This window comes from Streptomyces sp. IMTB 2501, from assembly GCF_001953885.1.
Lineage (GTDB): Bacteria > Actinomycetota > Actinomycetes > Streptomycetales > Streptomycetaceae > Streptomyces.
Window position 1 is genome coordinate 839,569 of sequence record NZ_MQUS01000001.1, and the last position, 57,671, is coordinate 897,239.

At 73.0% G+C, this 57,671-nt stretch carries 29 protein-coding genes and 1 pseudogene (1 of these 30 running past the window's edge); 26 read left to right on the plus strand and 4 right to left on the minus strand.

Features of this window, described 5'->3' with window-relative positions:
- A partial coding sequence (locus AV521_RS47490; protein ID WP_305965139.1) for a glycoside hydrolase family 19 protein occupies positions 1-311 on the minus strand: 311 nt, incomplete at its 3' end.
- A gap of 358 nt (positions 312-669) precedes the next feature.
- Between AV521_RS47490 and AV521_RS03945 the strand changes: the two genes are divergently transcribed.
- The 4 genes and pseudogenes from AV521_RS03945 to AV521_RS03965 form a co-directional block, all read left to right on the plus strand.
- Positions 670-1,119 (plus strand): HEAT repeat domain-containing protein, encoded by a 450-nt coding sequence (locus tag AV521_RS03945; protein ID WP_256725419.1) that lies wholly within the window; start codon positions 670-672, stop codon positions 1,117-1,119.
- A gap of 593 nt (positions 1,120-1,712) precedes the next feature.
- Positions 1,713-3,623, plus strand: a complete 1,911-nt coding sequence (gene htpG, locus AV521_RS03955) for a molecular chaperone HtpG (RefSeq protein ID WP_076083235.1) — start codon at positions 1,713-1,715, stop codon at positions 3,621-3,623.
- Between the two features lie 535 nt (positions 3,624-4,158).
- A complete protein-coding gene (locus AV521_RS03960; RefSeq protein ID WP_076083237.1) occupies positions 4,159-4,788 on the plus strand; it encodes a transcriptional regulator in 630 nt (209 codons plus the stop codon).
- A gap of 109 nt (positions 4,789-4,897) precedes the next feature.
- A pseudogene (locus tag AV521_RS03965) lies at positions 4,898-5,161 on the plus strand (DSD1 family PLP-dependent enzyme); the annotation flags it as partial.
- A gap of 76 nt (positions 5,162-5,237) precedes the next feature.
- Here AV521_RS03965 and AV521_RS03970 read toward each other — a convergent pair.
- The gene (locus AV521_RS03970) at positions 5,238-6,044 is read right to left on the minus strand and encodes an alpha/beta fold hydrolase (RefSeq protein ID WP_076083239.1); all 807 of its coding nucleotides are present in this window, start codon (positions 6,042-6,044) and stop codon (positions 5,238-5,240) included.
- Between the two features lie 56 nt (positions 6,045-6,100).
- On the minus strand, positions 6,101-6,568 hold the full coding sequence (locus AV521_RS03975; protein ID WP_076083241.1) for a cupin domain-containing protein: 468 nt from the start codon (positions 6,566-6,568) through the stop codon (positions 6,101-6,103).
- Positions 6,569-6,697: 129 nt separating this feature from the next.
- On the opposite strand from AV521_RS03975, the gene AV521_RS03980 reads away from it, so the two are divergent.
- From AV521_RS03980 to AV521_RS48560, 10 genes are all read left to right on the plus strand, one after another.
- A complete protein-coding gene (locus AV521_RS03980; protein ID WP_076083243.1) occupies positions 6,698-7,309 on the plus strand; it encodes a TetR/AcrR family transcriptional regulator in 612 nt (203 codons plus the stop codon).
- A gap of 120 nt (positions 7,310-7,429) precedes the next feature.
- Positions 7,430-8,782 carry a DNA-3-methyladenine glycosylase 2 family protein gene (locus tag AV521_RS03985; RefSeq protein WP_079249101.1) on the plus strand — a complete coding sequence of 451 codons (1,353 nt, stop codon included), beginning with the start codon at positions 7,430-7,432 and terminating at the stop codon, positions 8,780-8,782.
- 166 nt (positions 8,783-8,948) lie between these two features.
- A complete protein-coding gene (locus tag AV521_RS03990; protein WP_076083247.1) occupies positions 8,949-9,803 on the plus strand; it encodes an isocitrate lyase/phosphoenolpyruvate mutase family protein in 855 nt (284 codons plus the stop codon).
- Between the two features lie 378 nt (positions 9,804-10,181).
- Positions 10,182-10,802, plus strand: a complete 621-nt coding sequence (locus AV521_RS03995; RefSeq protein WP_256725420.1) for a lamin tail domain-containing protein — start codon at positions 10,182-10,184, stop codon at positions 10,800-10,802.
- 341 nt (positions 10,803-11,143) lie between these two features.
- Positions 11,144-15,295 carry a bifunctional nitrate reductase/sulfite reductase flavoprotein subunit alpha gene (locus tag AV521_RS04000; protein ID WP_107480807.1) on the plus strand — a complete coding sequence of 1,384 codons (4,152 nt, stop codon included), beginning with the start codon at positions 11,144-11,146 and terminating at the stop codon, positions 15,293-15,295.
- Between the two features lie 108 nt (positions 15,296-15,403).
- A complete protein-coding gene (locus AV521_RS04005) occupies positions 15,404-16,432 on the plus strand; it encodes a cytochrome c oxidase assembly protein (protein WP_256725421.1) in 1,029 nt (342 codons plus the stop codon).
- 67 nt (positions 16,433-16,499) lie between these two features.
- On the plus strand, positions 16,500-17,204 hold the full coding sequence (locus AV521_RS04010) for a response regulator transcription factor (protein WP_076083255.1): 705 nt from the start codon (positions 16,500-16,502) through the stop codon (positions 17,202-17,204).
- Positions 17,201-18,664: a HAMP domain-containing sensor histidine kinase gene (locus AV521_RS04015; protein ID WP_076083258.1), complete on the plus strand. Its 1,464-nt coding sequence runs from the start codon at positions 17,201-17,203 to the stop codon at positions 18,662-18,664. The genes AV521_RS04010 and AV521_RS04015 overlap by 4 nt, the downstream gene beginning before the upstream one ends.
- A 56-nt stretch (positions 18,665-18,720) precedes the next feature.
- On the plus strand, positions 18,721-19,125 hold the full coding sequence (locus AV521_RS04020; RefSeq protein ID WP_076083260.1) for a hypothetical protein: 405 nt from the start codon (positions 18,721-18,723) through the stop codon (positions 19,123-19,125).
- Positions 19,125-19,343, plus strand: coding sequence for a hypothetical protein (locus tag AV521_RS48560; RefSeq protein WP_143658569.1), 219 nt, complete (start codon positions 19,125-19,127; stop codon positions 19,341-19,343). The genes AV521_RS04020 and AV521_RS48560 overlap by 1 nt, the downstream gene beginning before the upstream one ends.
- 417 nt (positions 19,344-19,760) lie before the next feature.
- On the opposite strand, the gene AV521_RS04030 is transcribed toward AV521_RS48560, so the two are convergent.
- On the minus strand, positions 19,761-20,339 hold the full coding sequence (locus AV521_RS04030) for a TetR/AcrR family transcriptional regulator (protein WP_076083266.1): 579 nt from the start codon (positions 20,337-20,339) through the stop codon (positions 19,761-19,763).
- Between the two features lie 277 nt (positions 20,340-20,616).
- On the opposite strand from AV521_RS04030, the gene AV521_RS04035 reads away from it, so the two are divergent.
- The 12 genes from AV521_RS04035 to AV521_RS04085 form a co-directional block, all read left to right on the plus strand.
- Positions 20,617-21,198 carry a (2Fe-2S)-binding protein gene (locus tag AV521_RS04035; RefSeq protein ID WP_076083269.1) on the plus strand — a complete coding sequence of 194 codons (582 nt, stop codon included), beginning with the start codon at positions 20,617-20,619 and terminating at the stop codon, positions 21,196-21,198.
- On the plus strand, positions 21,195-22,187 hold the full coding sequence (locus AV521_RS04040; protein WP_076083272.1) for a xanthine dehydrogenase family protein subunit M: 993 nt from the start codon (positions 21,195-21,197) through the stop codon (positions 22,185-22,187). Before AV521_RS04035 ends, AV521_RS04040 begins: the two co-directional genes overlap by 4 nt.
- Positions 22,184-24,322 (plus strand): xanthine dehydrogenase family protein molybdopterin-binding subunit, encoded by a 2,139-nt coding sequence (locus AV521_RS04045; RefSeq protein WP_076083275.1) that lies wholly within the window; start codon positions 22,184-22,186, stop codon positions 24,320-24,322. Before AV521_RS04040 ends, AV521_RS04045 begins: the two co-directional genes overlap by 4 nt.
- Entirely contained in the window at positions 24,315-25,448 is a 1,134-nt protein-coding gene (locus tag AV521_RS04050) for an XdhC/CoxI family protein (protein WP_076083278.1), read from the plus strand. The genes AV521_RS04045 and AV521_RS04050 overlap by 8 nt, the downstream gene beginning before the upstream one ends.
- A gap of 57 nt (positions 25,449-25,505) precedes the next feature.
- Positions 25,506-26,738 carry an FAD-dependent oxidoreductase gene (locus tag AV521_RS04055; RefSeq protein ID WP_076083281.1) on the plus strand — a complete coding sequence of 411 codons (1,233 nt, stop codon included), beginning with the start codon at positions 25,506-25,508 and terminating at the stop codon, positions 26,736-26,738.
- Positions 26,739-27,044: 306 nt separating this feature from the next.
- Positions 27,045-27,227, plus strand: a complete 183-nt coding sequence (locus AV521_RS49070; protein WP_179022808.1) for a hypothetical protein — start codon at positions 27,045-27,047, stop codon at positions 27,225-27,227.
- 303 nt (positions 27,228-27,530) lie between these two features.
- On the plus strand, positions 27,531-27,893 hold the full coding sequence (locus tag AV521_RS04060) for a YciI family protein (RefSeq protein ID WP_079249102.1): 363 nt from the start codon (positions 27,531-27,533) through the stop codon (positions 27,891-27,893).
- On the plus strand, positions 27,880-29,130 hold the full coding sequence (locus AV521_RS04065; RefSeq protein ID WP_076083284.1) for an RNA polymerase sigma factor: 1,251 nt from the start codon (positions 27,880-27,882) through the stop codon (positions 29,128-29,130). Before AV521_RS04060 ends, AV521_RS04065 begins: the two co-directional genes overlap by 14 nt.
- Positions 29,131-29,395: 265 nt before the next feature.
- On the plus strand, positions 29,396-34,843 hold the full coding sequence (locus AV521_RS04070) for a type I polyketide synthase (protein WP_076083287.1): 5,448 nt from the start codon (positions 29,396-29,398) through the stop codon (positions 34,841-34,843).
- Entirely contained in the window at positions 34,843-39,597 is a 4,755-nt protein-coding gene (locus AV521_RS04075; RefSeq protein ID WP_076083290.1) for a type I polyketide synthase, read from the plus strand. Before AV521_RS04070 ends, AV521_RS04075 begins: the two co-directional genes overlap by 1 nt.
- Positions 39,598-39,699: 102 nt before the next feature.
- Positions 39,700-55,080 carry a type I polyketide synthase gene (locus tag AV521_RS04080; protein WP_076083293.1) on the plus strand — a complete coding sequence of 5,127 codons (15,381 nt, stop codon included), beginning with the start codon at positions 39,700-39,702 and terminating at the stop codon, positions 55,078-55,080.
- 26 nt (positions 55,081-55,106) lie between these two features.
- Positions 55,107-57,671, plus strand: partial view of a type I polyketide synthase gene (locus AV521_RS04085; protein WP_076083296.1) — the 5' portion only. The gene runs 1,302 nt beyond the window's last position; 2,565 of the gene's 3,867 nt are visible here — the first part of the coding sequence; the start codon lies at positions 55,107-55,109; its stop codon lies off the right edge, out of view.

Below are 57,671 nucleotides of genomic sequence, written 5' to 3' on the forward strand. Positions count from 1 at the left end.
ACGTTGGCGAGGAAGGCGGCGGCCTCCTGCTTCTTGACCGTGTCGCTGCCGGTGTTCGCGAAACCGGGGTAGGCGCTCAGCGCCTGGACGAGTCCGCTGTAGGTGTAGAAGGAGTTCCTGTTCGGGAACATCTGGTCGAACTGTGCCTCGCTCACCACGAAATCGGCTTGAATCGCCGTGCCGGAATGTGTGTACACGGCCGCCTTCTCGGTGCCGGTGCCGGCGGCGGCATGCGCGGGGGAGCCGGCGATCAGACAGGCGGACAGACCGATCGCGGCTGCGAAAGCGGCCGTGGAGAGTGATTTGGCCATGGGGGTGGCCTCTCGTGTGGGGGGATACGACGGGCCGCGTTCACCTCGTGAACGGTGAGCGCGAGTGACGGGGGCGCTGCTCACCCGCGAACCTAAAGGTATGGACCAGTTGCGTCAAGAGGTGAAGTAAGCGCATTGGGACAACAGTTGGGGGCTACGCATTTTCAACAGGGAGTTGTTCTCACAGGGAGGAGGCCGGGCGCTCAAGCAGGTCCGGCCGTCGTACGGACCTGAAAATCGCTTTGCCGGATCTGCCCTGTGGCCCGACACTGCGACCATGCTCGGATTTGTCAGGACCGACAACGAAGCTCTCGTCTCCTGTTTGGGTGATCCCCAACGCACCACTACGGCATACCGCGTGTTGCTGCGACGCGGAGAGAACGCGGTGCACGCCATCCGCGCCGGCTTGCGCGACCGGAACCCGGCCGTCCGTGAGGGCTGTTGCCGTCTTCTCGATCACCTGGTCGACACCGAGTCGATGGGCGAACTCGTCACCATGGCCGACGATTGCGACGCTCGCGTCAGGATCGCCGCGTTCCACGCCCTGGCCTGTGACCGGTGCAAGGGCGACACCTGCGCACCGGGCCCGGACCAGGTCCTCGAACCCGCGCTGCACCACCTGGCCGCTGATCCCGACCCGCACGTCCGGGCCATGGCCGCCGAACTCGTCGGCAAGTTCGCCCGGTCCGATGTACACGCGGCCGCCGCCTTGAAGAAGTCCCACACCGACGACCCGAGTCCCGCTGTGCGGAAGAAGGCGGGGTGGCTCGCGCGTCGAGCCGAGGCGGCGTCATCGACCAGCAGGTGATGTCAGGGCGGGCCGATCCACGGCGCGAGGACGAGGCCGACGCTTCCGGACCGTGCAGCGGGTCCGTTCGGCGCCGGCTCCGAGTCGTGCTCGTACTGCGAACTCCCGGTGGGAATCGGCAGGTTGGGCTGGTTCAGTCGGCTCTGCGGCAGCGTGCGCAGGCGCGTGCCCCGGTCGGTCTCACTCCATGATCGCCGGAAGAGGTGAACCAGATCCGGGACCCGCATGGGGCCACAATCGCTCGGGCATGTCCTGCCCATGCGTTCCCTGCTGATCATGTCCGCGCTGGCCGCTGCCCTTGCCCCGGCCATGTGACCATCTGTCTGGCCCCGGGCGAGGAGGTCGGCTGGAACGCCGCCGCCAATGATCAGGGCGGATCCCACACCTGGACCATGGGTTGCTGAGCCGGGACTGAGCCGTACCCCTGCACACGGGCTGCGCGTCCCGGCGCATACGGGACGCGTAGTTCACGGCCCCGGCGCCGCAGGGTCCGGATCCAGCCACCGCTGTCGTATCCAGCCACCGTCCTGACGTGGTGTTTTACAGTGGCTGGCGTCAGTTCCGGCGACAACATCTGTGAGGTATGCGAGAACATGCCGACTGAAACGCTTGAGTTTCAGGTGGAGGCCCGTCAGCTGCTGCAGCTGATGATCCACTCGGTCTACTCGAACAAGGACGTCTTCCTGCGCGAGCTCGTCTCCAACGCTTCCGACGCGCTGGACAAGCTGCGTCTGGAGAAGCTGCGGGACGACTCGCTGGACGCCGACGTGGCCGATCTGCACGTCGAGATCGACGTCGACGGCGACGCCCGCACCCTCACCGTGCGGGACAACGGCATCGGGATGTCGTACGACGAGGTCGGACAGCTCATCGGCACCATTGCCAACTCCGGCACCGCGAAGTTCCTCCAGGAGCTGCGGGAGGCCCAGGACGCGGCCGGGGCGGAAGGGCTCATCGGCCAGTTCGGTGTCGGGTTCTACTCCGGGTTCATGGTCGCGGACGAGGTCACGCTGGTGACCCGGCGCGCCGGCGAGGCCCAGGGCACCCGCTGGACATCGCGCGGCGAGGACACCTACACGCTGGAGCCGGTCGACGACGCGCCGCAGGGCACGTCGGTCACCCTCCACCTCAAGCCCGCCGACCCGGAGAACCAGCTCCACGACTACACCTCCCCGTGGAAGATCAGGGAGATCATCAAGCGGTACTCGGACTTCATCACCTGGCCCATCCGTATGGTGCCCGAGCGATCCGGTGCCGCAGACGAGAGCGACGAGGCGCCCGCACCCGAGACGCTCAATTCGATGAAGGCGCTGTGGGCGCGGTCGCGTGAGGAGGTGTCCGACGACGAGTACCACGAGCTGTACAAGCACATCGGCCACGACTGGCGCGACCCGCTGGAGACGATCCGGCTCCAGGCGGAGGGCACCTTCGAGTACCAGGCCCTGCTGTTCCTCCCCGCGCACGCGCCCCACGACCTGTTCACACGGGACTTCAAGCGCGGCGTGCAGCTGTACGTCAGGCGCGTGTTCATCATGGACGACTGTGAGGCGCTGCTGCCGCCGTACCTCCGTTTCGTCAAGGGTGTCGTCGACGCGGCCGACCTCTCGCTCAATGTGTCCCGCGAGATCCTGCAGCAGGACCGTCACATCGAGATGATGCGGCGACGGCTGACGAAGAAGGTCCTGTCCACGGTCAAGGACATGATGACCAAGGACCAGGACCGCTACGCCACGTTCTGGCGGGAGTTCGGCACCGTCCTGAAGGAGGGACTGGTCACCGACACCGAGAACCGTGACGCCGTCCTCGCCCTCGCCTCGTTCGCGAGCACGCACCACGACACCGAGCCGACCACGCTCCAGCAGTACGTGGAGCGGATGAAGGACAGCCAGGACGAGATCTACTACCTGACCGGCGAGTCCCGGCAGAGCATCGAGAACTCCCCGCACATGGAGGCCTTCCGGGACCGGGGCATCGAGGTGCTGCTGCTCACCGACGCCGTCGACGAGGTGTGGGCCGACACCATCGGCGAGTACGAGGGCAAGAAACTGCGGTCCGTCGCCAAGGGTCAGATCGACCTCGACACCGAGGACGACGACACCGCCGACGGTGAGCGGGAGAAGCAGACCGAGGAGTACGCCGGCCTGCTCGGCTGGATGACGGAGCAACTGGACGAGGACATCAAGGAGGTACGCCTGTCCTCCCGCCTCACCGTCTCCCCGGCCTGTGTCGTCTCCGACGCGGGCGACCTGACCCCGGCGTTGGAGAACATGTACCGGGCGATGGGCCAGGAGGTGCCCCGGGCCAAGCGGATCCTGGAGCTCAACCCCGGCCACCAACTGGTGCAGGGCCTCAACCAGGCGTACAAGGAGCGCGAGGACCGTACGGAGCTGACCGAGACCGCCGAACTCCTGCACGGCCTGGCGGTGCTCGCCGAGGGCGGCCAGCCGAAGGACCCCTCCCGCTTCGTCAAGCTCATGGCGGACCGCCTGGAACGCGCGCTGTAACCCGGCCCCGCGGGACATCGGCGGCCTGCCCCGGCCCTCGGGACAGGCCGCCGATGTGCGAGCGCGACGACCCGCGCGTTGTGAGGAGCGGGGGCCGAGGCGAGGAAGCCGGACCGGGGCGAGCGGCTCGCCGTGCTCAGTGCGCGCGAGGCGTGGCAGGACGCGGGGGTGCCGCGGGTGGAGCCGGAGCGGTTGGCCGCCGTCATCGGCACGCGCCGTTCGCCGTCCTGATGTTCATGCCCAACGGGTCTCCGGCCTGCGTCAGCATGGACCTGGGCGCGCAGGGCGGTGCCCGGACGCCGGTCAATGCGTGTTCCTTCGCACCTACCGCTCGTCTCCCAGATCCTCCGGATCCAGGTTCTGCAGGACCTCTCAGAGCGCCCCGACGGCCGAGTCCAGGGCGTCATGCCCGTCGAGTCCGTCGAACACGCCGTCGGCATGAGCGCGAGGGGCCGAGAGCGCATTGGACAATCGTGGAGTAGACTATCAGTCCAGAGATGGACAATCAGTCCAATACCTTGCCGGAGAAGCTTCCGTGGACGACGAGGCCGACGACCACCTCATCAGTGAGGCCGAGAAGATCGCCGTAGCGTTGGGTCGTATGTTCCCGGGCTTGTGCGAGGTGGTGCTGCACGATCTGCGGGATCCGCAGCATGCGATCCGGGCGATCGAGAACAACCTCTCCGGCCGCCAGGTCGGGGACTCCGCCACGGAGCTGGGCCTGGCCCGTATCCAGGATCCCCACTACCCCAGCGTCATCCAGAACTACCCCAATCAGTTCCCCGACGGCCGGCCGGCGAAGAGTACGTCCATCGGCATCAAGAACGCCGCGGGGGAGTACATCGCCGCTCTCTGCCTGAACCTGGACGTGTCCGTCCTGTCACCGGTGACCCTCGCATTGGCCAACCTGGTGGCCACGGACACCGAATACCGGGAGCAGCCCCTGGAGACGCTTCAGGACCGCAACGCGCGCGAACTGCGTCAGACGGTGGAGGCACATGCCGCGGAGCGTGCCGCGACACCCAGGTCGCTGAGCCGCGAGGACAAGAGGGCACTCGTACGGCAGTTGCAGCGCGACGGCTACTTCGCTTCCCGTGATGCCGCACAGACCATCGCGGACCTGCTCGGTGTGTCCCGGGCGACCGTCTACAACTACGCGAAGTAGCCGCCAGCATCTTGTTCTTCCGAAGGGATACGGACAGCCCTGTGCGAACCCGACCGTGAACACCCTGGCCGACCCGGACACCCCGTTCGCCGTGGTCGAAGCCGGCACCATGCGAGGCAATATCGCCCGCCTCAAGGACCCGGCCGACCGTCTCGCGGTCGCCCTGCGCCCGCACGGCAAGACCGCGAAGAGCCTCGACGTCGCCGCCCTCCTGCACTCCGCCGCGCCCTGCCCGGTCACCGTCTCCACGCTCGCGGAGGCCGAGGCGTTCGCCGACGGCGGCTACACCGACATCACCTGTGCCGTCGGCATCGACCCGCGCGAACTCCCGCGTGTCGTCGCGCTGTCGCGGCGCGGCGTCACCCTGCGACTCCAGTCACGTCATCCGGGCGATGGTGCTCCGGCGCACCCTGCTGTCGTACGTGTTCGGCACGGGCATACGCTCCGGGTCAACGGATCGGGCGGCGCGTTATCTGTGTTTCTGTGAACTCCCAGATCAGATCCAGTAGTTCGGCCGGCGTTTCGAGCTGGGGCAGGTGGCCGCTCCGGTGGAGGAGTTCGAAGCGGGAGTCGGGAAGGGCGGCCGCGTAGGCGCGTCCGTAGTCCGTGTCGACGACCTGGTCGCTCTCGCCCCATACGACGAGAGCCGGATGCGTGACCTTGGCCAGGCGCTCGCGGAGGGTGGGGTCTTCCATGCCGTGGGGGCCGGAGTAGACCTGCAGGGTGGCGCTGTTGGCGGCCATCGCAGCCCGGGCGGCTTCCGGGAGGGTACTGGGGTCTATCGCGAACTTGGCTGGGTCGTGGTAGGCGAGAGCGGACAGCTCCGCAGGGGTGAGGGAGGAGACGTCCGCCAGCTGGTGGCCGGGGACCCGGATGCCGACGGCGTTGACGAGGGCGACGCCGCTGATCCGGTCGCTGCCGAGCAGGGCCATCTCGGTGGCGATCCAGCCGCCGATCGAGTTGCCGACGACGGTGACGTCCGTGAGTCCGAGCGTGTCGAGCAGGTGCCCGTAGGCGCGGGCGAGGGTGGGGACGTCGATCAGCCAGTCGGGCCGGGCGGTCCCGTTGAATCCGGGGTGGACAGGGGTGACGACCCTGGCCGGTCGCTCGTCGGCGAGCAGGCCGGCGAACGGGACGACGGTCTGCGGACCCCCACCTCCGTGCAACAGGAGGAAGGGCCGGCCGTGCCCCTGGTCCTCGACGGTGACGTCGAGGTGGCCTGAGCCGAGGGCGAGGGTGTGGACGGTGTTGGTCATCAAGGACTCCGTATGTGCCGTCGTAGGGGAAGGGGTGCCCGCCGCCGGGGCAGGGCCTAGGGCCGTTGGGTGAAGTCGGTGGCGGGGACCGTGGCGTAGCGGCTCATCACGGTGACGGTCGACTCGGGAGTGAGTTCCTGACCGGAGGCGATCATGTCCCGCAGATCGCGGAAATACTGCACATACAGGTCGGGCGTGAAGGTGTTGATCATCACCGCGGGCTCGTCGCCGAGGTTGGCGAAGGTGTGCGGGACACCGGGCGGAATCATGGCGAGCGTGCCGGCGGGGGCGGCATGGGTGGAGTCCCCGACGGTGAAGTGCACGGTGCCGGAGACGACGTAGAAGCCCTCGTCGTGCTGGGCGTGACGGTGCTGTGGAGGTCCTTGGGTGTGCGGGGCGAGGGTGATCTCGCCGATGCCGAGCCGGTGTTGGGTGGTGCTGCCGTCTTCGAGGATCCGCATCTGTGTGGGGCCCAGGCGGATCGTCTCGCCGCCGTGCGGACCGACCAGGGAGAGTTCGGCCATCTTCAGTCTCCTTCGTGAGAGCTGACTCTCATGAATCTACGGCAGCTCCCCCCGTTTGTGCAAGTGGACTCTTATAAAGAGAGCTGGCCGGTATCATGGATCCCGGATCCGACGGAGGAGGGCCCAGCGATGACGGCGCAGCTCGACGCAGGCCGCAGCAACCAGAAGAGGCGCACGCGGACGGCGATCGTCGGGGCCGCGCGTGAACTCATCACCACGGGAGCCGATGTGACCATGCCGGCGATCGCCCGCACGGCCCTGGTCTCCGAGGCGACCGCCTACCGGTACTTCCCGGATCTTCCGTCCCTGATCAGCGAGGCCCTGGCCGGCAGCTGGCCGTCCCCGGCCGAGGCCCTCCGGCCGGTCGCGGGCTCGTCCGACCCCGTCGTACGCGTCTCCTACGCCTGCGAGTTCCTGCTGCGGGGAATACTCGCGCGGCAGGGAGCGGTACGCGCGATGATCGCCGCCACCGTCACCCGCCCCGAGACGGCGAAGACGCGCCCGGGCATCCGCTTCGGCCTCATCGACCAGGCACTGGAACCGCTGAAGGGCACGCTGGGGGCAACGGACCCGGACGCGCTCACCCAGCTGGAGCGGGACCTCGCGGTGGTTGTCAGCGCGGAGGCCCTTTTCTCCCTCACTGATCTCTGCGGCCTCACTCCCGACGAGGCGGTCGCCAGCGCCGTACACACCGCGAGGACCCTGACGGAGGCGGCGGTGCGTGCGACGGGCGGGGAGTGAACCGGCGGTCGGGCGGTCGGGCGGTGCGAAGGAGCGGGCCGGCCCGTCCTCGTCCGGGTGGTCACTGTCATGTCCGGATCTGGCCAGCATCGGGGGCGGTCGATCGCCTAGAACTGGGGCATGACGACTTACTCGGCCGTGGTCACCACCGGCATCTACTGCCGACCGGGCTGCGGATCACAGCCGCTCGCGGAGAACGTGCGCACGTTCGAGCTCCCGGCGGCGGCCGAGGCGAACGGTTTCCGGGCGTGTCTGCGGTGCAGGCCCTGGCGGGTGGCCGGGCCGGTCGCCGCCGACGTTCCCGAACTGCTCTGCAGGGCCGTGCAGTTGATCGTCGCGGGGGCGCTGGACTCGGGTACCGAGGCCTCGCTCGGCGCCCGGCTCGCCGTGTCGCCCCGGCATCTGCGGCGGCTGTTCACCCAGCACCTGGGGGTGACCCCGGACCAGCTCGCGCGCTCGCGGCGCGCCCACTTCGCACGCCGGCTGCTGGACGACACCGACCTGACGGTGGCCGATGTGGCCTTCGCGTCCGGGTTCGGCAGCGTACGGCAGTTCAACCGGGACATGCGGCTGGTGTTCCGGGCCTCGCCGGTGGAGCTGCGCAGCCGGCGCAGACGAGCGGACCGGCTCGTGGCGGACGGCGGGCTGGTGCTGCGGTTGCCGTTCGCGCCGCCGCTGCACTGGCCGGCCATGCTGGCGTTCCTTGCCGAGCGGGCCGTACCCGGTGTGGAGTCGGTGCGGGAGGGTGTGTACCGGCGCACGATCAGCCTGGACGGTGCGGCTGGGCTGCTGGAGGTGTGCGAAGGCGGCGAGGGCCATCTGCTGCTGCGCGCCCATCTGCCCTTCTGGGAAGGGCTGATCCATGTCGTCGAGCGCGTCGGCCGGATCTTCGGCGTGGACGCGGACATGGCGCCGGCCGAGGCCGCCCTGGGCGCCGATCCGCTGGTCGGCCCGCTGATCGCGGCCCGCCCGGGACTGCGGGTGCCGGGCGCCTGGGGAGCCTTCGAGATCGGCGTGGACGCCGTCCTCGGCCAGTACGCCGACCGGCCGCTGATGCGGGAGCAGATGGCCGCCCTCGTCGAGTCCGCGGGACAGCCGGTTCCAGGGCTCGGCCACGATCTGACCCACCTCTTCCCGTCCGCCGGGAAGGTGGCCGCAGCCGACCTGCAGGGGGCCGGACTCCCGTCGGAAACGGCACACACCCTCCGGGCCTTGGCCCTCGCCGCGGCACGCGACGACACGCTGTTCGACGGCGGATCACCGCTGGCAGACGTCGTCCGTGGCCTGGCCGCCGTCCGCGGCGTCACGGAGGACACGGCACAGCGGATCGCCCTGCGACTGGGCTATGACGACGCCTTCCCGGCCGTGGACCGGGCCGACGAGGACGGTGAGTCCGGCGCCGCTTGGCGCCCCTGGCGTGCCTTCGCCGCGACCCACTTGGCCGTGGCGGACCTCCCCGCGCTGACGGCCTGACCAGGCGCCACTGCCCGACCAGTCCACTACCTGAGCAGTCCAGTACCTGAGCAGTCCAGTACCTGACCAGTCCAGTACCTGACCAGTCCAGTGCCCGACCGGATCACGGCCCGACGTCCCTCGGTCGAGACGGGCCGGTATTCACGCCTACCGAAAGGAACCGAAGATGGAGAACGCCCAGCGAGAACTGGCCGACGCCCTGCGTGCCTTGCACACACCCGCAGACGGCCGCGCACTGATACTGCCCAACGCGTGGGACGCGGCGAGCGCGGCGCTCATCGCGCAGGCGGGCGCCCGGGCGATCGCGACGACCAGCGGCGGTGTCGCCTGGTCGGCAGGCCGGTCCGACGGTCATGGCCTGACCCGGGAGGAGATGGCCGAGGCTGTGCGGCGTATCGCCGACGCGGTCGACGTGCCGGTGACCGCCGATATCGAGGGGGGTTACGGCCCCGGCGCCGAAGACGTCGCGGCCACCGTCCGTGCGGTGATCGCGGCCGGCGCGGTCGGTGTCAATCTCGAGGACTCCCTCGCGCCGGGCGGGCCGCTGTACGACGTGCCCGCTCAGGCCGTACGACTGAGCGCGGCCCGTTCCGCGGCCGAGGAGGCGGGGCTGGCCGGCCTGTGGATCAACGCGCGCACGGACGTCTTCCTGTTCGGCATCGGCGCTCCGGAGGGCCGCATGGAGAACGTGCTGTCCCGGGTGGCGGCCTACGCCGACGCGGGCGCCGACAGCCTGTTCGTGCCCGGGCTGGTGGATGTGGACACGGTGGCCGAACTGGTCCGCCGCAGCCCCCTGCCGATCAACGTGATGACGGGCCCGGGCGCGCCGCCGGTGAAGGCCTTCGAGGCGGTCGGCGTCCGTCGCGTCAGCGTGGGCACCGCGCTCGCGCAGACCGCGTACGGGACCGTCCAGCGCGCGGCCGCCGAGTTGTTGGACGCGGGCACCTACGACGCGATGGCGGGCGCGGCGGACTTCGGCACCGTCAACAGCGCGGTCACTGTCAAGCGCACGACACGGTGATTCCTCACCGGGTGACCCACTGACGCGGTTACTCCGGTCGGCCCATCGGCGTGTTACTCACTTTCGGGTGAAGGCATCCGGGGTGGTGGGGTGGCGCAGGCCGGTGAGTGATGGCCTCGGGCTTGAGTTTTGCGGGCGCATATGCCCGACGATTCGTCAATCTCCAGCATTCAGGACATAAATGGTCATTGCATGCGAGAGTCATGGATTGCTGCTGGATCCGTAATGCCATGCGCGTTTCCCGCATATAGCCGGGCGAAGGTTGCAGGGTGTGCGTGTGCGGCCGACCGGCCGCCGACTCGCACAAGGCACCCTTGCCGGCCCGTGGCTGACATGTCGCGTCGGCCCGGGTGTGCGCATCCTCAGAAGGGGGACTTCGTGTCCGTTTCTTCTTCCGTCCGTCGTCTGACCGCCGTCGCCGCCGTGGCCGCCGCCACGGTGGGTGTCGTGGCGCCTTCGGCCGTGGCTGCCGGCCGGGCACCGGTCCGTACGCACGGAGTGGTGTACATCAGCGGCGTGCAGCACAAGTTGCAGGGCCGGGACGACCGTTCCAACCGCGCGCTGAACAAGCAGTGGGTGGCCGTCACGAACAGCTCGCGCCGGGCGGTGAACCTGGACAGCTGGAAGCTGTCCGACCTGGACGGCCACAGCTACACCTTCCGCCACGTGCGGCTCGCGGGCCGGGCCACCGTCCGCGTCCACACCGGCGTCGGCCGGAACACCGCGACCGACGTCTACCAGGACCTCCGCGCGCGCGTGTGGGACGTCAACGCCGACGCCGCGACTTTGCGTGACGCCCGCGGCCGGATCATCGACGCCGTCTCCTGGGGCCGCCGTACGGCGAAGCCCGCCCGTACCACGAAGCCTGTCCACGCTGCGAAGCCCCTCCACGCTGCGAAGCCCGTCCGCCGCGACGGCGCCGGTTTGAGGCATGGCGGTGTGCACCACCAGGACGGAGCCCGCCACCACGACGACCACGCCCGCGGCCACCGCCGCTGACCCGCCGCCCGCTGAACCGACCACTGGGTGCCCATCCCGCCGAGCGAGCGCGGGACTGGGCACCCATGCCCAGGACGCCGACGCGAAACGGGTGCGTGGGCTGAACCCCGTGCCTGCGGAAGCCGCCCCACTCGTGTATGCGGGAGTCGAGCCCCCGCCTATGCGCAAGCCCCCCGGACTCACACCCTCCCTCCCCACCCTGTGCGGTGGGCGTAACCCCTGATGATCAGGTGCGGAGACACCGGCGTAATGCGGGGTTCGTACGGTCACGAAGGGTGGGATCAGGTCGAGCACAGAGAGGGGAGGCGCCCGTGGCCGCGCCGGGCTTTCGCAGCGAGGACATGACGACGGTGCGGACCGTCTGCTCGTACTGCGGGGTGGGCTGCGGCATGGTCCTCGACATCGGCCGGGGACCGGACGGGCGGCGTACGGTCCTGAAGGCGTCGGGGGACAAGGAGCACCCGGCGAACCTCGGCCGACTGTGCACCAAGGGCGCGACCACCGCGGACATGCTCGCCGCGCCGGGCCGGCTGACCACCGCCCTCGTGCGGCCCGACCGTGGAGAGGAGCCCCAGCCGGCGCCGCTGGCCGACGCCGTCGCCGAGACCGGGCGGCGCCTGCGCGCCATCGTCGACGAGCACGGGCCGGACGCGGTCGCCCTCTACGTCTCCGGGCAGATGAGCCTGGAGGCTCAGTACCTGGCGAACAAACTGGCCAAGGGCTTCATCCGGACCAATCAGATCGAGTCGAACTCCCGGCTGTGCATGGCGAGTGCCGGCACCGGCTACAAGCTGTCGCTGGGCGCGGACGGGCCGCCCGGCTCGTACCAGGACTTCGACAAGGCCGACGTCTTCTTCGTCATCGGCTCCAACATGGCCGACTGCCACCCCATCCTCTTCCTGCGGATGATGGACCGGGTGAAGTCGGCGGGCGCCCGGCTGATCGTCGTAGACCCGCGGCGCACCGCCACCGCCGCAAAGGCCGACCTGTTTCTGCAGCTCAAGCCGGGTACGGACCTCGCGCTGCTCAACGGGCTGCTGCACCTGCTGCACGCGAACGGCCACACCGATCCCGACTTCGTCGCCGCGCACACCGAGGGCTGGGAGGCGATGCCCGCCTTCCTCGCCGACTACGCGCCCGCCACCGTCGCCGAGATCACCGGCATCCCGGAGGACGACATACGGGAGGCCGCCCGCCTGATCGGCGAGGCGGGGGAGTGGACGAGCTGTTGGACGATGGGCCTGAACCAGTCCACACACGGCACCTGGAACACCAACGCGCTGGTCAATCTCCATCTCGCCACCGGCGCGATATGCCGCCCGGGCAGCGGGCCCTTCTCACTCACCGGGCAGCCCAACGCCATGGGCGGCCGGGAGATGGGCTACATGGGGCCGGGACTGCCCGGGCAGCGGTCCGTGCTCGTCGACGCCGACCGGGCCTTCGTCGAGGAGCTGTGGGAGCTGGAGCCGGGCGCCCTGCGCGCCGACGGTGTCGGCAAGGGCACGGTCGAGATGTTCCGGAAGATGGCCGACGGGCACATCAAGGCCTGCTGGATCATCTGCACCAACCCCGTCGCCTCCGTCGCCAACCGCAAGACGGTCATCGAGGGACTGGAGGCCGCCGAATTCGTCGTGACGCAGGACGTGTTCGCCGAGACGGAGACCAACGCGTACGCCGATGTCGTCCTGCCCGGCGCGCTGTGGACCGAGACCGAGGGCGTCCTCGTCAACAGCGAGCGTAATCTCACCCTGGCCCGGCCCGCCGCCGATCCGCCCGGCGAGGCCACGGCGGACTGGCGGATCATCGCCGCCGTGGCCCGTGAGATGGGGTACGAGAAGGGGTTCGCGTACGACAGCGCCGAGGAGATCTTCGAGGAGATCAAGCGCGCCTGGAACCCGGCCACCGGCTGGGACCTGCGCGGTGTGAGCTACGAGCGGCTGCGCAGCACACCGGTGCAGTGGCCGGCGGCGACCGCGGACGGGTCCGACCGCAATCCGGTCCGGTACGTCGGCGAGGACGGCTCGCCCACCTTCCCGACGCCGAGCGGCCGCGCGGTGTTCTACGCCCGCCCGCACATCCCGGCGGCGGAGATGCCCGACGACGACTATCCGTACGTCCTCAACACCGGCCGGCTCCAGCACCAGTGGCACACGCTGACGAAGACGGCCAAGGTCGCCAAGCTGAACAAGCTCAACCCCGGTCCCTTCGTGGAGGTGCACCCGCAGGACGCGGCCGAACTGGGCCTCGCCGAGGGGGATTCGGTGGAGGTCGCCTCACGGCGCGGGCGGGCCGTGCTGCCCGCGGTCGTCACCGACCGGGTGCGGCCGGGCTGCTGTTTCGCGCCGTTCCACTGGAACGACCTGTTCGGCGAGTATCTGAGCGTCAACGCGGTGACGAGCGACGCCGTGGACCCGCTGTCGTTCCAGCCCGAGTTCAAGGTGTGCGCGGTCTCGCTGACCAAGGTGGCCACCCCGGTCACGGTCCGGGCCCCGGCCCCGGTGAGCACTCCGGCCCCGGTGACCACTCCGGTCCTTGCCGAGGCCTCCACCGAGGTCACGCCGCCCTCCGCCCTCTCCGCTCTCGCCCCGTTCGGGCTGGACCCCGCCCCACCGCCGGTCCTGGCCGCACACGAACGCCGGTATCTGACCGCATTCCTCGCCGGCATCCCGTACGGCGCCCCGGGCGTACCGGTCCTGCCCCCGGACGCCCCGTTCAGCCCGGAGCACGTCCTGTGGGTCAACGGCGTACTGGCCGGGATGTACTCCAGGACCGAGGAGACGCAGCCCACCGCGCCCGCCGCAGGAGGCTCCCCGCTGTCGTCCGCCCCGCCCACGGACGCTTCCCGCCGCCAGGTCGTGATCCTCTGGGCGTCGCAGACCGGGAACGCGGAGGAATTCGCGACCGAGGCGGCCGAGCGGCTCTCCGCCGACGGCCATCGCGCCTCCCTCCTGGCCATGGAGGAGGCGGACCCCTCCGCGCTACCGACCGAATCCGACCTGCTGCTGATCACGAGCACCTTCGGCGACGGCGACGCCCCGGACAACGGGGCCGGATTCTGGGACGCCCTCGCCTCGTCCGAAGCCCCACGGCTGAAGGGCAGGCGCTACGCCGTCCTGGCCTTCGGCGACTCCTCCTACGACGACTTCTGCGGCCACGGCCGCCGTCTCGACCTGCGTATGGAGGAACTGGACGCGATACGTCTGGCCCCGCGCACCGACTGCGAACCGGACTACGAGACCGCGGCGGGAGCCTGGCTCGACCAGGTGCTGACCGCGTTGCGGAACGACCAGGCGCTCACCGCGTCGAAGGACACCGAGCCACCGGCCGGTGCCGCCCCGGTCCCCGCACCCCCGGCGGCCACCCGGCCGAGCCGTCCGGCCCCCGCCACCGCCCGCCTCACCGGCAATCGCCTGCTGAGCCTGCCCGGCGCCGGCAAGGAGGTCCGGCGCTTCACCTTCGACACCCGGGACAGCGACACCCCGCTGGTCTACGAGGCCGGCGACGCCCTCGCCGTACACCCGGTGAACCGGCCGGAACTCGTGACCGAGTGGCTCGCCGTGACCGGCCTGGACGCGGACGCGGCCGTCGAGGTCAAGAACGTCGGGGCGGTGCCGTTCGCCGAGGCCCTGCTGCGCAACCTGGACATCACCCGGGTCACTCCCGACCTGCTGCGCTTCGCCGCAGACCGCACCCGCGACCCGCGCGAGCTGCGCAAGCTCCTGCGACCGGACAACAAGGGCGAGCTGGCGCGCTGGTCCTGGGGACGGCAGGCCGTGGACGTGGTGGCCGAGTTCGGCATCCGGGCCGGGGCACAGGAGTGGGCGGAACTGCTCGGGCGTCTGCAGCCGCGCCTGTACTCCATATGCTCCAGCCCGCTGACCGACCCCCACCTGGTGTCGCTGACGGTCTCCGTCGTCCGGTACGAGAACCTGGCCGGCCGGCCCCGTCAGGGCGTGTGCTCCCCGTTCCTCGCCGACGCCGAGCCCGGCACCCCCGTACCGGTCCGCGTCCAGCGGGCGCCGCACTTCCGCCCGCCCGCCGACCCCGCCACCCCGGCCGTGATGGTGGGCCCCGGCACCGGCATCGCCCCCTTCATCGGCTTCCTGGAGGAACGCCGGGCCCGCGGCCACCGGGCCCCGAACTGGGTGTTCTTCGGCGAACAGCACCGCGCGACCGACTTCTACTACGAGGAGGAGCTGACCGCGTTCCTCGCCGAGGGGACGCTCACCCGCCTGGACACCGCCTTCTCCCGCGACCAGCGCGCCAAGGTCTACGTCCAGGACCGGATGCGCGAGCACGGTCCCCTGCTGTGGTCCTGGCTCCGCGACGGCGCCCACTTCTACGTCTGCGGCGACGCCTCCCGCATGGCCAAGGACGTCGACCAGGCCCTGCGGGAGATCGCCACCGTGCACGGCGGCCTGGCCGAGGCCGAGGCGGCGGCCTACGTCAAGCAGCTGGCCGCCGACAAGCGCTATGTGCGGGACGTGTACTGACATCCGTGCGGCACCCCGATGCCCGCCTCCGGGACGCGGGGGACTAGCGTCTTCCCGTTGTGGATCCGACCGGGTTCTTCCGTGTCGAGCCGAAGGAGGACGATCTGCATGGATGGTCGCGCGATGACCGAACTGTCGGCCGGCCAGCTCCCGGAGCTGACCACAGGACGCCTGCTGACCACGTGGCACCTGGACGTCCCCGCGCTGCTGCTGGTCATCGTCCTGGGCGCGCTCTACGGCTGGGGCGTCGCACGGCTGCGCCGACGGGGCGAGCCCTGGCCGCCCGCCCGTGCCGTCGCGTTCGCGCTGCTCGGCCTGGGCGGGCTGGTGGTGGCCACGATGTCCGCGCTGGCCGTCTACGACCATGTGCTGTTCTGGCCGGCCGCCGTGCAGAACATCCTCCTCGACCTCGTCACACCCCTGGGCCTGGCCCTCGGCGACCCGCTGCGGCTGGCCGTCGAGGCACTGCCGGAGAACGCCGCCGGGCGGGTGCGCCGGGCGATGACCGGGCGGCTGGTGCGGATCCTGACCTTCCCCCTGGTCAGTACGGCGCTGGTGCTGGCCACCGAGCTGACGGTGTACTTCACGCCGTACTTCGCCACCGCCCTGCGCGTGGACTGGCTGCACGAGCTGATGTATCTGCACCTGCTCGTGGCCGGCTGCCTGTTCGTCGTGCCCATGCTGACCCACGAGGAAGCGCTGCCCCGCTGGTGCACCCACCCGGTGCGGGCGGCGCTGGTCTTCCTGGACGGCATCGTCGACGCGGTCCCGGGTGTCATCGTCATGACCCACAGCACGCTGATCGCCGGTGCCTGGTATCTGCACCACGCGCCGAGCTGGTCCCGCGACGTCCAGCACGACCAGCAGATCGGCGGCGGGGCGATGCTCAGCATCGCCGAGCTGGTCGCCCTGCCCTTCCTGCTGGCTCTCCTGTTCCAGTGGGCGCGCGCGGAGCGGGTCCAGAACGCGGCCCTCGACCGCCGCCTCGACGCGGAACTCGCCGCCGTCGCCCCGCCCGCCCCGGACCCCGGCCAGGCGCCTTCGCCCGCCGCCGCTGCCGAGCGGGTACGGCCCTGGTGGGAGACCGAGCAGAACGAGGTGGCCGCCAGGATCCGGAGCCAGCACCGGGATAAGTGACCGGCACACCCCGCTCCCGCCCGGTCCGGGACGGGCCGTACCCTGACCGGGCGATGAGGGAGGGCGGATGAAGGACACCGCAGGCCCCGGGGCGGTGCTGGTCGTCGACGACGACACGGCGATCCGGCGGTCACTGGAGCGTGGCCTCAGGCTCAACGGCTTCGCGGTGCGGACCGCCGCCGACGGGCCCACGGCGCTCGCCGCGATCGAGCAGGCACCCCCCGACGTGCTGGTGCTCGACGTGTCGATGCCCGGGATGAGCGGCATCGAGGTGTGCACCCGGCTGCGCGGCTGGGGCCGGGACCTGCCCGTGCTCATGCTCTCCGCCCTCGACGAGACCGCCGACCGGATCGCCGGACTCCAGGCGGGCGGCGACGACTACCTGGTCAAGCCGTTCGCCCTGCAGGAGCTGGTGCTGCGGCTGCACGCGCTGCTGCGCCGCCGGCCGCCCGCCGACCGGGCGGTGCTGCGGGTGGCCGACCTCGTCATCGACCCCGGGGCGCGCACCGCCGAGCGGGCCGGCTGCCCGCTGGAGCTCACCCGGCGCGAGTTCGAGCTACTTGAGGTGCTCGCCCGCAACGCCGGACTCGTCCTCACCCGCGACCAGCTCCTGGAACGGGTGTGGGGCTACGACTTCGACGTGCGCACCGATGCCGTCGACACCTTCGTCAGCTATCTGCGGCGCAAGCTCGAGGCGGACGGACACGCGCGGCTGATCCACACCGTGCGCGGAGTCGGGTTCGTGCTCAGGGAAGCCAGGGACACACCGTGAGGCTCTCCACGCGCATCGGTCTCGCCGTCGGCTGCACCGTCCCGCTGCTGGTGCTGGCCTCCGGCTGGCTGCTGCTGAACCTGGTCGCCCGTGATCTGCACCGTGCCGAGGACCAGCATCTGCGGCAGCGGGCCACCGCCATCGCGCCGGACGCCCGTTCGCTGTTGCGGGCCTCGGAGAACGGCCGGCCGAAGGTGGCCGACACCAGGGAACGCAGGCTGTTCAGCGCGGCCCTCGATGTCGGCGTACGCGTCGTCGGACCGGATGCCGACTTCAGCGGCGGCCCCCAGCCCGGCCCGTCCGTGACCCTTCCGGCGCGCACCGCGGGTCCGGTCACCGTCCGCGACGGCGCCCGCAGCTGGCGTGCCCTGGCCCGGCCCGTCCGGGGCACCACCGTCCCCGGCACCCTGTGGGTCTTCTCGCCCGACACGGCCGACCGCGCCCAGATCCCGCTCGTACGCAATCGCGTCAACCTCACCGCGGCCCTCGCCGCACCCCTGTCCGGGCTGCTCGCCTGGGGTCTGGCCGCCGGTACGAGTGCCCCGCTGCGCCGTCTCACCCGCCGCACCGCCGGCCTCGACCCGCGCACCTGCGGCGCCCGGCCGGACGAGCGGCGTACCGGAGTGACCGAGGTCGACGAGCTGGCCGCCACCCTGCGGACCGTCCTCGCCCGCTACGACGAACAGGCCGCCCGCACCGCCGAGGCCCTGGACACCGCCCGCTCCTTCTCCTCCGCCGCGGCGCACGAGCTGCGCACCCCGCTGATGAGCATGGGCACCAACCTCGACATTCTCACCGACCACCCGGGTCTGCCCGCACCCGACCGCACCGAGGTCCTCGCCGACCTGCGACGCGAACACGCCCGGATGCAGGGTCTGCTGGTGATGCTGCGCGAGCTGGGTCGTGGGGACCTGGTGGAGGCGGAGGCGTTCCGCCACGTGGACCTCGCCGACGTGGCGGACGCGGCCGTCGCCGAGGCCCGCCGCCGAGCCCCGGACGCCGAGATCACCCTGGACGCAGCCCCCGGGCTCACGGTGCACGGCTGGGAGCCGGGCCTGAGGCTGCTGCTGGACAACCTGCTCGGCAACGCGCTGGCCCACGGCCGGGACGCGCGGGGCCGGGCACGGCTCCGGGTGGGGGTGCGTGCGACGGCGGAGCAGGTGCTGATCACCGTGGACGACCACGGGCCCGGTGTGCCGCCCGACGCCCGGCGCCGGATCTTCGAGCGATTCCAGCGCGGCCCGGACAGCGCGGGCTCCGGGCTCGGCCTCACCCTCGTCGCCCAGCAGGCGGCGCTGCACCGGGGAAGCGTCGGCGTGACGGACGGACCGGACGGCGTCGGCGCCCGCTTCGAGGTACGGCTGCCCTCGGGCGGTGGCGGACTGCCGGACCGGCGCGACTGGCTGATCGGCACAGCCGGGGCGAATCGGTCACAGAGTTTCCCCAAAGACACTCCCTAGCCTCCGTCTCGACGGACGGACGACCTGACCGTCCGGGGAAGTGAACGGAGAGGCAGATGTACGTACGACGACGGACGCGCACGCTGCTCGCGGGGCTCGCCGTGACTGCGGTGCTGGCGGGCACGGCGGGAGCGGCCTCCGCGGCCGAGGACACGACCGGCGCGAAGCCGGCCGGTGACGGAGCTCGCACGCTGTGCAAGCGGGTGCCGAAGATCGACCGCCGTATCGAGCGCGCCCTGAAGCGGCTCGACGCCGGCGCCGGAACGCGTGGCTCGGTGGCGCGGCTGGAGAAGCGCGTCGACAACGCGAAGAAGGCCGGCCACACCGAGATCGCCACCTACCTCCAGAACCGGCTGGACTTCCGCAAGTCGCTGCGGACCAGCCTGGAGCAGCGTCAGAAGGACCTGACGGCCGTCAAGACCTGGTGCAAGGCCCACGGCAACGGGAAGGCGACCAGTTGATGCGGGCCCGGCGCCTGCTCCTCGCGACGGCGGCCGCCGCGCTGGTGGCGCTCACCGCGGGCTGCGCCCATCACGACGGCGCCTCCCCGAAGGCCCCGTCCGGCGCATCCCCCTCCGCTCAGCCCTCGCAGCTGGCGGATATGCAGAAGAAGGTGGACGCCGCCCAGTCCGCGGCCGCCGCGGCCGACCAGGACGCGACGAGCACCGCCGACCGCTGACCCGTGCGGGGAGCGCCACCCGGCGCTCCCCGCACTCCCGAGAGCCGGCCGAAGCGCTGCGGTCAGGGCGAGGTCACCCTTGACCATGCGGCCCCCGTCGCCGGCCAGGCGCAGGTAGTAGTCCGAGGAACAGGCCGGTCTTGGCGATCTGGTTGCCCTTGACGGGCGGAGACCGGCGCAGTCCGCGAGGTCCGGGACGGTCGCGTGGGCGGCAGACGTCGGCGAAGCCGCAACGCGAGTCGCCGGTACCGGTCCAGTCAGTCTTGATCTCCGACTGCACGCCCGGGTTGTTCGAGGGGCAGGGGTCTGGGCGCTGTTGGGGCCCCAGTGTCACCAGGCGCTGACCGACGCGCGTGTCCTGATTGCCGGCAATGCGTGGAGCGTGCGTCCGAGGTGCCGCTGTCGGCGGCGCGGCGCTCACGCCCCCGCTGCCCCGGTGCGCAAGCCGTCCATGACCAGGTCGAGGAGTCGGGTGGCGCGTGAGCGCCAGCCGTCGTCCGGGTCCAGTTGCCAGAGGCCCGCGATGGCGAGCATGAAGTCCTCCGCGGTGACTCCGGGCCGGATGGTGCCGGCGTCGTCGTTGGCGCGCAGCAGGAGTTCCGCCGCTGCCGTCACCGGTGTGTGGGGCGGCTTCGCCGGGCCGCCGGGTGCGCCAATGGCCTGCCGGATCGCACCGGCCAGGCCGGCCTTGGTCATGGCGAACTCGGCGAGCCGGTCCATCCAGGCACGCAGGGCCTCGTCGGGTGCCCGGTTCTGGAGCAACTGGGTCGCGCTGTCGGCAACCTGTTGCATCTCGTGGCGGTAGATCTCGAGGACGAGTGATTCGCGGTTGGGGAAGTTGCGGTAGAACGTCCCCTGCCCGACGCCGGCCTTCTTCGCGATCACGCTCAACGGGGTGTCCGCGCACCGCGACAGTTCGGCGAGTGCCACCTCAAGGATGCGCTCGCGGTTGCGCTGCGCGTCCGAGCGCCGGGGTGAGTCCTTCTGCTGCGGCACTCGTCCTCCTCGAGAGTTCGTGGCCGAACCTCGCTCTTGCTAACCGGACAGCTGTCCGTTACGTTTCACGGGTAGCGGACAGCTGTCCGGTTACGTCCACGATAGCTGTGGACACGACCCTACGGCAGTGCGCAGCTGCCACCTTTTTCGGTCCCGGCATCCCGCATATGCGCTTCACCCCGCGGCACAGGCCCGCATGACGCACTCCCCGCGCGGCCCAAGAACCCGGGCCGCCGGTTCCCGCCCGTCTGTCCTGGAAATGCGAAAGAAGCTACTGATGGCCTCATCGACGTCCAGTGTCATCACTTTGAAGATCAACGGCGAGAAGTACACACTGCCCGTCGACCACCGCACCACCCTGCTCGACGCCCTGCGCGAGCGCCTCGATCTCACCGGCACCAAGAAGGGCTGTGACCAGGGACAGTGCGGGGCATGTACGGTCCTGCTGGACGGGCGCCGGGCGGTTGCCTGTCTGCAACTGGCCGTGGCGGCCGAGGGCCGCGAGATCACCACCATCGAAGGCGTGGCCGACGGTGACCGGCTGCATCCCGTCCAGCAGGCCTTCCTCGACCTGGACGGCTACCAGTGCGGCTACTGCACTCCGGGACAGATCTGCTCCGCGATCGGAGTGATCGAGGAGCACGCGGCGGGCTGGCCGAGCGCCGTCACCGAGGACGTCCGCCCCGAAGCGGGGCCGCCCTCCCTGACCGCCGACGAGATCCGCGAGCGGATGAGCGGCAATCTGTGCCGCTGCAGCGCGTATGTCTCCATTGTCGAGGCGGTGGCCCGCGCGGCGGAAGTCTGCGTGGACGACGGGTCCGTCCACGCCGTCGCGGAGGCGAAGGAGGCCGTGGCATGAGGGAGTTCGACTATCAGCGGGCGTCCGACGTCGCCGGCGCCGTCGCCCTGCTCGGCGCCGATCCGGACACCCGTTTCCTCGGCGGTGGCACCAACCTCGTCGACCTCATGAAGACCGGCGTCGAGCGGCCCACCCGGCTCGTCGACATCCGTGAACTCCCGCTCGACGAGATCGAGTCGACGCCCGGGGGCGGCCTGCGCATCGGGGCCACCGTCACCAACGGCGACCTGGCCGCGCATCCCGAGGTCCGCCGCCGCTACCCGGCGCTCGCGCAGGCGGTGCTGGCCGGCGCGTCCGGACAGCTGCGCAACATGGCCACGGTCGGCGGGAATCTGCTGCAGCGTACCCGCTGCGGCTACTTCTCCGACGTCACCCGCCCCTGCAACAAGCGGGAACCCGGCAGCGGTTGCCCCGCCATCACGGGCGAACACCGCAACCACGCCATCCTGGGCGCCTCCGACCACTGTGTGGCCGTACACCCGTCGGACATGGCCGTCGCCCTCGCCGCCTTCGACGCCGTCGTGCACTTCGAAACGGCGGACGGGGCCGGGGAGTTGGCGCTGGCCGACTTCTATCTGCCCGTCGGGGACACCCCGCACCGTGAGACCGCCCTGCCGCCCGGTGCGCTGATCACGGGCATCACGCTGCCGCCCGCTCCGGTGGCCGCCCACTCCCGCTACCGCAAGGTCCGCGAGCGTGCCTCGTACGCGTTCGCCCTCGGCTCCCTCGCCGCCGCGCTCGACGTACGTGACGGCGTCGTCCGGGACGCGCGTCTCGCCCTCGGTGCCGTCGCCTCCCGGCCCTGGCGGGCCGCCGCGGCCGAACGGGTCCTGGTCGGCGCGCCGGCCGGCGCCGAGACCTACGCCGCCGCAGCGGACGCCGAGCTGGCGGCGGCACGACCGCTGCCGCACAACGGGTACAAGGTGGACCTCATCCGCAATCTCGTGGTGGCCGTCCTGACCGAACTCGCCGAGGAGGCCGCACGATGACCACCGTCACCACCGGAGTACCCGTACGGACGCCCTCCGTCGGCACCGCGCACACCCGCATCGAGGGCCGGGACAAGGTCACCGGAGCGGCCCGCTACGCCGGTGAGGTGCCCTTCGCCGACCTCGCGTACGGCTGGCTGGTGCTGTCCACGGTCGCCCGCGGCCGCATCCGCGCCCTCGACACCGAGCCCGTCCTCGGCATGCCGGGCGTCCTCGCAGTCCTGGACCACCGCAACTCCCCTCGGGTCGAGACCGACTACACCGGCCTGATGGGCATGCGCCCGGATCCGACCATCGCCGTCTTCCAGCACGACCGGGTGCCCCACCTGGGCTGGCCGGTCGCGCTGGTCGTCGCCGAGACGTCCGAGCAGGCCCGGGAGGCCGCCGAGGCGCTCGTGGTGCACTACGAGGAGGAGCCTCACGACGTCGAGTTCGGCGGCGAGCACTCGGACGCCTACCCGGTGGACGGCCATATGCCCGCGGTGACGGAGAAGGGTGACCTGGACGCCGCGCTGGCCTCCTCGGCCGTCGTCGTGGACGCCGAGTACACGACCCCCGAGGAGCATCACAACCCGATGGAGCCCCATGCGGCCACCGCCCGCTGGGACGGCGGCCGCCTGGAAGTGATCGACTCCAACCAGGGCGCCACCTGGGTCGTCGGCGAGCTGGCCAACCTCTTCTCGCTCGATCCGGCCGCCGTCCGCGTACGCTCCGAACACGTCGGCGGCGGCTTCGGCAGCAAGGGGGTACGTGCCCACCAGGTGGCCGCCGTGATGGCCGCGACCGTCCTGCAGCGGCCGGTACGAGTCGTTCTGACCCGGCGTCAGATGTTCTCGCTGGCCGGCTACCGCAGCCCCACCACCCAGCGCGTCCGGCTCGGCGCCGACGCCGACGGACGGTTGCGCGCACTGGAGCACCGCTCGCTCAGCCTGACCTCCACGGTCCACGAGTTCATCGAGCCGAGCGCCGGGGTGGCCCGGGTGATGTACGACGCCGGTGCCCATCACACCGCCAACCGTGTCGTACGGCTGGACGTGCCGACCCCGACGTTCATGCGTGCCCCGGGTGAGGCGCCGGGGTCGTTCGCGCTGGAGGCGGCGCTGGACGAACTCGCCGAGAAGTGCGGGATCGACCCGATCGAGCTGCGCCTGCGCAACGAACCCGACAAGGGGCCCGTCTCCGGCCTGCCGTTCGCCGGCCGCAATCTGGCCGCCTGCTTCCGGGAGGGCGCCCACAGGTTCGGCTGGGCGGACCGCGACCCGCGCCCCGGACTGCGCCAAGACGGCCGCTGGCTGCTCGGTACGGGTACGGCGGCGGCCTCCTTCCCGTCCGGCGCCGCACCGTCCACCGCGACCGCGACCGCGCACCCGGACGGCACCTTCACCGTCCGGATCTCCGCGGCCGACATCGGCACCGGGGCGCGTACCGCACTGACCCTGGTCGCCGCGGACGCACTGCAGGTGGCGCCGGAGCGGGTCCGCGTGCGTATCGGGGACAGTGACTTCGGGCCGGCGATGATCGCCGGAGGTTCCATGGGCACCCGCTCCTGGTCCTGGGCCATCAAGACCGCGGCCGGCGAGCTGCTGGAGCGGCTGGCCCTCGGTGCCGACATCCCGCCCGAGGGGATCACGGTACGGTCCGACACCGCCGCTGCCATCGGTGCCCTCGCGCCCGCCGAACGCCACTCCTTCGGCGCCCAGTTCGCCGAGGTCGCCGTGGACGTCACCACCGGCGAGGTGCGCGTGCGGCGCATGCTCGGCATCTTCGCGGCGGGCCGGATCGTCAACCCGCTCACCGCACGCGGGCAGTTCCTGGGCGGCATGATCTGGGGCATCTCCATGGCCCTGCACGAGGAGGCCGTCCGGGACCGCGCCTCGGGCGGCCATGTCGGCGCCGACCTCGCGGGCTACCACGTGGCGACGCACGCGGACGTACCCCGCATCGAGGCCGACTGGATCGAGGACACCGATCCCGACGACCCGGTCGGCATCAAGGGCATCGGCGAGATCGGCATCGTCGGCGCCGCGGCCGCTGTCGCCAACGCGGTCTGGCACGCGACCGGCGTACGCCACCGCAGCCTGCCCATCCGGCCGGACCGCGTCCTGTCGGCCGCAGCGGGAGCTCCGGATGCTTGACCTGGCCGACGAGTTGCGGCGCTGGACCGAGGAGGGCCGGGAGTTCGCCGTCGCGACCGTGGTGGCGGTCGGCGGCAGCGCACCGCGCGGTCCCGGCGCCGCCCTCGCCGTCGACAGCGTCGGCACCGTCATCGGCTCCGTCTCCGGCGGCTGCGTGGAAGGCGCGGTGTACGACCTGTGCCTGGAGGCAATGCGGACCGGAACGAGCGTGCTCGAACGGTTCGGCTACAGCGACGAGGACGCCTTCGCCGTGGGACTGACCTGTGGTGGGACGATCGAGGTCCTGATCACGCCCGTCGCCCGACCGGCGACGGTCCTGGCGTCGGCTCTCTCGGCCGCCGCCCGGAACGAGCCGGCGGCTCTCGCCCGGGTCGCCCGTGGCCCGGCCGAACTGCTCGGGCGCGCCCTGCTGGTCCGGTCCGACGGCACGTACGAGGGTGATCTCGGCGGCCACCCGGACCTGGACCGGACGGCCGTGGCCGAGGCCCGCGCCCTGCTGGAGGCGGGCCGCACCGGTGCCGTGGACCTCTCGGCGGACGGCTCCCACTGCCCCGGCGGTGTCACCCTGCTGGTCGAGTCGAACGTTCCGCCCCCGCGCATGATCGTCTTCGGCGCGGTCGACTTCGCGTCGGCGCTGGCCCGGGCCGGGAAGTTCCTCGGCTACCACGTGACCGTCTGCGACGCCCGCCCGGTGTTCGCCACGCGGCACCGCTTCCCCGACGCCGACGAGGTCGTTGTCGACTGGCCGCACCGTCATCTCAGGCGCACCGGGACCGACGCGCGTACGGTCCTGTGCGTGCTCACCCACGACGCGAAGTTCGACGTACCCCTGCTGAAGGCGGCGCTACGGATGCCGGCGGCGTTCATCGGCGCGATGGGTTCGCGCCGTACCCACGAGGACCGCGAGCGCCGTCTGCGGTCGGAAGGAGTGACCGAAGCGGAACTGGCCCGGCTGCGCTCGCCGATCGGCCTCGACCTGGGCGCCCGGACACCCGAGGAGACCGCCCTGTCGATCGCGGCGGAGATCGTCGCCGTCCGGCGGGGAGGGACGGGCGTCCCCCTGACCGGTTCGAACACGCCAATCCATCGCGACAGCGCATCACAGGGGAGGTCGGCGGCCGCCTGAGGGGGTAGAATATTCATCGGTCGATGAATTAATGCTCTGGCGAAGGGCGGCACTGCCATGGAACGGACCACGTGCTGTGTCGTGGGCGGCGGCCCCGCGGGCATGGTGCTCGCCCTGCTGCTGGCGCGCTCCGGCGTCGACGTGACGGTGCTGGAGAAGCACGGTGACTTCCTGCGCGACTTCCGCGGCGACACAGTGCACCCCTCCACGCTGGCACTGCTGGACGACCTCGGGCTGGCCGAGCGCTTCGCCCGGCTGCCGCAGCGCCGGGTACGTACCGTCCAGCTGCCGGTCGGGACAGGCCGGTCGAACGTCACGGTCGGAGACCTCTCGGTGCTGCCCGGTCCCTACAACTATGTGGCGATGGTGCCCCAGTGGGACCTGCTGGACCTGCTCGCGGACGAGGCAGGGCGCGAGCCGACCTTCCATCTGCGGATGAACACGGAGGCGACCGATTTCCTGATCGAGTCCGGGAGGGTGACCGGGGTGCGCTATCGCACCTGTGACGGCCGCACCGGCGAGCTGCGCGCCCTCCTCACCGTCGCCTGCGACGGCCGCGGCTCGCTGGCCCGCACCCGGCCGGAGCTGGGGCTGCACGGTTTCCCCTGCCCGATGGACGCCTGGTGGTTCCGGCTGCCACGCCGGGAAGACGACCCGCAGGGGCTCGTCGGCGCCGCCGGTGACCGCTTCCTGACCGCGATGATCGACCGCGGCGACTACTGGCAGTGCGCCGGGCTCATCCCCAAGGGCACGGACGCCGAGCGCCGCGCCGCCGGCCTCGACCGCTTCCTGGCCCAGTTCGCGGCTGCCGCCCCCTGGATGGCCGGCCGCGTGCACGCCGTGCGCTCGTGGGACGAGGTCAAACTGCTCGACGTACGCCTGGACCGCCTGCGCCGCTGGCACCGCCCCGGCCTGCTGTGCATCGGCGACGCCGCGCACGCGATGTCCCCGGTCTTCGGCATCGGCATCAACCTCGCGGTGCAGGACGCCGTGGCCGCCGCCCGCTGTCTCACCGGGCCACTGCGCCGGGGAACCGTGAGCCTGCGCGACGTACGCCGTGTGCAGCGCCGCCGCCTTCCCACCACGGTCGCCACCCAGGCGCTCCAGCGCACGGCCCACGCCCGCTTCATCGCCCCCGTCCTGCAGGGCAGGCCGCCCCTCGGGAGCGCCGCGAGGGCCCGACGCGTGGCCCACCTGCTCGCCGAGTCCCGCTGGGTCCGCCGGATCCCGGCGTACTTCATCGGATACGGCGCCCTGCGAGAGCGGCCACCTGTCACGGCCGTCCGGTAGCAGCCGTAGCGTCGCCGTCGCCGGGTCCGTGCCTGCTGGGTGGCGCGCCGCGTGGTGGTGCGTGGCGGTTCTGCCGCGGGCGGTTCGGGGCTGGAGTCGGGCGGGATGATGTGACCGTCTCGTGGTGGGGGATGGCCGGTGTGTTCCGCGGTCACGACACGATGGAGGCTGTGGCCGCGCGCAGGCCGTCCGGTAGCAGCCGTAGCGTCGCCGTCGCCGGGTCCGTGCCTGCTGGGTGGCGCGCCGCGTGGCGGTGCGTGGCGGTTCTGCCGCGGGCGGTTCGGGGCTGGAGTCGGGCGGGATGATGTGACCGTCTCGCGGTGGGGGATGGCCGGTGTGTTCCGCGGTCACGACACCAGCAAGGCCGTGGCCGCGCACATGGACGTCGGGCCGGGAGCCGTCTCCCGACTGGTCGGCTGCGTCGCGGTCAAGGGCCTCGTCGCCGCGAGCCCGACTCCGCCTCCCGGCGCACGGACCAGCTCGTCCTGACCGACCTGGGGCAGGCCCTCGTACCGACGCCGGCCGAGCCGGCCGGCCGCAACGACTTTCACTGCTTCGCCCTACGCCGGTCATACCGCCCCGCATCGTGCGCAACCTGCTGCCGACCGGTCCCGAACTGCACCAGGACCGCACGCTCGTCCTGTCCGCGGCGCGGGGCCTGCCCGACGACATGCCGGTGGAGTGAATCGGTCAGCGAGTGTCTCCTTGAAGGAGAAGTCGGTGAGCGGGCGCGTTTCCGAGGCGCTCTGTCCTGTCGGCGCAGGCTTGTTCGTCGTGAAGGTGGAGACAGGCATGACGACCAAGGAGGACACCATGAAGTACGTACTGCTGCTGACCCGCGGCGCCTGGCAGGAGGAGGGCTCCGAGCAGGAGCGCGCGGAGGTGTTCGGCGGGATCGTGGAATGGTTCACGAAGCACCGCGCCGACGGCACGATCGTCGAGGCCAACCAGCTGCGCGAACCTGGCAGCGCGACGACGGTCGTGGTCGAGGAGGGCCGCGCCAGCATGATCGACCGCCCGCTGCTGGAAGCCAAGGAGGCGATCGGCGGCTACGCGATCGTCGAGGTGCCCGACCTGGACGCGGCCCTCGACCTGGCGGCGAGCTTCCCGGTGCCCGACGGCAAGGTGGAGGTGCGTCCGATTGTCGAGCGCTGACCCGGTCGGCGCCCAGGCCACCCGGTCACTGATCGAGCGGGTCTTCCGCGAGGAGGCGGGCCGGCTGACCGCCAGCCTGGTCCGCCTCCTCGGCGACTTCGACCTGGCCGAGGAGATGGTCGGCGAGGCCGTCGTGGAGGCACTGCGGCACTGGCCGAGCACCGGCCCGCCCCGGCGGCCCGGAGCCTGGCTGCTCACCTGCGCCCGCAACAAGGCCCTCGACCGGATCCGCCGCGAGGCCCGCTTCCAGGACCGGCTCCCCCAGCTCGCGGCCCGCATCGAGGCCCTGCCCGACTCGGCCGAGCGCGAGCCCGACGATCGCCTGCGGCTCATCTTCACCTGCTGCCACCCTGCCCTGGACCCCGATGCCCAGGTCGCACTCACGCTGCGTGCCGTGGTGGGCCTGACCACCGCCGAGATCGCCCGGGCGTTCATGGTGCCCGAAGCCACCCTCGCCAAGCGCGTGACCCGGGCCAAGCGGAAGATCGCGACGGCCGGCATCCCGTACCGCGCGCCGGAACCCGAGGAGCGCGCGGAACGGCTGCCCCAGGTCATGCGCGTGGTGTACCTGGTCTTCAACGAGGGCTGCTTCACCACCGGGGGAGACCTGGGCGTGCGTCGAGAGCTGGTCGACGACGCGGAATGGCTCGCCGCGCTGCTGGCCGGCGCCCTGCCCCAGGAACCGGAGCCCCTCGGCCTGCTGGCGCTGATCCGCCTGCACGCGGCCCGCTGGCCCGCTCGCCTGGACGCCGGCGGACGGCTCGTACCGCTCGCCGACCAGGACCGCACGCGCTGGGACACACAGCGCATCCGCAGCGCCACCGCCCTCATCGAGCGGGCCGCCTCGCTCGGCCGGACCGGCCCGTACCAGATCGAGGCCGCCATCGCCGCCGTGCACTGCGAGGCACCCAGCTGGAAGGAGACCGACTGGCCCCAACTCCTCCGGCTCTACGACATGTTGGTGGCCGTCGACCCCTCACCGGTCGTACGCCTCAACCGCGCCGTCGTCATCAGCCACACCGACGGCCCGGCCGCCGCACTGGCCCAGGTCGAGGCCCTCACCGACCGGCTGGGCCGCTACCACCTCTTCCACGCCACCCGCGCCGCACTCCTGCGCGACCTCGGCCGCGAGGAGGAGGCCGCCGAGGCCGACCGCGAGGCCCTCCGCCTCACCGCCAACCCCGCCGAACGCTCCCTGCTCACCGCCCGCCTGCACGGCGACGACAGCACCGGCTGAGCGACCAGGGCGTTGTCGGCGGGCGCTCCTGTGAACTCCCGCCGGCCGAGTCGTGGCGCACAATCACGTGCCTTCCCGGTGCCGGAAGGTGTGTGTTCCCCAGGACCCCTTAACCGGTGCAGGGGCCCCTGGGGGCTGTAGGGGTGTCCTGCGTCATAGGTGCCTGCCTAGCCTCCGACTGCGGAGGAGAAGCGGACCGGAAACCGTCCGGAGACGATCCGCACGGCCGAGGCCCTCACTTCGATCTCGATCGGATGGCGCGCTGGTGACTAACGAAGAGCAACTGCTCGACTATCTCAGGCGGACGACCGCCGACCTGCGGGAGGCGCGGCGACGGCTGCGCGAGAACGAGCAACGCGCTCACGGCCCGGTCGCCGTCGTCGGCATCGGCTGCCGCTACCCCGGCGGCGTCACCACCCCCGAGGAACTGTGGGACCTGGTCGCCTCGGGAACCGACGCGGTGTCCGACTTCCCGGCCGACCGCGGCTGGGACGTGGACGCCCTGTACGACCCCGACCCGGACGCCACCGGCAAGACCTACGCCCGCACCGGCGGATTCCTGCACGACGCCGCCGACTTCGACTACGACTTCTTCGGCATCAGCCCCCGCGAAGCCCTCGCCATGGACCCGCAGCAGAGGCTGCTCCTGGAGATCTCCCACGAGGCCTTCGAGCGGGCCGGTATCGTCCCGGCCGCCCTGCGCGGCAGCCGCACCGGCGTGTTCGCCGGCGTGATGTACAACGACTACGCCACCCGCCTCACCTCCGTCCCCGACGACCTCGACGGCTACCTCGCCAACGGCAGCGCCGCCAGCATCGCCTCCGGCCGCGTCGCCTACACCTTCGGCCTCGAGGGCCCGGTGGTCACCGTCGACACCGCCTGTTCCTCCTCCCTGGTCGCCCTGCACTGGGCGGTCCGGGCACTGCGGTCGGGGGAGTGCTCGCTCGCCCTGGCCGGCGGTGTCACCGTGATGTCCACGCCGGAGACCTTCGTCGACTTCAGCCGGCAGCGCGGGCTCGCGGCGGACGGCCGCTGCAAGGCGTTCGCGGCTTCGGCCGACGGCACCGGCTGGGGCGAGGGCGCCGGCATGCTGCTGCTGGAACGGCTCGCCGACGCCCAGCGCAACGGCCATCCCGTGCTCGCCGTCATCCGCGGCAGCGCCGTCAACTCCGACGGCGCCAGCAGCCGGCTGACCGCGCCCAACGGCCCGTCCCAGCAGCGGGTCATCCGCCAGGCGCTGGCCGGTGCCGGGCTCACCGCCACCGACGTCGACGTGGTCGAGGCGCACGGCACCGGCACCGCTCTCGGCGACCCGATCGAGGCCCAGGCCCTGCTCGCCACCTACGGTCAGGACCGCGCGGAGCCGCTGCTGCTGGGCTCGGTCAAATCCAACCTCGGGCACACCCAGGCCGCCGCGGGCGTCGCCGGGGTCATCAAGATGGTGCTGGCCATGCGGAACGGCGAGGTTCCGCCGACGCTCCATGTCGATGCCCCCACCGACCAGGTGGACTGGAGCGCGGGCGCCGTCGAACTGGCCCTGGAGCGGCGCCCGTGGCCCGGTGCCGGCCGGCCCCGCCGCGCAGCCGTCTCCTCCTTCGGTATCAGCGGCACCAACGCGCACGTCGTCCTTGAACAGGCGCCCGACGAACCAGCTTCGGCCGTGGACGGGGACAACCAGGCCGCGCGGGAAGGGGGTTGCGTTCCGTGGATCGTCAGCGGGCGCAGCCGTCAGGCCCTCGCCGGGCAGATCGGGCGGCTGCGTGAGCACCTCGAAGCGCATCCCGGCAGCCGCCCCGCCGACCTCGGTCTGTCGCTGGCCTCCACTCGTGGCCAGTTCGAGCACCGGGCCGTCGCAGCCGGACGGGACACCGCCGACCTGCTCGCCCAGCTCGCCGCCGCGCCCCCGCTCACCCCGGTCGGCGGCAAGACCGCCTTCCTGTTCACCGGTCAAGGAGCACAGCGGGTCGGCATGGGCCGGGCCCTGCACCGGGCCTTCCCCGTGTACGCGGAGGCCTTCGACGCGGTGTGCGCGCTCGCCGACCCGAGCCTGGAACGGCCGCTCGCCGAGGTGATCGACACCGACGGCGACCTGCTGACCCGTACCGACTACGCGCAGATGGCCCTCTTCGCCACCGAAGTGGCCCTGTACCGCCTCCTGGAGTCCTGGGGCCTGACCCCCGACCACCTGGCCGGTCACTCCGTCGGCGAACTGGCCGCCGCCCACGTCGCCGGGCTGCTGTCCCTGCCGGACGCCGTCCGGCTCGTCCTCGCGCGCGGCACTCTGATGGCGGCCCTGCCCGCAGGCGGCGCCATGGCCGCGCTGCGCGCCACCGAGGACGAGGTCACCCCCCACCTGGACGGCCGGGTCGGCCTCGCCGCCGTCAACGGCCCCCGATCCGTGGTGATTTCGGGCGCCGAGGACGCCGTGGACGCCCTCGCCGCACGCTTCGAGAAGAGCAAGCGGCTGAAGGTCTCGCACGCCTTCCACTCGCCGCTGATGCAGCCGATGCTGGCCGACTTCGCCGAGGCCGCCGCCCAGTGCGCCTTCGAGGAGCCGCGCATCCCGATCGTCTCCACGCTCACGGGCACCCTCGCCGACCCGGCCGAACTGTCCACCCCCGAGTACTGGGTGCGCCACGCCCGCGAGGCCGTCCGCTTCGCCGACGCGGTCACCGCCCTGCACGAACTGGGCGTACGGACGTTCCTCGAAGTCGGCCCGGATGCGGCTCTCACCGCCGTGGCCGCGGACTGCCTGCCCGAGGACAGTGTGACCGTCGCCGGGCTGCGCCGCGACGGTGACGAGGAACGCGACCTGGTCATGGCCGTGGCCCGGCTGCACGGGGCCGGCACCGCCGTGGACTGGACGGCCTTCTTCGCACCGCACGGCGCCCGGCGCACCGCTCTGCCCACCTACGCCTTCCAGCGCGAACGCCTCTGGCTGGAGGCCACCGGCGGCGGCAGCGGTGACGCCGACGGCCACGGGCAGAGCGCCACCGGCCATCCGCTGCTCACCGCCGCGACCGACCTGCCCGACACCGGGGGAGCGGTGCTCACCGGCCGGCTCTCCGTCGCCTCCCATCCGTGGCTTGCCGACCACGCCGTACACGGAACCGTGCTGCTGCCCGGCACCGCCTTCGTCGAGATGGCCCTGCAGGCCGCGGAGCGCACCGGCTGTGACACCGTCGACGAACTCACCCTGCACGCCCCGCTGATCCTGTCCGAGCAGGGCGCACTGGCCGTCCAGGTCGCCGTCGGCGGGGAACGGGACGGGCGCCGGGAGCTGACCGTCTGGTCCCGGCGCGCCGACACCACCGACAGCCCGGACACCCCGTGGACCCGCAACGCCGCCGGTGTCCTCACCTCCGCGCCCGTCGACGAGGCGCGCCCGGCCGACCTGACCGCCTGGCCGCCCGAGGACGCCGAACCCGTCGATCTGGACGGCTTCTACCCCGGGCTGGCCCGCACCGGCTACGGCTACGGCGAGGTCTTCCAGGGGCTGCGCGCCATGTGGCGTCGAGGGGACGAGCTGTTCGCCGAGGCGGCCCTGCCCGAGAGTGCCCGGGCCACTGCCGCCGCGTTCGGTGTGCACCCGGCCCTCCTGGACGCCGTCCTGCACGTCAACCTGCTCGAACTCCCCGGCGGCCAGGCCGTGCTGCCGTTCGCCTGGGGCGGCGTCACCCTGCACGCGGCGGGCACCGACACCCTGCGCCTGCACCTCGCCCCGTCCGGCTCCGACGCCGTCACCCTCGCCCTCGCCGATGCCACCGGAGCGCCCGTCGCGACCGTGCGCAGCCTGGTGGCCCGCCCCGTCTCCGCCGAGCAACTCGCCGGGGACGGCGACGACCCGCTGTACCGGGTCGACCTCGTCCCGGCACCCGGACCGGCCACGGCCGGCCTGCCCGCCCTGGCCGTGTGCGGCCTCGGCAACGCGGACCGCACCGCCGCCGGACTCGATGACACCGGTCTCGACGCGCCCCGGTACCCCGACCTGGCCGCCCTCACCTCCACCGGCCCGGTCCCCGAGCTGGTGGTCCTGGCCGTAGCGACCGCGCCCGACGCCGTGACGGATCTGCCCGCCCTGGTACGGGACCGGGTGAACGCCACCCTGGACACCCTGCGCGCCTGGCCGGCCGACGAGCGCTGCGCCGACCGTCGGCTGGCCGTGCTCCTGCGCACCGGCGACCTCACCCACGCCCCGCTGTACGGACTCGTCCGCGCGGCCCAGGCGGAGAACCCCGGCCGGTTCCTGCTGGTCGACAGCGACGGCAGCGCGGTCCCGGGGCCCGCCCTCGCCACGGCCCTCGCCGCCGACGAACCCGAGGTCGCGGTGCGGGACGGCGAAGTACGGGTGCCGCGGCTGGCGCGCGCCAAGCCCGGCGGCCCGCTCGCCTGGGACCCGGACGGCACCGTCCTGATCACCGGCGGCACCGGCGGCCTCGGTGCGCTGATCTCCCGTCACCTGGTCACCGAGCACGGCGTACGGCGCCTGCTGCTGGCGGGGCGGCGCGGCGCGGACGCCCCGGGGGCGACCGAACTGCGTGATGAATTGGCTGATTTGGGCGCCGAGGTGACCCTCGCCCGGTGCGACGCCGCCGACCGCGCCGAGCTGGCCGCGCTGCTCGACGAGCATGAGCACGAGGTACGGGCCGTGGTGCACGCCGCCGGCGTCGTCGACAACGGCGTGCTGGCCACCCTGGACACGGACAAGGTCGACCGGGTGCTGCGGCCCAAGGTGGACGCCGCCTGGAACCTGCACGAACTGACCCGCGACAAGCACCTGTCGGCCTTCGTGCTGCTGTCCTCCACCGCCGGTCTGCTGGTCGGCGGTGGGCAGGCCAACTACGCCGCCGCCAACACCTTCCTCGACGGTCTCGCCGCGCACCGTCGTGCGCTCGGCCTGCCCGCGGTCTCGCTCGCGTACGGCCTGTGGTCCGGCTCCGGCGGCATGAGCGCCGGAATCGACGCCGCCGACCTGGAGCGGCTTCGCCGCCTCGGCCTGCCGCCGCTGACCCCGGCCCAGGGTCTGCGCACCTTCGACGCCGGACCCGGCGCCGAGGACGCCGTACTGGTACCCGTACGGCTGGACGCCGCCGCGCTGCGCACCCGGCCGGACGGCGTACCCGCGCTGCTGCGCGGCCTGGTGCGGCCCGCGCGGCGGCGCGGCACCGAGCCCGCCACGGGCGCACCCGCCGACTCCTGGCGCGACCGGCTGGCGCCGTTGGACGACGCCGAACGGGACCGCGCCCTGCTGGAGTTGGTCCGCACCCACGTCGCCGGCGTACTCGGACACCCTTCGCCCGAGTCGGTCGTCCCGGGGCGAGCCTTCCAGGAGATGGGCTTCGACTCGCTCGCCGCCGTCGAACTGCGCAACCTCCTCGCGGGCGCCACCGGCCTGACCCTGCCCGCGACGCTCGTCTTCGACCAGCCCACCCCCCTCACCCTCGCCGCCCATCTCAAGAGCGCGCTCGTGCCCGGACCGGCCGACCTCACCCGGTCGGCGCTGACCGAGCTGGACCGCCTCGAAACCGCCCTGCACGGCCTGCCCGACCAGGACGGCAGCCACGCCCGCGTCACCGCGCGCCTCGAAGCGCTGCTGCGCAGCTGGCAGGACACCCACGGACGTCACCCCGCGCCCGAGGCGCCGGCGGACCTCCGGGAAGCCAGCGACGAAGAACTCTTCGCCAAGCTCGACAACGAACTGGGAGCCCAGTGATGGAAGACTCGGCCACGGCCGGCAAGCTCCGCGACTACCTCAAGCGGGCCACGACCGAGCTGGAGCGCAGCCGCCGCCGCGTACGGGAGCTGGAGGAGCAGGACCGCGAGCCCGTCGCCATCATCGGCATGGGCTGCCGCTACCCCGGCGGCGTGCGCACCCCGGAAGACCTGTGGCGCATCGTCGACGAGGGCATCGACGTCGTCACCGAGTTCCCCACCGACCGCGGCTGGGACGTCGAGGCGATCTACGACCCCGAGCCCGGCGCCCCCGGCAAGTCCTACGTCCGCCAGGGCGGCTTCCTGCACGACGCCGCCGAGTGCGACCCCGCGTTCTTCGGCATCAGCCCCAAGGACGCGCCCGGTACCGACCCGCAGCAGCGCCTGCTGCTGGAGGTCACCTGGGAGGCCTTCGAGCGCGCCGGCATCGACCCCGACACGGTGAAGGGCACCCCGACCGGCGTCTTCGTCGGCCTGATGCACCACGACTACGTCGGCGGCACCATCTCCGGCAGCATCGTCTCCGGCCGTATCGCCTACACCCTGGGCCTGGAGGGCCCCGCGGTCACCATGGACACCGCCTGCTCCTCCTCCCTGGTGGCGCTGCACTCGGCGATCCAGTCGCTGCGCAAGGGGGAGTGCTCGCTGGCGCTCGCGGGCGGCGCCGCCGTCATGGCCAGCCCCGAGATGTTCATCGAGTTCAGCGAGCGTCGCGCGCTGTCCCCCGACGGGCGCTGCCACTCCTTCTCCGACGACGCCGCCGGCGCCGCCTGGGCCGAGGGCGCCGGCATGCTGCTCGTGGAGCGCCTGTCCGACGCCCTGCGCAACGGCCACGAGGTGCTCGCCGTCGTCCGCGGCAGCGCCGTCAACCAGGACGGCGCCTCCAACGGCCTGACCGCGCCGAGCGGTCCGGCCCAGATCCGCGTCATCCAGCAGGCCCTCGCCGACGCCCGGCTCGCCCCGCACCACATCGACGCGGTCGAGGCGCACGGCACGGGCACCACCCTCGGCGACCCCATCGAGGCCCAGGCCGTCATCGCCGCCTACGGGCAGGACCGGCCGGAGAACCGGCCGATCTGGCTCGGCTCCATCAAGTCCAACATGGGCCACCCGCAGGCCGCGGCCGGCGTCGGCGCCGTCATCAAGATGGTCATGGCCATGCGCCACGGCACCCTGCCGCGCACCCTGCACGTCGAGAAGCCCAGCACCGCCGTCGACTGGAGTGCGGGCGACATCCGCCTGCTCACCGAGCCCCAGTCCTGGGACACCCCCGACGGCCGCCCGCGCCGCGCCGGCGTCTCCTCCTTCGGCATCTCCGGCACCAACGCCCACACCATCCTGGAGGAGGCACCCCCCGTCGAGGCCGAGCAGTCGGCCCCGGAGCAAGCCGCGCTGCCCGTCGTCCCGTGGGTGCTGTCCGGCAAGGGCTCCGACGCCGTCCAGCGGCAGGCGGAGCGGCTCCTCCTGGCCGCCGGAGACCTCGACCCGTACGACGTCGGGTTCTCACTGGCCACCACGCGCACCCTGTTCACCCACCGGGCCGCCGTCACCGGCCGCGACCGGGAAGAGCTGCTGGCCTCGCTGCACGCCGTCGCCGACGGCAGCCAGGCGCCCGTCGTGGCCCCTGAACCCGGCCGGCTCGGCATCCTGTTCTCCGGCCAGGGTTCCCAGCGGCCCGGCATGGGCCGCACCCTGCACGCCGCGTTCCCGGTGTTCGCCGCCGCCTTCGACGAGATCTGCGCCGCCTTCGGCACCCGCCTGGACCGGCCGCTGCGCGAGGTGATGTTCGAGGAGCCCGCCGACCCGGCCGCGTCCCCGCTGAACCAGACCCTCTACACACAGTCGGCCCTGTTCGCCTTCGAGACCGCCCTGTACCGGCTGCTGGAGCACTGGGGCATCCGCCCCGACCTGCTGGCCGGGCACTCCATCGGCGAGGTCGTCGCCGCGCACGTCGCCGGTGTCCTGGAACTGAAGGACGCGGTCACGCTGGTCGCCGCCCGCGGCCGGCTGATGCAGGAACTGCCGGCAGGCGGCGCGATGGTGTCCCTGCTCGCCTCCGAGGCCGAGGTCACGCCGTTGCTCACCGACGGCGTCGACATCGCGGCTGTCAACGGCCCGCGTGCGGTGGTCATTTCGGGCGACGAGGACGCCGTACTCGCCGTTGCCGCGAAGGTGGAGAAGACCACCCGGCTGAAGGTGTCCCACGCCTTCCACTCCCACCGCATGGACCCCATGCTCGACGCGTTCCGCGAGGTGCTGGCCGGTCTCACCTTCCACGAGCCCGCCCTGCCGGTCGTCTCCAACGTCACCGGGCGCACGGCCGACGAACTCACCTCGCCCGAGTACTGGGTACGGCACGTCCGCGAGGCCGTCCGCTTCCACGACGGGGTCACCGCGCTGGCCGCCGAGGGCGCCACCCGCTTCCTGGAGGTCGGCCCCGACTCGGTGCTCACCAACATGGCGCAGGACGTGGTGCCCGACGTCATCGGCGCTCAGCGCCGCGACCGGGACGAGGACGCCGCCCTCGTCGACGCCGTGTGCCGCCTGCACCTGACCGGCACCGGCCCCGACTGGTCGGTGGTGTTCGCCGGCGGCCGGAAGGTCGACCTGCCCACCTATCCGTTCCGCCGCGACCGGCACTGGGAGGACGCGCCCATCCTGCAGGCCGAGCGTTCCGCGGCGGCCCGCGCGGGCGGTGACGCGGCCGACCCGTTCTGGGAGCTGGTCCGGGACCAGGACGTGACCGCCGTCGCCGCCACCCTCGGCGTCGCCGACCAGACGTCCGTCGCCGCCGTCGTACCGGCCCTGGCCGCGTGGCACGAGCAGCGGCAGGCCAACGCCACCGCCGACGGCTGGCGTTACCGGGTCGCCTGGGAGCCGCTGGCCCCCGCCGCCACCCCGGCCCTGGGCGGCCACTGGCTGGCCGTCGTCCCTGCCTCCGACGACCCCTGGACGACCGCCGTCCTGACCGGCCTCAGCGACCGGGGCGTCACCGTCGACACCCTCACGGTGCCCGACGCGGCCGACCGCGCCGGGCTGGCCGGGCAGCTGTCCGGCCGGGGCGGTGCCGACGGTGTGTTGTCCCTGCTGGCGCCGGCCGCCGGGCTGACCTCGACTGCCGCCCTCGTACAGGCACTTGGGGACGCCGAGATCACCGCGCCGCTGTGGTGCGTCACCCGCGATGCCGTCGCCCACGGCTCTGCCGCCGAGGTCACCGGCTTCGCGCAGGCCAAGGTGTGGGGCCTCGGCCGGGTCGCCGCTCTCGAACACCCCGACCGCTGGGGCGGGTTGATCGACCTGCCCGCCGAGATCGGCCCGCAGTCCGTCGCCCGGCTGGCCGCGCTGCTCGGCGACGCGGGCGGCGAGGACCAGGTCGTCATCCGGGAGTCCGGCGCCTACGGCCGCCGTCTGGAGCACGCCCCGGCCCGCGCCGGCGCCCCCTGGCAGCCGTCCGGCACGGTCCTGGTCACCGGGGCCACGGGCGCGGTCGGCACGTCCGTCGCCCGGTGGCTGGCCGCCGAGGGCGCCGACCACCTGCTGCTGACCTCCCGCCGTGGCCCGGACGCGCCCGGCGCCGCCGACCTCGTCCGCGAACTCACCGACGCGGGCGCGAAGGTGACCCTGGCCGCCTGCGACGTGGCCGACCGCGATGCGCTCGCCGAGCTGCTGGACTCCGTACCGGACGAGCACCCCCTCACCGCCGTGATACACCTGGCCGGCGTCCTCGACGACGGAGTCCTGGACGCGCTCACCCCCGAGCGGTTCGCCGGCGTCCTCGCCGCCAAGGCCGACTCCGCCCGCCATCTGCACGAACTCACCGCGGACCGAGACCTGTCGGCTTTCGTCCTCTTCTCCTCCCTGACCGCCACGGTCGGTGGCGCCGGACAGGCCAACTACGCCGCCGCCAACGCCTACCTCGACGCCCTCGCCGAGCACCGGCGCGCGGCCGGACTGCCCGGCACCTCGGTGGCCTGGGGACCGTGGGGCGGCGACGGAATGGCCGCCCACGGCACGGTTCGCTCGGCCGCCCGAGCGATGGGCATGTCCCTCCTCGACCCCGACCGCGCCCTCACCGCACTCGGCCGCGCCCTGAACGGCTCGGACACCACCGTCACCGTCGCCGACGTCGACTGGTCCGTGTTCGCACCCGCGTTCACGTCGAGCCGGCCCAGCGCCCTGCTGTCCGCGCTGCCCGAAGCGAGGCGCGGCACGGGCGGGGGCACCGAGGCGGGCGCGGTCGACGGCTTCGCCGAGAAGCTCGTCCGCCTCACGGGCGGCGAACGCGAGCGCGCCCTGCAGGAGTTGGTGTGCGGGCAGGCCGCAGCGGTCCTCGGCTACCACAGCGCCGACGCGGTCGAGCCGACCACCGCCTTCCGCGACCTCGGCTTCGACTCGCTGACCTCCGTCGATCTGCGCAACCGGATCAGCGGCGCCGCCGGGGTGCCGCTGCCGGCCACGCTCATCTTCGACTACGCCACCCCCGCCGCCCTCGCCAAGTACCTGGGCACCGAACTCGCGGGCGCCGACACCTCCGTGGACTCGGTCGTCGCCGAACTCGACCGGGTCGCGGCCCGGCTGGGCGACCTCACCGCCGAGGACATCGAGCAGGGCCGGATCACCACCCGTCTGCAGTCGTTGCTGGGCGACCTGAACAAGATCCTCGGCCAGGACGCCGACACCGTCGCCGGACGGCTGGAGGACGCCTCGGCCGACGACGTCTTCGCCTTCATCGACAACGAACTCGGCTCGGCGTGACCCGAGCCTTCCACGCCCCACGGGTCCATCCGTGAGGCGGCCCTCCCACGACACCCCGGCCCCACCGCAGTCCACCTCTTCGCACAGGAGTGGCGACACCCGATGACCAACGACGAAAAGCTGCTCTCCTACCTCAAGCGGGTCTCCGCCGACCTGGCCCAGACCCGTCAGCGGCTGCGCGAGGTGGAGACCCAGGACCGGGAACCCATCGCCATCGTCGGGATGAGCTGCCGCTTCCCCGGCGGTGTGACCACCCCCGAGGAGTTCTGGCAGCTCGTCCACGACGGCACCGACGCCATCGGTGACTTCCCCGAGGGCCGGGGCTGGGACGTCGACGCGCTCTACGACCCCGACCCGGACGCCACCGGCAAGACCTACGTCAGGCGCGGTGGCTTCCTGGACGACGCGGCCGGGTTCGAGCCGGACTTCTTCGGCATCAGCCCCCGCGAGGCGGTCGCGATGGACCCCCAGCAGCGGCTGCTGCTGGAGGTGTCGTGGGAGGCTCTGGAACGGTCCCGCATCGCCCCCGACTCGGCGCAGGGCGCCCGGATCGGGGTGTTCGCGGGCACCAACGGGCAGGACTACAAGGACCTGTTGGCGAGGATGCCGGAGGACAGCGAGGCGGCGCTCGGCACCGGTGTGCTGGCCGCCGTCATCTCCGGCCGCATCTCCTACACCCTGGGCCTGGAGGGCCCGGCCGTCACCATCGACACCGCCTGCTCCTCGGCGCTCGTCGCGGTGCACCTGGCCGTCCAGGCGCTGCGCAACAAGGAGTGCGCCCTCGCCCTCGCGGGCGGCGCCACCGTGATGTCCACGCCGAACAACTTCATCGCCTTCTCCCGGCAGCGGGGTCTCGCCCTGGACGGCCGCTGCAAGTCCTTCGCGGACGCGGCGGACGGCACCGGCTGGAGCGAGGGCGCCGGCATGCTGGTGCTGGAACGGCTCAGCGACGCCCGCCGCAACGGCCATGAGGTGCTGGCCGTCGTCCGCGGCTCCGCCGTCAACCAGGACGGTGCCTCCAACGGCCTCACCGCCCCCAACGGGCCGTCCCAGCAGCGCGTCATCCGTGCCGCGCTCACCGGGGCACAGCTCGGCCCGGCCGACGTGGACCTGCTGGAGGCGCACGGCACGGGCACCACCCTCGGTGACCCGATCGAGGCCCAGGCCCTACTCGCCACCTACGGCCAGGACCGGCCCGCCGACACCCCGTTGTGGCTGGGGTCGGTGAAGTCCAACATCGGGCACACCCAGGCCGCCGCCGGCGTCGCCGGCATCATCAAGGCCGTCATGGCGATACGGAACCAGGTCCTGCCCAAGTCGCTGTTCGCCGACGAGCCGTCCACCAAGGTCGACTGGGACCAGGGCCAGGTCCGGCTGCTGACCGAGAACCGGCCCTGGACCGACCCCGGCCGCCCGCGCCGGGCCGCCGTCTCCTCCTTCGGCGCCAGCGGCACCAACGCACACACGATCCTGGAGGAGGCTCCCGCCGAGGAGACGGCCGAGGCCGACGCCCGTTCGGCGCCGCCGCTGGTCCCGTGGGTGCTCTCCGGCCGCACCGAGCGTGCCCTGCGCGAGCAGGCCGCCCGCCTGGTGGCCTCGGCCGGCGAGCTGGACGCGGTGGACGTGGCGCACTCCCTGGCCGCCACCCGCACCGCCCACCAGTACCGGGCCGTCGTCCTCGGCGCCGACCGGGACACCCTCGTCGCCGCGACGGACCGGGTCGCCGAGGGCGGCCAGGGCGCCGCGTCCGGCCGGGTCCGCAAGGGCCAGACCGCCTTCCTGTTCACCGGCCAGGGCTCGCAACGGGCCGGTATGGGTCGGGAGTTGTACACCCACTTCCCGGTGTTCACCCGCGCCGTCGACGAGATCTGCGGGTTCTTCGGCGACGACCTGCGCGACCTCATGTTCGGCGACGACCCCGAGCCGCTGAACCGGACCGCCCGCACCCAGACCGCGCTGTTCGCCTTCGAGGTCGCCCTGTACCGGCTGGTGGAGTCCTGGGGTGTGACCCCCGACTATCTGGCCGGGCACTCCATCGGCGAGATCGCCGCCGCCCATGTCGCGGGCGTCCTCGACCTGAAGGACGCGACCACGCTGGTGGCCGCGCGCGGCCGGCTGATGCAGGCGCTGCCCGAGGGCGGCGCGATGATCGCCGTACGCGCCACCGAGGAGGAGGTCCGCCCGCTGCTCACCGAGCGGGTCGGTATCGCCGCGATCAACGGCCCTGATTCCGTGGTGATTTCGGGCGACGCCGCCGAGGCCGAGGCGGTGGCCGCCCGCTTCGGGAAGAGCCGGCGGCTGAAGGTCTCGCACGCCTTCCACTCGCCGCTCATGGAACCGATGCTGGACGACTTCCGGGCCATCGTGCGGTCCCTGACCTTCCGCCGGGCCACGATCCCGGTGGTCTCCAACGTCACCGGCACCCTCGCCACCCAGGACCTCGCCACCCCCGACTACTGGGTGCGCCATGTGCGCGAGGCCGTCCGCTTCCACGACGGGATACGCGCCCTCGCCTCCGAAGGCGTCACCCGCTACCTCGAACTCGGCCCGGACGCCGTGCTGACGGCCATGGCCCGCGAGTGCCTGGCCGCCGACGGCACGGACACCGACGCCGTGCTGGCCGCGGCCACCCGCCGCGAGCGCGACGAGACCGAGACCCTGCTCACCGCCGTCGCCCGGATGTACGTCGGCGGCGCGACCGTCGACTGGACCGCGCTGTTCACCGGCGCCCGCACCGTCGACCTGCCCACCACCGCCTTCCAGCGCGACCGGTTCTGGCCCGAAGCGGTCACCAGCGTCGGCGACGTCGGCTCCGCCGGACTGGACTCCGCCGACCACCCCCTGCTCGGCGCGGCCACCGTGCTCGCCGACTCCGACGGCGCCGTGCTCACCGGCCGGCTCTCGGTGCGCACCCACGCCTGGCTCGCCGACCACGTCGTCGGCGGCTCGGTCGTCGTCCCCGGCACTGCCATGGTCGAACTCGCCGTACGCGCCGGCGACCAGGTCGGCTGCGGCCGCCTGGAGGAACTCGCCCTGGAAGTACCGCTGGTGCTGCCCCAGGACGACGGCGTGCGCGTCCAGGTCGCCGTCGGCGCACCGGATCCGTCCGGCGCCCGTACGGTGCACGTGTACGCCCGCGCCGAGAGCGCGCCAGCCGGCGAGCCGTGGACCCTGCACGCCTCCGGCCTCCTCGCCGCCGGCACCGGCACCCCGGGCACCCGCCTGGACGTCTGGCCGCCCGAGGGCGCCGAACCCCTCGACACCACCGGCCTCTACGAGCGGCACGCCGCCGCAGGACTGGAGTACGGGCCCGTCTTCCAGGCCCTGACGGCCGCCTGGCGGCGCGGCGAAGAGGTGTTCGCCGAGGTACGGCTGCCGGAGCGGCCCGCCGCCGACGCCCCGCGCTTCGGCCTGCACCCGGCCGCCTTCGACGCGGCCCTGCACTCCCTGGCCCTGCTCGGTGACGGATCCGCCGACGACACCGCCCGGCTCCCCTTCATGTTCGCGGGCGTCACCCTGCACGCCGTCGGCGCCTCCGTACTGCGCGCCCGGCTGGTGTCCACCGGGCCGGACGCCTTCGCGGTCGACCTGGCCGACGCCACCGGCGCCCCCGTCGCCACGGTCACCTCGCTCGCCGCCCGCCCGCTCACCAACCTGCGCGCCGCGCGCGACACCACCGCCGACGCCCTGTTCACCCTCGACTGGCAGCCACTGCCCCTGGAGACCGACGCCCCCGACACCGATCACCGGGTGCTGCACAGCACGCCAGGGGCGGACGCGGCCGCCGTACGGGAAGCGCTGCACAGCGCGCTCGCGGCTCTCCAGGACGATGACCCCCGCCCGTTGGCGGTCGTCACCTACGGCGCGGTCAGCGTCGCGGGCGAGGACGTGCCCGACCTGGCGGGTGCGGCCGTCTGGGGCCTGGTGCGGTCCGCGCAGTCGGAGAACCCGGACCGGTTCGTACTCCTCGACCTCGAACCGGGCGCCGATGCCGTTGCCGTGCTGCCTGGCGTCCTCGCCTCCGGCGAACCGCAGGTCGCGCTGCGCTCCGGAGCCGCGCGTGCCGCGAGGCTGGTGCGAGCCGAAGTGCCCGAAGAATCGGGTGCGTTGAACTTCGACGCCGAGGGCACGGTTCTTCTCACCGGTGCCACCGGTGGTCTCGGCCCGGTGCTCGCCCGGCACCTGGTCACCGCGTACGGCGTCCGTCACCTCGCGCTGCTCAGCAGGTCGGGCAACTCCGGCGACCTGATCGCCGAACTGGCCGGCCTCGGAGCCACCGCGACCGCCCACGCCTGCGACGTGGCCGACCGGGACGCCCTCGCCGCCGTGCTGGCCGGCATCTCAGCCTCACGCCCCCTCGGCGCGGTCGTCCACGCCGCCGGTGTCCTGGACGACGGCGTGGTCTCCTCGCTCACCCCCGAGCGGATCGACACGGTCCTCGCACCGAAGGCACTCGGCGCCCTCCACCTGCACGAACTGACGGACGGTGTCTCGGCGTTCGTACTGTTCTCGTCCGTCGCCGGCACCGTCGGCGCCCCGGGCCAGGGCAACTACGCCGCCGCCAACGCCCTCCTGGACGCCCTCGCCGCGCACCGTCACGCCCACGGCGCACCCGCGCTGTCACTGGCCTGGGGACCGTGGGCCCCGTCCGGCGGTATGACCAGCTCCCTCGACGAGGCCGACCGTGCCCGGATGGCGCGCGGAGGCATGACCGCCCTCTCGGCGGAGGACGGCACCTCCCTGTTCGACCGGGCGGTGCGCACCGGCCGTCCCGCCCTCGCGCCGGTACGTCTCAACCTGCCCGCGCTGCGCGCCCAGGGCAGCGGACTCGCGCCCGTCTTCCGCGCGCTCGCGGGCCGCCCGGTGCGCCGGGAGGCCGCCGCCGAAGGCGCCGATGTCACCTTCGCCGAGCGCATGGCCGCCCTCGGGGAGGAGGAGCGGGCCGAGGCGCTGCTGCACACGGTCCGCGCCCACGTCGCCGCCGTGCTCGGGCACGCCAAACCGGACAGCGTGGAGACCGACCGGGCCTTCAAGGACCTCGGCTTCGACTCGCTCGCCGCGATCGAACTGCGCAACTCGCTCTCCGCCGAGCTCGACCAGCGGCTGAGCGCCACCCTCGTCTTCGACCACCCGTCGCCCGAGGCGCTCGCCGTGCACCTCGGCACCCTGGTCGGCGGTGCCCTCACCGGAGCCCGCCGGGGCCGCCGTACCGTCAAGGCCCGCGCGGACGAGCCGCTCGCGATCGTGGGCCTGGCATGCCGCTACCCGGGTGACGTCCGCAGCCCCGAGGACCTGTGGCGGCTGGTCGCCGACGGCACCGACGCCATCACCCCGTTCCCGGCCAACCGCGGCTGGGACGCGGACCGGATTGTCGACCCGGCCCGGCAGCGGCCCGACACCTCCTATGTGGGCGAGGGCGGATTCCTGCACGACGCGGGCGAGTTCGACGCCGCGTTCTTCGGGATCAGCCCCAAGGAAGCCGTCGTCATGGACCCGCAGCAGCGGCTGCTGCTGGAGGCGTCCTGGGAGGCGCTGGAGAGCGCGGGCATCGACCCGCACAGCCTCAAAGGCAGCCGCACCGGAGTGTTCGCCGGTGTCCAGTACCACGACTACTTCGGCAGCTTCGGCTCCGGCAGCATCATCTCCGGGCGCATCGCCTACACCCTGGGCCTGGAGGGCCCGTCGCTGTCCGTCGACACGGCCTGCTCCTCCTCGCTGGTGGCGCTGCACCTGGCCGCGCAGTCGCTCAGGCAGGGCGAGTCCAGCCTCGCGCTGGTCGGCGGTGTCGCGGTCATGGCCACCCCGGAGACCTTCATCGAGTTCAGCAGGCAGGGTGCGCTCGCTCCCGACGCGCGCACCCGCGCCTTCGCCGACGCGGCGGACGGCACCGTGTGGGGCGAGGGCGTCGGCGTCATGGTGGTGGAGCGGCTCTCCGACGCTCGCCGCAACGGACACGAGGTACTGGCCGTCGTCCGCGGCACCGCCGTCAACCAGGACGGCGCCTCCAACGGCCTCACCGCCCCCAACGGCCCCTCCCAGGAACGCGTCATCCTCGAAGCCCTGGAGAACGCCCGCCTCACCACCGCGGACGTGGACATCGTGGAGGCCCACGGCACCGGTACGACGCTGGGCGACCCGATCGAGGCGCAGGCGCTGCTGGCCACCTATGGACAAGAGCGCTCCACGGACACTCCGTTGTGGCTGGGCTCGGTCAAGTCCAACATCGGGCACACCCAGGCCGCCGCAGGTGTCGCGGGCGTCATCAAGATGGTGATGGCCATGCGGCACGGGGTCCTGCCGCAGACCCTGCATGTGGACCAGCCGTCCACGAAGGTCGACTGGGACGCCGGACAGGTACGGCTGCTGACCGAGCAGCGGGACTGGCCGCAGCAGGGCCGGCCGCGCCGGGCCGGAGTGTCCTCGTTCGGGATCAGCGGCACCAACGCCCACGTCATCCTCGAACAGGCCCCGCCCGCTCCCGCCGAGCCGGATCACACCGGACCCGAGGGCCTCGCCGTCCCGTGGCTGCTCACGGCCAAGACGCCCGCCGCGCTCGCGGGCCAGGCCGCAGCCCTGCTCGGCCACCTCGACACCCACCCCGATCTCGATCCGTCCCACATCGGCTGGACGCTCGCCACCGCCCGCGCCCGCTTCGCGCACCGGGCCGCGATCACCGGTGCCGACACGGCCGAACTGCGCGGCGCGCTGGCCGCGTTGGCCGACGGCACCACCGCCCGCACCCTCGTGGAAGGCACCGCGGCCGGCCGCGCCCGGCCCGTGTTCGTCTTCCCCGGCCAGGGCTCCCAGTGGTCCGGCATGGCCACCCAACTCCTCGACGACTCCCCGGCGTTCGCCGCCCGCATGGCCGAGTGCGCAGCCGCCCTCGCGCCGTACACCGACTGGGACTTCCACACCGAGCTGCGCGGCGACCTCGACCGCGTCGACGTCGTGCAGCCGCTGCTGTGGGCCGTGATGGTGTCCCTGGCGCACACCTGGAGCGCGTACGGCGTCACCCCGGCCGCCGTCATCGGCCACTCCCAGGGCGAGATCGCCGCCGCCTGCGCCGTCGGCGCCCTGTCGCTGCAGGACGGCGCCCGTGTCGTCGCCCTGCGGTCCCAGGCCATCGCCGAACTGCTGTCCGGCTCGGGCGGCATGATGTCCGTCGCCGAGGGCGCCGACGCGGTCCGCGCCCGGCTCACCGCCTGGGACGGCAGGCTGTCGGTCGCCGCCGTCAACGGCGCCGCCTCCACGGTGGTGTCCGGCGATCCCGACGCCCTCGACGAACTCCAGGCGCGGCTGCGCGAGGAGAAGGTCCGCGCCAAGCGCCTGCCCGTGGACTACGCCTCCCACAGCACCCACGTCGAGACCCTGCGCGAGCGCCTTGCCGACGTCCTCGACGGCATCGAGCCGCGCGCCACCCAGGTGCCGTTCTACTCGACCGTCACCGGCGCCCCCATCGACACCACGGAACTCGGCGCCGGGTACTGGTACACCAACCTGCGCGGAACCGTGCTGTTCGAGGACGCGGTGCGCGCCGCCGTCGCCGACGGACATCAGCTGTTCATCGAGTCCAGCCCGCACCCGGTGCTCACCGTCGGCATCCAGGAGACCGACGACGCCGTGGCCGCCGTAGGCTCCCTGCGCCGCGACGAAGGCGGCCGGGACCGGCTGCTGACCGCCCTCGGCGAGGCCTTCACCCACGGCGCCGGCGTCGACTGGGCCGCCGTCGCCGAGGGCCGCCGCCCGCGCCGCGTCCCGCTGCCCGGCTACGCCTTCCAGCGCGAGTGGTACTGGCTCGACAGCACCGCGACCGGCGCCGACGTCACCTCCGCCGGACTCGCCCCCACCGACCACGCCCTGCTCGGCGCCGCGATGGTCCGGGCCGACAGCGAGGGCGCCGTCCTCACCGGACGCCTCTCCCCGGGCATCCAGCCCTGGCTGGAGGACCACCGGGTCGGCGGCCGGCTCCTCTTCCCCGGCACGGGGCATCTGGAGCTGGCCCTGCGCGCCGGTGACCAGGTCGGCTGCGGCGACATCGCCGAACTCACCCTGCACGCCCCGCTGGTCCTGCCCGACCACGGCGCCGTCCAGCTCCAGGTGGTCGTCGGCACGCCCGAGGGGGACACTCGCCCCGTCACCATCTGGTCGCGCCCGGAGAGCCCCGACGAGGAGCTGGCGTGGACCCGGCACGCCGATGGCCTGCTCGCTCCGACCGGCACCCTCGCGGCCACCGCCGACCCGCTGACCGCGTGGCCCCCGCAGGGCGCCGAAGCCATCAGCCTGGACGGCCTGTACGACGAACTCGCCGCCCTCGGCCTCCGCTACGGGCCGCTCTTCCAGGGCTTGCGCGCCGCCTGGCGCACCGAGGACGGCCTGTACGCGGAGATCGCCTCCGATGCCTCACCCGACGGCTTCGGACTGCACCCGGCCCTGTCCGACGCCGCCCTGCACACCGTCGGCCTCACCGACGCCGCGGGCGAGGAGGCCCTGCTGCCGTTCGCCTGGTCCGGAGTACGGCTGCACGCCACCGGCGCGACCGCGCTGCGCGTCCGCGTCCGGCCGACGGGTGAGGGCACCGTCTCCCTCGCCCTCGCCGACCCCACGGGCGCGCCCGTGGCCACCGTCGACTCGCTCACGCTGCGGCCCCTGAAGACCGCAGCGCTGGCCGCCGCGGCCCGCTCGGCACGGGCCGGCGCGCTCTACCGGGTGGACTGGGTTCCGGCCCCGGCGGCCCCGGCGGCCGATGCGGCAACGGACGTGATACGCGCCCCGGCCGGGGTGAGCGCCGCCGAGACCCGGGCGGCCATTGACACGGTCCTGGACGAACTGCGTGCCCGGCTCGCGGACGACGACCACACTCTCGTGGCCATCACCGGCACCGACCCGGCGGGAGCCGCCGTCGGCGGCCTGGTCCGCTCGGCCCAGTCGGAGAACCCCGGCCGTATCGTGCTGGTCGAAGCGGACGAGGAGCCGGACGCCGAACGCCTCGCCGAGGCGGTGGCCACAGGCGAGCCGCACCTCGCCTTCCGCGACGGCGCCTGGCTGGCGCCGCGGCTGGCCCGCGTCACCGACGGACCTGACACAGGCGAGAGCCCCGGACTGGGTACCGGCACCGTCCTGCTCACCGGCGCCACCGGAGCCCTCGGCGGTATCCTCGCCCGCCACCTGGTCGCCGAGCGGAACGTCCGGCACCTGCTGCTGCTCAGCCGCAGCGGCGCCACCGACGGCCTCGTCACCGAACTCACCGAGCTGGGCGCCGAGGTGACGAGCGTCGCCTGCGACGTCGCCGACCGCGCCGCGCTCACCGCCGTGCTGGACGCCGTACCGGCCGACCGGCCGCTGACCGCCGTGATCCACGCGGCCGGAGTACTCGCCGACGGCGTGCTCGGCTCGCTGACCGCGGAGCGGATCGACACGGTGTTCCGGCCGAAGGTCGACGCCGCCTGGAACCTGCACGAACTCACCGCGGACCTCGACCTGTCGGCGTTCGTGCTGTTCTCCTCGTCCGCCGCCACGCTCGGCTCGCCGGGCCAGGCGAACTACGCGGCTGCCAATGCCTACCTGGACGCGCTCGCCGCACACCGCCGTGCCCTCGGGCTGCCCGCGCACTCACTGGCCTGGGGGCTGTGGGCGCAGGCCGGCGGCATGACCGGCACCCTCGACGAGACGGACCTCACCCGCATCGCCCGTGGCGGAGTCGCCCCGCTGGAGACGGCGGAGGGCGTGGCCCTCTTCGACGCCGCCGTGCGCGGCGACGACCCCGCCGTGTTGCCGGTGAAGCTGGACATGGCCTCCCTGCGCGCCCAGGGCGAGGGCCTGGCCCCGCTGTTCCGTGCCCTGGTGCCCGTACGCCGGGCCGGTGCGGCCACCGGGCAGAGCGCGACAGGCGGTGCCGACGCCCTGCGGGAGCGGCTCGCCGGGCTGCTGGAGGGGGAGCGCGAACCGTTCCTCACCGAACTCGTGCAGAACCACGTCGCAACCATCCTCGGCTACCGCTCCGCCCAGGACGTCGGCCGCACCCTGGCCTTCAAGGAACTCGGCTTCGACTCGCTGGCGGCCGTGGAACTGCGCAACCGGCTCACCGCGGCGACCGGCCTGCGGCTCCCCGCGACCCTCGTGTTCGACCACCCCACGCCGACGGAACTCGCCGGTTATCTCTTCGGTGAACTGACCGGCACCCTCACCGAGGAGACCGTTCGCACGGCTCCCCGGAGCGCCGCCGACGACGAACCGATCGCCGTCATCGGCATGGCCTGCCGCTTCCCCGGCGACATCGCCTCGCCCGAGGACCTGTGGCGGCTGGTGGCCGAAGGCCGCGACGCCATCGGCGAGTTCCCGAACGACCGCGGCTGGGACGTGGACAACCTCTACGACCCGACCCTGGACCGGCCCGGCACCAGCTACACCCGGCACGGTGCCTTCCTCTACGACGCCGCCGACTTCGACCCGGCGTTCTTCGCCATGGACGAAGAGGAGGCAGAGGTCACCGACCCCCAGCAGCGGCTGCTGCTGGAGACCTCCTGGGAGGCGCTGGAGCGCGCTTCCATCGACCCCGCCACCCTGCGCGGCTCCGACACCGGTGTCTTCGCCGGCGTGATGTACCACGACTACTTCGGCAGCTTCGGCTCCGGCAGCGTGGTCTCCGGCCGGGTCGCCTACACCCTGGGCCTGGAGGGACCGACGCTGTCCGTCGACACGGCCTGCTCCTCCTCTCTGGTGGCGCTGCACCTGGCCGCCCGGTCGCTGCGCGACGGGGACTGCTCGCTGGCGCTGGCCGGGGGAGTGACCGTCATGGCCACCCCGGGCACCTTCGTGGAGTTCAGCCGGCACCGGGGCCTGTCCCGGGACGGCCGCTGCAGGCCCTTCGCGGACGCGGCCGACGGCACCGGTTTCGGCGAGGGGGCCGGCGTGCTGCTGCTGGAACGGCTCTCCGACGCCCGCCGCAACGGTCACAAGATCCTCGCCGTGCTGCGCGGCACCGCCGTCAACCAGGACGGCGCCTCCAACGGCATCAGCGCCCCCAACGGCCCCGCCCAGCAGCGCGTCATCCGCCGTGCCCTGCGGGCGGCCGGCGTCGGGGCCGCCGAGGTGGACGTCGTCGAGGCCCATGGCACCGGCACCACCCTCGGCGACCCCATCGAGGCCCAGGCACTGATCGCCACCTATGGTGCCGAGCACACCGAGGACAGCCCGTTGTGGCTCGGCTCGGTCAAGTCCAACCTGGGCCACACCCAGGCCGCCGCCGGTGTCGCCGGGGTCATCAAGATGGTCGAGGCCATCCGCAACGAGACCCTGCCGGCCAGCCTCGGCGTCGACCGCCCCTCCCGGCACGTGGAGTGGGAGGGCGCGGGTGTCCGCCTGCTCACCGAGAACCGCCCCTGGCCCGACCCGGGCCGCCCGCGCCGCGCCGCCATCTCCTCCTTCGGTATCTCCGGCACCAACGCCCATGTCATCGTGGAGGCCGCGCCCGCGGAGGAGCCCGAGCCCCCGCACACAGCCCCGCCGGTCGACACCGTGCCGTGGCTGCTCTCCGGCCACACCCCCGACGCCCTGCGTGCCCAGGCCACCCGACTGCTGGAGCACCTGTCCGCCGCCCCGGACACCGACCCGCACCGCCTCGCCGGCGCGCTCGCCCACGCCCGCACCCGACTCGGCCACCGGGCCGCCGTACTCGGCCGCACTCGGGATGAACTGATCGCGGGTGTACGGGCGTTGACCGAGGGCCGCACCCCTCGGGCCGGTGCCCTCGGCACCGCCACCGACGGCCGGCTCGCCTTCCTCTTCTCCGGGCAGGGCTCGCAGCTGCCGGGCATGGGCACCCGTCTGGCGGCGGCGTTCCCCGCCTTCGCCGCCGCCTTCGACGAGATCCGCACCCACCTGGACCCGCAGCTGGACCGGCCGCTCGCCGACGTCCTGGACTCCGCCGAACTGCTGGAGCGCACCGAGTACACCCAGCCCGCGCTGTTCGCCGTGGAAGTGGCCCTGTACCGGCTGCTGGAGTCCTTCGGCGTCCGGCCCGACACCCTGGCCGGGCACTCCGTCGGCGAGTTCGCCGCCGCCCATGTCGCGGGCGTGCTCGGCCTCAAGGACGCCTGCACCCTCGTCGCCGCCCGGGGACGACTGATGCAGGCCCTGCCCGAGGGCGGATCGATGATCGCCGTACAGGCCACCGAGGACGAGGTAACACCGTTGCTGGGCGGCGGAGTCGGGATCGCCGCCGTCAACGGGCCCCGGTCGGTGGTCGTTTCCGGCCCCGCCGGACCGGCCCGCGCCCTGGCCGCCCACTTCGAGCGCACCAAGGAGCTGGCCGTCAGCCACGCCTTCCACTCGTCCCTGATGGAGCCGATGCTGGAGGAGTTCCGCGAGATCGCCGCGTCGCTGTCGTACGGCACCCTGCGCATCCCGCTGGTGTCCACCCTGACCGGCGCTCCGGCCGCCCCCGACGAGCTGTCCACGCCCGAGTACTGGGTGCGGCACACCCGCGAGGCCGTCCGCTTCGCCGACGCCGTCACCGCCCTGCACGACGCGGGCGTACGGCACTTCGCGGAGGTCGGCCCGGGCAGCGCGCTGAGCACCGCGGCCGGTGAGTGCCTGCCGGACGGTACGGCCGTCGTACCGCTGCTGCGCAAGGACCGCGAGGAGTCCGAGGCCCTGCTCTCCGGGCTCGCCGCCCTGCACGTGCACGGCGCCGCCGTCGACTGGACGGCCCTGCTGCCGCACCGCGACGGCTCGGACCTGCCCACCTACGCCTTCCAGCGCAGCCGATACTGGATGACCGGCGACCTCGGCCTGCCTCGCCCGGCGGCCGACCATCCGCTGCTCGGCACCGCCGTCGAACTCGCCGGTGCCGACGGCACCCTGTACACCGGCCGCCTCTCCCTCGCCGACCACCCGTGGCTGGCGGACCACAGCGTCGGCGGGGTGCCGCTGCTGCCGGGCACCGCCTTCGTGGAGATGGCGCTCGCCGCCGGAGCCCGCGTCGGCTGCGGCATGGTGGAGGACCTGACCGTTACCGAACCGCTGGTCCTGCCCGAGGACGGCGCCGTCCGCCTCCAGTGCACGGTCGGCGAGCCCGATGCGTCCGGCGCCCGCGCCTTCCGCGTGTACGCCGCCACAGCCGACGGCGACCCGTGGACCACCCATGCCACCGGCCTGCTGCGGCCCGCCGAGGAGCGAGGGGCCCACGACCTCACCGCGTGGCCGCCGCCAGGCGCCGAACCGGTCGACCTGGACGGCGTCTACGAGCGGCTGGCCGAGCTGGGCGCCGAATACGGGCCCCGCTTCCAGGGCCTGCGCGCTGCCTGGCGGCGCGGCGACGAGGCGTACGCCGAGGTCGCCGTCTCGACCGACGGAGCCGCGTTCGGCCTGCACCCGGCGCTGTTCGACTCCGCCCTGCACACCATCGGGCTGCGCACCGGGGCCGAGGAGCGCATGACGCTGCCCTTCGCGTGGAACGGTGTCGAGCTGTACACGCGGGGCGCGCGTGCGCTGCGGGTGCGGATCGCGCCGGCCGGTACCGGCGCGGTGCGCATCGAGGCCGCGGACGAGACCGGCCGGCCGGTGGCGCGAGTGGCGTCCCTGTCGCTGCGGGAAGTGGACCCGCAGCGGATCGCCGCGGCCGCCGCGGGCGGACACGACGACCTCTTCGCCCTCGACTGGATGCCCCTCTCCGTGCCCGCGGCCCCGCAGGCCGGGCGGTGGACCGTACTCGGCGCCGGCCGCGAGGAGTTGGCCGGTGCTCTGGCCGGTGAGGTGGCCGAGGTCGCCGTCGCCGCCGGCCTGGCCGAGGCCGCCGAACAGGCCCCCGACACCCTGGTCGTCGTCCACACCGGCGGCGACGGACCGGACGCGAACCGGGCCGGCGTCCGCGAGTTGCTCGCCCGGGTGCAGGACTGGCTGGCCGACGCCCGGTTCGCCGACACCACCCTGGTGGTGTCCACCAAGGGCGCGACCGGTCCCGAGAACGTCGCCGACCCCGGCGCCGCCGCCGCGTGGGGCCTGATCCGCTCCGCCCAGTCCGAGCACCCCGACCGCCTGGTCCTCGCCGACCTGGACGACACGGACGCCTCCCGGCGCCTGCTGCCCTCCGCCGTCGCCTCCGGCGAACCCCAACTGGCACTGCGGGAGGGGAGGCTGAGCGTTCCCCGGCTGGTGCGCGCCCCGCGCCTGGCCGAGTCCGCCCCGGCCGACTGGTCCGGCGGTGTCCTCGTCACCGGCGGCACCGGCGCGCTGGGCCGGCTGATCGCCCGGCACCTGGTCACCGCGCACGGCGCCGAACGGCTCGTGCTGCTCAGCCGCAGCGGACCCGAGGGGCCCGGCGCGGCCGAGCTGAGCGAGGAACTGACCGCGCTCGGCGCGCAGGTGACGATCGTCGCCTGCGACGCCGCCGACCGTGCCGCCCTCGCCCGGGTCCTGGACGAAAACCCCGTCTCCGCGGTCGTCCACACCGCGGGCGTCCTCGCCGACGCCGTCCTCACGTCGCTCACACCGGAGCGGCTGGACACGGTGTTGCGCCCGAAACTGGACGCGGCCTGGAACCTGCACGAACTGACCCGGGAACGGCCGCTGAAGGCGTTCGTGCTGTTCTCCTCCGCGGCCGGTCTGCTCGGCAGCCCCGGCCAGGCCGGCTACGCGGCCGGCAACACCTTCCTCGACGCCCTCGCCGCGCACCGCCGCTCGCACGGCCTGCCCGCGGTCTCGCTGGCCTGGGGCGCCTGGGCGGGCAGCGGCGGCATGGCCGACCGGCTCGGCGACACCGACAGCCGTCGTATCGCCTCCGGCGGAGTGCTCGCCCTCGACGCGGAGGCGGGGCTCGCCCTGTTCGACACGGGCGTGGGCCGCGCCGAACCGGTGCTGCTGCCGGCTCGTCTCGATCTCGCCCCGCGTGAGGCCGCCCGTATCGCCCCGCTGCTGCGCTCCCTGGTAAGGGCGCCGCGCCGGACCGGGCCCGGAGCATCGGCCGCCGCCTCGGCGCTGCGCCGCGAACTGGCCGGACTCGCGCCCGAGGAGCGGGCCGAACGGCTGCTGGGGCTGGTGCGGGACGAGGCCCGGGCGGTGCTCGGCATTGAGGAGATCGAGAACGAGCTGCCCTTCAAGGACCTCGGTTTCGACTCGCTGACCGCTGTCGAGTTCCGCAACCGGCTCAACGAGGCCACCGGCCTCCGGCTGACCGCCACGCTCGTCTTCGACCACCCGACACCGGTGGCGCTCACCGAGCACCTCGCAGTCGAGCTGGCCCCGCGCACCGAGGACGGCCCGCGCGACGAGCACGACACCGTTCGGGCGGCGCTCGCCGCCATCCCGGTGGCCCGGCTCCGCGAGGCCGGCCTGCTGGACAGTCTGCTCGAACTCGCCGGACTGCGGCCCGCGCCGGACTCGGCCGCGGCCGGTGAACCCGGCGGCGCGTCGATCGACGCGATGGACGCCGAGAGCCTGATCAGCATGGCCCTGGACGACCTCGTCGAGGACGACGACGCCCTGTGACGACGCTTGCGACAAGGAAGAACACCATGGCCGAGGCCGAGAAGCCGGACACCAGGATGGTCGAGGCGCTGCGCGCCTCGCTGAAGGAGATCGAACGGCTGCGGGAACGCAACCGTGCGCTGACCGCCGCGGCCCGGGAACCGGTCGCGATCGTCGGCATGGCCTGCCGCTACCCGGGCGGCGTCCGGTCCCCCGAGGACCTGTGGCGCCTGGTCGCGGACGGCGCGGAGGGTATCACCGAGTTCCCCGGCGACCGCGGCTGGGACCCGGACCTGTACGACCCGACCCCGGGCGTGCCGGGCCGCTCCGTCACCCGCGAGGGTGGGTTCCTGCACGACGCGGGCGACTTCGACGCCGCGTTCTTCGGCATCAGCCCGAACGACGCCCTCGTCATGGACCCGCAGCAGCGGCTGCTGCTCGAAGGCTCCTGGGAGGCGCTGGAGAACGCCGGTATCGACCCCGTCTCGCTGCGCGGCAGCCGCACCGGTGTCTTCGCGGGCGTCATGTACCACGACTACTTCGGCAGCTTCGGCTCCGGCAGCATCGTCTCCGGCCGCGTCGCCTACACCCTCGGACTGGAGGGCCCGACGCTCAGCGTCGACACCGCCTGCTCCTCGTCGCTCGTCACGCTGCACCTGGCCGCCCAGGCACTCCGGCAGGGCGAGTGCACCCTGGCGCTGGCCGGGGGAGTGACGGTGATGGCCTCGCCGGGCACCTACGTCGAGTTCAGCCGGCAGGGCGCCCTCTCCCCGGACGGACGCTGCCGCTCCTTCGCCGACGACGCGGCCGGCACCGGGTTCTCCGAAGGCCTCGGCGTCCTCGTACTGGAACGGCTGAGCGACGCCCGGCGCAACGGCCACGACGTACTGGCCGTTGTCCGCGGCTCCGCCGTCAACCAGGACGGCGCGTCCAACGGCCTTACGGCGCCCAATGGTCCGTCGCAGCAGCGGGTGATCCGCCAGGCGCTGGCCGCGGCCCGCTTGTCGGCCGCCGACGTGGACGTGGTCGAGGCACACGGCACCGGTACGACGCTGGGTGACCCGATCGAGGCGCAGGCGCTGCTGGCCACCTACGGCCAGGACCGCGAAGCCCCGCTCTGGCTGGGGTCGGTGAAGTCCAACATCGGGCACACCCAGGCCGCCGCCGGTGTCGCGGGTGTCATCAAAATGGTGATGGCGATGCACAAGGGCGTGCTGCCGAAGACCCTCCACGCCGACCAGCCGTCCACGAAGGTCGACTGGGACGCCGGCCGCGTAAGCCTTCTGACGGAACATCAGCCATGGCCCGGTACGGACCGTCCACGCCGAGCGGGCATCTCCTCCTTCGGGATCAGCGGCACCAACGCCCACACGATCATCGAGGAGCCGTCCACGGAGGACCGGCCCCCGAAGGACCCCGACGCCCCCGCCGTCGTATGGCCCCTGTCCGCCCGGTCCGCACAGGCCCTGCCCGCTCAGGCCGAGCGCCTGCACGCCTTCCTCACCGGCCGGCCGGAGCTGCACCCTGGGGCCGTCGCCCGGGCCCTCGGCACCCGGCGCGCCGCGTTCGACCACCGCGCGGCCGTCACCGGCACCGAGAGGGAGCAGCTCCTGGCCGGACTGCACGCCCTCGCCACCGGGACCCCTGCCCCCACGGCCGTCTCCGGAAAGGCCCGGACGGGGGCTCGTACGGCGTTCCTGTTCACCGGGCAGGGCGCCCAGCGCCTCGGCATGGGCCTCGGACTCCGCGCCCGCTACCAGGTGTTCGCGGACGCCTTCGACGCGATCGACGCCCGCCTCGGCCTGGACCTCGCCGGGCTGCTCGCGGGCGACGACGCCGACGCCGTGCACCGCACCCAGTACGCCCAGACGGCACTGTTCGCCTTCGAGGTGGCTCTGTTCCGGCTGCTGGAGTCCTTCGGTGTGCGGCCCGACATCCTGGCCGGGCACTCCGTCGGGGAACTCGCCGCCGCCCATGTGGCGGGCGTCCTCGACCTGGACGACGCCTGCACCCTGGTCGCCGCCCGCGGCCGGCTCATGCAGGCGCTCCCGGAAGGCGGCGCGATGGTCGCCGTACAGGCCACCGAGGAAGAAGTACGGCCGCTGCTGGACGGCCGGGTCGGGCTCGCCGCGGTCAACGGCCCGTCGTCCGTGGTTCTTTCGGGCGAGGAGGACGCGGTGCTCGCCGCCGCCGAGGGTTTCGCGAAGACCAGGCGGCTCTCCGTCTCGCATGCCTTCCACTCACCCCTGATGGACGGCATGCTCGACGAATTCCGTTCCGTGGCCGAGAAGCTGGCCTTCCACGAGCCGAGTATCCCGCTGGTGTCCACCCTCACCGGCCGCCCCGCCGACGGCGAGCAACTGCGCGACCCGGGCTACTGGGTACGGCACGTGCGGGAGACGGTCCGCTTCGCCGACGCCGTCGCCGCCCTCAACGACTCCGGCGCCGGCCGGTTCGTCGAACTCGGGCCCGACGGCGTCCTGACCGGCCTCGCCCGCGAGTGCGCGGAAGCCGACGGCGCCGTCTTCGTCGCCCTCGGCAGGCGGCACGGCAGCGAGCCCGCGGCTCTCATGTCCGGCCTCGCCCGCCTGTACACCGACGGCCTCGCCCCG

What these genes read in the sequence shown, in the direction of transcription:
- htpG (WP_076083235.1), top strand. Translation starts at nt 1,713, where the DNA reads ATGCCGACTGAAACGCTTGAGTTTCAGGTGGAGGCCCGTCAGCTGCTG.
- AV521_RS03970 (WP_076083239.1), bottom strand. Translation starts at nt 6,044, where the DNA reads ATGACCAACACCGTCCACACCCTCGCCCTCGGCTCAGGCCACCTCGAC.
- AV521_RS03975 (WP_076083241.1), bottom strand. Translation starts at nt 6,568, where the DNA reads ATGGCCGAACTCTCCCTGGTCGGTCCGCACGGCGGCGAGACGATCCGC.
- AV521_RS03980 (WP_076083243.1), top strand. Translation starts at nt 6,698, where the DNA reads ATGACGGCGCAGCTCGACGCAGGCCGCAGCAACCAGAAGAGGCGCACG.
- AV521_RS03985 (WP_079249101.1), top strand. Translation starts at nt 7,430, where the DNA reads ATGACGACTTACTCGGCCGTGGTCACCACCGGCATCTACTGCCGACCG.
- AV521_RS03990 (WP_076083247.1), top strand. Translation starts at nt 8,949, where the DNA reads ATGGAGAACGCCCAGCGAGAACTGGCCGACGCCCTGCGTGCCTTGCAC.
- AV521_RS04000 (WP_107480807.1), top strand. Translation starts at nt 11,144, where the DNA reads ATGACGACGGTGCGGACCGTCTGCTCGTACTGCGGGGTGGGCTGCGGC.
- AV521_RS04005 (WP_256725421.1), top strand. Translation starts at nt 15,404, where the DNA reads ATGGATGGTCGCGCGATGACCGAACTGTCGGCCGGCCAGCTCCCGGAG.
- AV521_RS04010 (WP_076083255.1), top strand. Translation starts at nt 16,500, where the DNA reads ATGAAGGACACCGCAGGCCCCGGGGCGGTGCTGGTCGTCGACGACGAC.
- AV521_RS04020 (WP_076083260.1), top strand. Translation starts at nt 18,721, where the DNA reads ATGTACGTACGACGACGGACGCGCACGCTGCTCGCGGGGCTCGCCGTG.
- AV521_RS48560 (WP_143658569.1), top strand. Translation starts at nt 19,125, where the DNA reads ATGCGGGCCCGGCGCCTGCTCCTCGCGACGGCGGCCGCCGCGCTGGTG.
- AV521_RS04035 (WP_076083269.1), top strand. Translation starts at nt 20,617, where the DNA reads ATGGCCTCATCGACGTCCAGTGTCATCACTTTGAAGATCAACGGCGAG.
- AV521_RS04040 (WP_076083272.1), top strand. Translation starts at nt 21,195, where the DNA reads ATGAGGGAGTTCGACTATCAGCGGGCGTCCGACGTCGCCGGCGCCGTC.
- AV521_RS04045 (WP_076083275.1), top strand. Translation starts at nt 22,184, where the DNA reads ATGACCACCGTCACCACCGGAGTACCCGTACGGACGCCCTCCGTCGGC.
- AV521_RS04050 (WP_076083278.1), top strand. Translation starts at nt 24,315, where the DNA reads ATGCTTGACCTGGCCGACGAGTTGCGGCGCTGGACCGAGGAGGGCCGG.
- AV521_RS04055 (WP_076083281.1), top strand. Translation starts at nt 25,506, where the DNA reads ATGGAACGGACCACGTGCTGTGTCGTGGGCGGCGGCCCCGCGGGCATG.
- AV521_RS04060 (WP_079249102.1), top strand. Translation starts at nt 27,531, where the DNA reads ATGACGACCAAGGAGGACACCATGAAGTACGTACTGCTGCTGACCCGC.
- AV521_RS04075 (WP_076083290.1), top strand. Translation starts at nt 34,843, where the DNA reads ATGGAAGACTCGGCCACGGCCGGCAAGCTCCGCGACTACCTCAAGCGG.
- AV521_RS04080 (WP_076083293.1), top strand. Translation starts at nt 39,700, where the DNA reads ATGACCAACGACGAAAAGCTGCTCTCCTACCTCAAGCGGGTCTCCGCC.